Here is a 57,671-nt window from a genome sequence, read left to right as displayed (position 1 = left end):
GGGCCGCCTCCTGCAGCCGGACCGTGCAGGGCGCTGATACCGGGGCGCGGGAAATCAGCCGGGTGACCTTGGAGGTCATCAGATCGTTGGACTTTTCCCGCCGGGACAGCGCCGAGCGCAGGCGGCTCCGGTCCTCGGTCTCGACAAAGTCGGCGAAGCCGTCATCGTTCTCGAACAGGTACTGGAAAGTGGCCTCCGGGATCCGGTAGACGAGGGTATCTTCGAGTGCCCTGGCGGGAAAACGCACGGTCTTGTTCATCAGCAGGCCGAACTGGCCGAAGATGTCACCCTCTCCGATCCGGTTATAGAGTTCACCAGAGCGCCGGAAAATCTCCACAGCGCCGCTGCGAATGTAGTAAAGCCAGGTGTTGTCCTGTCCGAATTCCAGAATCTGCGTGCCGGCACGGAAATACTCTACTTCAACGCCACCGACCACCTGATCTATCAGTTCCTCCGGCATTTCATCGAACGGAGGAAACTGGGCCATGTGGTTCCGGATATCAATGAGTTCCGCCTGCATATCGCTCCCTGGTGCGCCTTGGCTAAGGTCTGGAAATTATTGTTAATAAAGGACTATAGCAACCGAAGGGAGAACTGGCCACGACAGGGGAGGGATGGCGGCCGGTCGGCCGCCATCGTTGGTGGGCAGGGCAGGTTTACTGGTTCAGGGACTGGAAGATGCTCTGGTTGCCGCAGGCATCGCCGTTTTCATAGTCGGTGGTCACCACGTTGTTTATCCAGTGGTTGAGCAGTTCCACTCCTTCGGCATGGGCCACGCTGCGGGCGATGGGCGGCATGCGCCGCTGGGGATCGCTCTCGTCCGCCAGTCGGCAGGAAACGATCGAGCTGTCGGCATCCCCGGGTACCACGATGTGCTGACGGCCGCAGGAACCACCGCCGGTGGCGGTCGGCTTCTTGCAGATACCGTAGCCGGCGTCCACCTCACGGTAATGATCGAGGTAGTAGCCGGTATTGGAGGCGGCCCCCCGGTCGTTATGGCAGTGCTGACAGTTCACCTCCAGGTACGCCCGCAGACGGGCCTCCACATCGGCGTCGGAGCCGGCGGTTTCACCGCTGTCACCGGGAAGGTTCCAGTGGGGCAGGCGTTCGATGTTGGTGGCCACGCCCCGGCCGTCAATCTGAAGTTCCGGTACGTTGGTGAGGATGCCCTGATCCTGCCAGTACTTGAGCTGGTTCACCCGGGGAAAACCGCCCTGTCCGCGGGTACCCATGAAGGCAGATTCCGGGGCATAGGCGCGGTTCAGGTTGCGGGGTTTGGGGCCGATGGGCGCGCTGCCGGATTCCACGTCATCGTTGCTGTGGCAGGTAATGCACTGATTGGCGTTGGGGATGGCGTAGCTGTCGGTGCTACCGGACAGCAACTGGCCAGTGGTCGGGTCCTGGTAATGCCAGCTCACTGCCCGGGTGCCGCCCCCGAGGGCCAGTTTTGCCACGGGATTGCCTTTGCTGTCCTTCTCCCAGATGTAGGTGGGGCCATCCCAGAATGCCTTGCCGCTCTCGCTCACCCGCTTGATCAGAAGGCGGGTTTCCACCAGTTCCTCGGTTCCCTGACTTTCATCGGTAAAGGCGAAGGTCTTGGCAATCACCGTGCCGGTGGGGAAGTGGATGGTGCCGTTCACGTTACCGCCGTCCTGGCCGTCCATGTAGACCGCTTTGGTGCCTGGCGGCACGAACGCGACCCGGTACTTGGTGGCGTAGTCGGAGAACAGTTTGCTGTTGAGCACGAACGGAACGCCACCATCGTTGGGCATGCTGCGCGGATCCTGGGGATCGGCGAACAGGTTGTACTGGTCGAGACGGGGGCAATTCACGGCCAGAGCGTCCCGGTTGATACTGCCGGGTTTGCTTTTCCGGGAGCAGAGCTTGTTGACGTATTCTTCGCTCGGTGCCGGGTCAATGGTGCCGCTGGGTTCGAATGGCGGGATTTCCACGCGGGGCAATGGGGGCAGGACTTTGCCGAAACGCGCCTGGCAGTCGTGGACCGACTTGTCGGTGTCGGCCACCACACCGTCCAGGCCCTCCAGTACTGATTGCAGGCCTTCCAGGGTCAGGATGCTGGTGTCCTGCTCGGCCGCTGCCAGAACCAGCTCCAGCCCTTCGGTGCCATGGAAGTTCATGTAGGCCTGGCTGTCGGCAGACAGGTCGTTGTTATGGAAACAGGAGCCCCACTGGGGGAGCTTACGCTCACCCTGGTCGTTGAACTTGTAGGCATTGTAATGGCAGGACGGGTTCGGGTGTTCGTTGGTGTGGATCGGCTTGCCGTTTTCGTCGGCTGGCACGGGATCCCCGTTGGCGTCCACCGGGTAGGGGCAGTCCGCGTCCAGCTCGTCCAGCAAGCCGTCCCAGACAATGTGGGCGCCCTTGCCGGGATTGGTGACGTTTTTCAGGCCGATCAGGGTGGGCAGTACCGTTTCCACCTCCCCTTCGAGCAGGACCTTCTCGAAATTCGGGGGCGGCAGGTCATAGCCGGAGTTGCGCATCACATTGTTGTGAATGTGCAGGCCCTCCGTATAGGGATCCAGTTTCTTGTCCGAGGTCTTGCCCTTGCCGTCGATCAGCTCGTAGCTGGTATAGATCACCGCCGCGGTGCTGTGGTCCTCGAAGGTGTTGTTGAAGACCTCGATGTTGTCGTAACCCAGGGTGATGAAGCCGGTACCGCGGGGGACGGCGGATACAAGCCCGCTGTGGGCAAAGTTGTAGGTATTGTTGTTGCGGGCCACGTTGTTGAGCATCACCGAGGTATCGCCGTACTGGGTGATGTTCTCCAGGTCATAGATCAGGAAACCGCCGGTGTTGCACTCGGCCAGGTTGCTGTCGTACTCGCCGCCCTGGACGTTCTCGATCTCGAAGCCCATGACGTTGTACACCGCGCGACTGTTACGGATTATCGCGGTATTGGTCTGGCCCACGTAGATGCCTGCATCCGAAGCGCCCACGGATTCGGAGTTGTCCACCAGGATGTTTTCCGATTCCACCGGATAGATGCCGTAGCGCCCGCTGGCGGAGCTGGGAATGTAATCCGGGGTCGGGTCGCCCTCGTTCAGGGGCGGGTTGGTGCACTGCACATGCAGCCGATCCGTGAAGTTGCTGGCGGTGATCGGCTCGCCGCCGCCGGACCAGATCGCCCGCACGTTCAGCAGCGTGCCCCATTTCACGCCCTTGAGCTTGAAGGCATCGCCGGGGGAATCGGCAATGGTCAGGTCGCGCACGGTGATGCCGCGAACGTTGAGGGCTTCCAGGCCGGTGACGTTGTCGCTGTCCCGGAAGGACAGCACGGTTTCATCCTTGCCGCAGCCCTTGATGAGCACATCTTCGGTGGCCTGGATCAGCAGGCCATGATTCAGCTCGAAAAAGCCGCAGCCGAATTCCAAAGTGTCTCCCGGGCGCAACTGGATCATGGCACTGATCATCTCGTGGGTGGCTTCCGGTCCCGGTTCCACCAGGAAAGTGCGCCCCTCACTGAAGCGTTCCACCTGGTTGCCGGCGACGTTGCTGTTGTCGCCGGCGGTGTCGCTGGCTGGCGCGGACTCCGAGGAACCACCGCCACCGAAACATCCGGTGAGCAGGAATGTGGCAGCCATTGCCAGAGTGAGACCAAGGTGCCCGCGTTGCAGACGATTCCGGTTTTTTGTGAAAGTCATGGCTTTGCTCCTGTCCTTAAAGCGGGGCGCTTTCAATCCGTTCCCACATCCGCAGGTAGGCTTCGGCGGAGGTGAAAAGCTGGTTGATGGCGTCGTCGATCTGCTCGGGATCGGCGTCGCTGTTGCGGATCATGTCTTCGATCTGGTCCGGGTACAGGCCGTAATGGGCCACACCGCGCCCGTCGTAGAGGCTGAATTCCCGGTCGCCGGTGCGCTGGATATCGAACCGGACCCGGCCATCGACAGAGGTGAACGGGTAGAGCCCGGCTTCATCCGCGGCGGTGCCGGGGTTGGCGGCCAGTTGGGCAATGCCGTTCACATCCGAGGCGAAGCCGGCTCCACCGAAGGGGCCAACCTTGTGGCCATCCTTGCGCGGGCGGTTACCATCACGGGTCAGCTTGTGCACCCAATCCTCCCGGGTGCCGCCGAAGGAGGCGGTGATGCCGCCCTGGGAAGCGATGCGGTCACGGAGGGCCTCGGTGCCGCCCCAGCCGCCATGGCTGTTGATCACCGGGTAGTCCAGCGGTCGGGTGATTTCCAGGATCCGGGCCGCCGCCTTGCGGCTGATGTGATCGGTCTCGATCATCATCTTGCGACGCACCAGTTCCTTGATCAGGAAGTCGCCCAGGTCGCTCAGGCCACGGCGGTTACAGAGCTGGTCAGTGCCCCGGCGCGGGTCGAGGGCGGCCATTTCCTCGGGGGTTTCCGGGAAGCGTTCGCCCAGGTAATCCATCTGGTAAAGCAGCTGGTCGATCAGACCAAAGGGCTGGAGCGTGGCGTTCTGATCCGGCTCTCCGCCGGTGTATTCGACGTTCTCCGGGCACTGTTCGAACTCAACGGGGTGGCCGGTTTCCAGCAGGTTGCCGGCGTAGAGAATCGGGCCGATACCGATGCCAGTGGACAGGTCGGGCAGGTGACCACCGAAGGCGTTGTCGAACTTGTGCACCGGGAAAATGTTGCGCACACCCAGCTGGTAAAACTGATCCAGCCGCTCGACGATTTCCTCGCGGGTGCATTCGGCTACCCCGAGGAATTCTCCACACTTGAACACCTTGGACATTTCGATGCCGAGCACCACGGCCAGCTTGCCGTCTCCGATGACCTCGCGGGCCTGTCCGGGACTGGTGACAATCCGGAACCAGCCTTCGCCCGGGCCACCGTGCTGGGCATCGATGTAATCCTGCATCTCGTACATGCGCTGGATCTGCAGCAGGATCGACTCCATGGGGTCGCAGTCGTTCTCTTTTTGGGGATTGATGCGGCAGAGGATCTCGTTATGTACCAGGTGGTTCACCAGGATCTTCATACCTGCCAGGTGAGCCCGTTCCAGCCAGCGGTAATAGCTCTGGTGATGCTGCAGGGAGTTGTACCTCGGCCAGTCATTGAACGTGGGCCAGCCCTGGGTGTCGTGGGTGCCGATGCCGCTGGTGGCCAGTTCCACGAAACCGGTTGCGCCCCAGGGGCCGTGGACGGCCTCGCAGTCATGGAGGGCGTGGGTAACGCCAAAGCGGTGGAAAGGCGCACCGTAGTTGACCCGCCCACCGATAAATTCATAGGCGGAGATGTGGGAATGGGTGTCGACAAAGCCGAACACGTCGTCCTTGTCGATGCCCTGAACATTGCGGAAGCGGTCCACCTCTTTCAGGTAGGTGGCCGGTCCTTTCTCATCAAGGATGTCGGCGTTCAGTTCCGCTTCCGGATAGTCCTTGCAGCCCTTCGCTTCCCGCAGGGTAAAGAGGCCGGCCTCATCAATCACGGAGGGGGAGGCCAGGGCCAGGCCGTCTTCGGTGGTTGTCAGCATCAGCCCTGTGACATCGGAGGCCAGGGTAAACACCGGTTCCGGCCCGGGCCGTTGCAGTTGCCAGACCGCGAGATCACTGGGCGCATCGACCATGGCCAGTGCCGGATTGACGGTGGTTTCACCGATCTGATCACCGGTGAACTCGAGGCTTTCGCCAATGGCACGCAGGGCATCCCCCAGGGGGGCGACCGGATCCAGGATCAGGTTGGTGGTGTCCCCGAGGCCGGCGACCAGGTAGCTGATCTCACCAATGAAAGTGCCGGTTTCGTCGAGGAATTCCCCGGCCGGATCGCTGATGCCGAGCAGCTCAAAGCTTCCCACTTCCCCGGCAGTGCGCTGGTAGTCGGACATCAACAGGTAGGCGCCCAGGCGCGTGGGCCGCAGCCGGAAGCTGGTGGCCTGATCCGAATCCGGGGTGATCGAATACCGGCCGGATTGCGGATCGGCAAGCAGGTAATGCCCTCCGGCCTCCAGGGTGTAACAGCCGTTGGCGACGTTGTAGCGATCAATCGTCGCGGTCTTCGTGAAGGTGTCCGTGTCGGGGGCAACGGCCGAATTCTCCGGAGCTGTCGCAGGTTCCTGGCCGGAGTTGGCGGCCGGGCTGTCGTCGGAGCCGCCACAACCGCTGATCAACAGGGTGCCGGCGAGCGCCCATACCAATGCGGCGGGCCATTTGTTGTTATGCATGGGGACCTCTCATTCCATTCTTGTGCCGGCCGGGCCGGCAACTCGTTGTTATTGTTTGAAGTGGTTATCGGCACCTGGGCCTCGAACCAAACGTGAGAGGTTGTAGCATGTGGCTAATAGTGTGACGGACATCACATCGGGCCATTTTTTGAGCTGCCGGATAATTGACGGATTTCGTTGACCACTTTGCGGAGGGTTGCTAGCCTTGCCGCACTTTTTTCAGGTGCCCGTCGCAAAGCGCGACGGGTGAAACGGGAAATCGGTGAGCCTGGTTCGCCAGTGCAATTCCGATGCTGCCCCCGCAACGGTAAGCAGGAAAACGGCAATCAAATGCGCCACTGTGCCTCTGGCATGGGAAGGTGATTGTCCGGGAACCGCCAGGGTTCCGCCTGCAAGCCCGGAGACCGGCCTGGAAAAACACCCGGAGTTGCGGTGGGCGGCTTGGGTGGGCGAATTCCGGTAGCTCCAGTCCCAATCCGTCTCCGCCTGCCCCCTGTCTTTTCCGCAACCTAAACCTGATTCCCGTGCGGGTGCGCGCGGTTTGCGGAGAAAGCCCTATGTTGAAGTTTCCTTTTCCTGTCGTGATGGCCGGTGTGTCCATCGCTGCAATGCCCCTGGCTGTGGCCGCCCAGTCCTCGGAAGATGAGGCCCTTGATCCGATTGTGGTGACTGCCACGCTGGGTCCGGATACCGTGGGCGAGAGCCTGTCGTCAGTGACCGTGATCGAGCAGGACGATATCGAGCGACAGCAGCCCGAGGAATTCCGTGATCTGCTCCAGGCACAGCCGGGCGTGAACGTGGTGTCCGATGGCAGCTATGGCAAGACCACCAGTGTCTTTCTGCGTGGCGCTGGAAGCTCCGGGACCGTCCTGCTACTGGACGGTATCCGTCTGCGTTCTGCAACCGCCGGGATTCCCCCCTGGCAGTTCCTGCCGCCGGAGTTGATGGGTAAGGTCGAGGTGGTGCGCGGTGCCAAGAGTTCCCTTTATGGCGCTGACGCCGTTGGTGGTGTCATCCAGGCCTTTACCCTGAAGCCCGAGGCGGGCCGACAGGGCTGGGCCGAGGTATCTGGCGGGTCCCACGATACCCTGGGAACGTCGGTTGGTGTCGCCGGCCGGGAGGGTAATTCCTCCATTCTGGCCGGCGGTCTGTACTCGGATACCGACGGCACTGAACTGCGGGAAGGTGGTGAGGACCGCGGTTTCCGTAATGCCGCCGGACTGGCCAAAGTCAGCCATGATTTCGAGCAGGGCGGTGGTGTGGGTGTCACCATGTTCCAGTCCCAGGGCAATACCGAGTTCGAGGATGGCGATACCGATTTCATGATCCGGGCCGCCGGGCTCTATCTGGAAGCGGTCGCCAGCGACTACTGGCGGACCCGCATCCAGTTCTCGGAAGCCCGTGACGAGCAGGAAACCTTTGGTTCTTACCCCAGTGTCTTCGACACCGTGTCCCGTTCAGCCCGCTGGGAAAATACCCTGACGGCAGGGGTTCACGAACTGGTGCTCGGTTCGGAGTTCATGGTCGATGAGGTGGACGGTACTAGCCAGTTTGCCGAGGACAGTCGCACCAATGCCGCCGTCTTCGGCCAGGCCCGCCTCAATTTCGATGCCACCGATCTGATGTTCAGCATGCGTCTGGATGACAACGAAGCCTACGGCAAGGAAGAAACCGGCGGTATCGCCCTGGGCCACCAGTTCGATCGTTCCCACCGTCTGCGCCTGAGCTACGCCACATCGTTCAGGGCGCCGACGTTCAATGATCTGTACCTGGAAGTGCCTTCGGATTTCGGAAGCTACTTCGGTAACCCGGACCTGGATCCGGAGAAAGGCGAGATGGTGGAAGTCGGTTTTTCCGGGCGGTATGACTCCTGGTTCTGGGATGTGGCGGTCTACCAGAATGACGTGGAGGACCTGATCACCTACGTGTCCGACCCGGTAACCTTCGACGGCACCATGGAGAACGTGGAAACCGCCAGAATCCGTGGTATCGAACTGTCTTCCGGGTTCCAGACCACGGACTGGGATATTAACGCGGCAATCACTTATGCCGATACCGAGAACCGGGATACCGGCAAGCGCTTGCCCCGACGGGCCGAGAAGAACATCCGGCTGGATGTCGACCGGCTGTTTGATGCGTGGTCGGTGGGGGCCAGCGTCATCGCCGAAAGCGATCGCTACAACGATGCCGGCAACACGACCCTGCTGGCCGGTTACGGCACCATGGATCTGCGGGCCGCGTGGGAATTCCTGCCAGGGTGGTCCGCCGGTCTGAAGGTGGCCAACGTGTTTGACCGTCGGTACGCCACCAGCCTCGGCTATGACAGCACAACCTTCGCGCCCTTCGAATACCTGGCGGCTGGCCGGACCTACATGGCCTCGGTACGCTATGATTTCCGCCAATGACGGCCTGAGGGAGGCAGCGTGACCTGGTCATGAGGGCAATCCGGTTATTGATTACAGTGGTAGCTGTTCTGGGACTGGCGCTGACGGCGTCAGTGTCCGCTGCCGAGCTGTGTGCAACCGATGCCCTCGATCGTGACGTCTGCCTGCCTGAGCCTGCCCGCCGGGTTGTCTCTCTCTCTCCGGGGGCTACGGAACTGCTGTTCTCCGCCGGCGCCGGCGACTCGGTGGTCGCCGTCAGTGCCTGGAGCGATTATCCGCCGCAGGCGGCGGAGCTGCCGCAGGTGGGCGATAGTAATCGCCTTGATCTCGAAGCCATCGTCAGCCTGAAGCCGGATCTGGTGGTGGCCTGGACTGACGGCAATTCCCGTGCGCAGCTGGACCGGCTTGCCAAGCTGGGGGTGCCGGTGTTCTGGCTCGCTCCCCGGGAGTTCGAGGACATCGCTCTGGCCGTGGAAACCCTGGGCCGGCTGACCGGCCATACGCCGGTTGCCGAACGCACAGCGGCGGAGTTCCGGGACGGTATTTCCACGTTGCAGGCTACCTATCGGGATTCGGCTCCGGTGTGGGTGTTCTACCAGGTCTGGGATCAGCCGCTGATGACCATCAACGGCGACGAGCTGATCAGCAAGGCCATTGCCCTGTGCGGTGGCATCAATGTGTTCGCCGGTCTGCCCAGGCTGGTACCCCGGATCTCCGTGGAAACGGTGCTGGCTGCCGACCCGGAGGTAATCGTCACCGCCGGGCGGGGTGACTCGGATCGCGACTGGCTGGCAAGCTGGCAGAGCTATCCATCCGTTACTGCCGTGGCCCGCGATAATCTATTCCTTGTGTCCCCTTCGCTTCTGCAACGTCCCACCTTCCGCATGCTGGAAGGCGCCCGGGAGTTGTGTGGCATCCTGGAGCAGGCCCGTGCCCGTCTCTGATATTTTCCGGCCGCTGGTTGTACTGGCGCTGGCGGCGCTGGCTGCCATGCTGGTGTCAGTGAGCGTCGGCAGTGCCGATCTTGGCGTTGCGGATACCCTGTCAGTGCTGGTCGGTGGCGGCAGTGAGCTGCACCGGACGCTGATTCTGGATCTCCGGTTGCCACGAACCCTCAGCGCCTTTGCCACCGGCGGCCTGTTGGCGCTGGCCGGTGCCCTGATGCAGGTGTTGCTCCGTAATCCCCTGGCGGATCCCTACGTGCTCGGTCTCTCCGGTGGCGCCGCCGTGGGCGCGTTACTGGCCATGCTGGCCGGAGCAGCCGGATTCCTCATTTCAGGGTCTGCCTTCGCCGGCGCCATGCTGGCCACCCTGCTGGTGTTCGGCCTGGCCCACGGCAGTGGCAGCTGGACGCCATCTCGGCTGTTGCTCACCGGTGTGGTGGTGGCCGCCGGTTGGGGCGCGATGATTACCCTGATTCTGGCCATGTCACCGGCGAGTCGTTTGCCGGGTATGCTGTACTGGCTGATGGGGGATCTGTCCCATGCCGGCCAGCCCTGGCCGGGCCTGGCAGTGCTGGTTCTGGTTTGCCTGCTGGTGTTTCCGCTGGGCCGCAGCCTCAACGTTCTGGCCCGTGGATCCCTGCAGGCGGCGGCCCTGGGGGTGTCGGTCCGGTCGCTGGAATGGCTGATCTATCTGGTTGCCAGCCTTCTGACCGCAACCGCCGTGACCATGGCCGGTGCGGTCGGCTTTGTCGGGTTGGTGGTGCCGCACATGCTCCGGCTGGCGCTGGGTAATGACCAGCGGATGATATTGCCGGCCTGTGCGCTGGCGGGTGGCACATTGTTGGTGCTGGCGGATACCCTGGCCAGGGTGGTGATTGCCCCGGAACAGTTGCCGGTGGGTGTGATCACCGCCCTGATTGGTGTGCCCACCTTCCTGTACCTGCTGTACCGGAGCCGGTAATGACCACACTGACCACCGACAACCTCATCATCGATATCCCGGGGCGCGCCCCGGGTTCTCCCCTGAACCTGGAGGTCCAGCCCGGTCAGGTCTGGGGCGTGCTGGGTCCCAACGGCGTGGGCAAGACGACGTTGCTGCATACGCTGGCGGGACTGCGGGCGCCCCATCGTGGCGAGGTCCTGCTGGATGGCCGGGCTTTGGGTTCGTTGAAACGGAAGTCGGTATCACAGCAGCTGGGCCTGGTGTTCCAGGACCGGCAGGATGGTTTCCCGGCGACCGTGTTGGAAACCGCCCTGATCGGCCGCCATCCCTGGTTGTCGTCCTGGCAGATGGAGACCGGTGAGGATATCGCGATTGCCGAACGGGCACTGCAGGCGCTGGATGTCGGGCACCTTCGGGACCGGCTGGTCAGTACCCTGTCCGGCGGTGAGCGCCAGCGCGTGGCCATCGCCACCCTGATGACCCAGGCCCCCGATATCTGGCTGTTGGATGAACCGAGTAACCACCTGGACCTGCACCATCAGGTGGCGGTCATGCGCCTGCTTTCCGGCCAAGCCGAAGCGGGCCGGGCGGTGTTCATGTGCCTGCATGACCTCAATCTGGCGGCCCGCTGGTGCGATCACCTGCTATTGATGTATCCCTCCGGTGAGGCATGCTGGGGACCGGCCCGGGAAATGCTGGTACCGTCGGCTCTGGAGAGCCTGTATAACCAGACCCTGGTGACTGTCGAAGTCGACGGCGCCCCGGTGTTCGTGCCGGTTCGTTCCTGACCTTCATTTCCCTGTTGGGTGTGACAGCCATGAGTACCGCAAAGATTCCGCCATTCTCGGAGTTCCATGACCAGGCACTGATGCGCAAGGGTGGTGAACAGGCCCTGCAGGCACGGTTGCCGAAAATGCCGGAGCCGGGCGTGCTGGAAGCCACCGGCGATGATCGCTACCTGTCCGAGGTGACCCGGTGCGTGTTCAAGGCCGGCTTTGTCTGGCGGGTTATCGAGAACAAATGGCCGGACTTTGAAGCGGCATTTCACGGCTTTGTGCCGGCCTACTGGCAGCAGGTGCCGCCGGAAGTGCTGGAGGAGCTGGCCGCCGATGATCGCATCGTGCGCAACATGCAGAAGATCCGGACCGTGCCGGAAAATGCCCGCATGATCATGGACGCCGCCCGGGGCTATGGCAGCTTTGGCAGGTTCCTGGCCCAGTGGCCCCACGACGATCAGGCCGGTCTGCTGCTGTGGCTCAAGCGCAACGGCGCCCGCCTTGGTGGCAACACCGCCCAGTACTTCCTGCGCCGGGTCGGCTGGGATGGCTTCATCCTGTCCCGGGATGTGGTCACCGCGTTGACCCGCGCCGGTATCCTCGACGCCTCACCAACCAGCAAGAAAGGCCTGATTCAGGTGCAGGAGGCGTTCAACCAGTGGCACCGGGAGACCGGCCTGCCGGTGAGTCATCTGTCCCGGATCGTGTCCTTTACAGTAGACAACTGAGTTTGCCTAAGAGGTACCTTGCCGTTTTCTGTCAGTCCATCCAGAGTCCGGGCCTTTCCGTTGTGAACTGACGGACCTTTGCTGGCGGGCCGCAATCCGGTGCCATCTGATCAGGTCCGAGCAGCAGCCAGCGTTCACGGTGGGCAACGCCCAACTCTCTGCTGCCTTCCAGCGTAAAGCACTCCAGGTCAAGATTGTCGGCGGTCAGTATGTAACGGTTGTCGCCTTCGCTCATCCATTTCCAGGCATTGCGCTCTTCTTCACGCAGCCCGCTGAAGTAGCTGAAATGCACGAAATCCAGTTTGGAGAATAGGATGAACTGTTCCCGGAAGTCGATCATGCCGAGTTGGGCGTCAGTGGGAAGCTGCTGCTCGGCGGCAGCCAGGATATTGCGTGGAGTACGCAGGGGCTCAAGAATCCGGTAGCCCCAGGTGCTCAGCAGCAGCCAGGTGACCATCATCGCCACGAACAGGCGCCCCAACGCACGGGAACGCCAAAATCCGAACAGGCTGACCAGCCAGACCAGCCCGATGGTAAATACCAGCGTGCCGGCTTCGTGTAGACGCGCCGGGTCGCGGCTGTAGTCGCTGACCTTTTCCACCAGCCTTGGGTGGTCGTTCCAGGCCAACACACCAACGGTGATCAGGGCCAGAGCCAGAATCAAGTGTACACCGGTCAGTAACGGTGGGAACCAGCCAGCGGGCCGTTCCGTGCTTAGCAGGGGCGCCAGACTCAGTGCGAGCATGGGCAGAGCCGGTAGCAGATACACGCCCCGTTTGCCGGGGCTCAGGCTGAAGAACACAATCACCAGCGCAATCCAGACCAGTAGCACCGGAATTACAGGACGGTGGCGGAAACTGTCGGTCAGCGGCCGCCATAGCGCCAGCAACAGCAGGGGGAGTGGAAACCACAGCGACGGAAGCACGCTGGTGAGGTAGTAATACCAGGGCTGGAGATGCCCCCAGGAATCGGCGTAGCGCTCCCCGGTCTGCTTGAACAGGATGTTGTTCCGGTAGGCCAGCGCTTCGTCGGTGCCCAGTGCATTGACGTACAACACCATCGGAACCAGCCAGGCGGCAACAACCGCGAGCATTGCCAGCGGGCCAAGCGCACTGCGCCAGGTCAGCGTGTCGGCAAACAGATTCCGGTCACGGAATTTTATTGCTGCAATGGGAATAAGCATCAGCGCTGGCAGGAATCCGACGCCCTTGGTGATAATCCCCAGGCCCATGAAGGCCCAGGCAGTGAAATACCAGCCCCAGGACGGGCCAGTGAAAAAGTGCCGGAGCAGGCCATAGCAGGCCACCATTATCCAGCAGGCGACCATGGCATCGATCTGCGCCTTCTGGGCCTGGAGCAGGAACTGGGGCGCAAGTAACACCAGCATGACAGCGACGGCGCCGGCACGTTGGTTCCAGAGGCGGGTGCCGATATCAAAGACCAGCCCCAGGGTGAGCAGGCTGCATAGGGCGTTGGGCAAGAGAAAGGCGACTTTCAGGTTGCCGCTGAGCCAGTAGAACAGGGCAATGCTCCACATGAAAACCGGTGGCTTGTCCGGGTAGAACTCGCCACCGCGCATGGGGATGAGCCACTGGCCCGAAGCCACCATCTCCCGGGCAACTTCGGCGAAGCGGGGTTCGTCGGCGGGCCAGGGCGAGCGGAAGCCGATGCCGGTGAAAATCATGACTGCCGCCAAGCCCAACAGCAAAAGCAGGAGCCGGTTTCGGGACAGATTGAACAGAAATGCCGGAAGGTGACGGACAAACGGTGATGCGGGCATGGTGCGTTCTCAGGACTGATCGGAAACGGAATTGGCGAGGGTGCGTGCCCTGTGGTTATGGTAGAGGAGTGCGCCAATCAATGAGGCAAGGATGAACAGCACGACACTCAGCAACAGTTGGTATTGGTCGGCACTGCCAATGCCGGCACCGGCCAGGGCGAACACGAGCATTTGCGGGATGTAGCCAAGGGTGCTGCCAACCAGAAAGGGCGCAAAGCGGATACCGGAACAACCGGCAACGAGGTTGGTTACCAGGTTGCTCCCCACCGGCAACAACCGGACCATCAGTACTTTTATGAGGGTCTGGTCGCGGAATAGCTGGTCAAACTGACGCATGCGATGTCCAAAACGGCGTGTCAGGGATTCGCGCAGCAGCCACCGGGCAGTAAAGAAACAGCCAGCCGCACCGATCGCGGTTGCCAGGGACGATAAGATGGTGCCATTGATGCCGCCCATGGCAAAGCCGAGCACAAACGCCAGCAGCTGGCGGGGCGCCCCGATTCCGGTAAATGCTGCACCAGCCAGGGTGACGACCAGAAAGCCGGTTATTCCATGGTTGTGGAGATAACTGGCGACCTGGTTCTCGTTGGCCAGGAAGTCCAGCCAGCCGTAATGGATCGCCAGATAACTGACCAGTGCAAGCGCGGCAAAAAACAGCCATCGCGCCTGGTTGGGCATATCAGTGGCTCTCCGCGGTGGAAGCGACCGTATCAGCATCAGCAACCTGCGAAATGGCGGGCACCCTGGTTCGGTGCAGCAGCCACATCACTCCCAACAGATCGAGAATGCCGGCCCAGGCACGATTCCAGGCATTGTATTTCGAGGTGCCGGCCATGCGGGGGCGATGATGGACTTCTACGACCGCGATCTCGCCACCGATCCCTCTAACCAGCGCTGGTATGAATCGATGGCCATGGTCAAACCAGGGCAGCCGGAGGAAGGTCTCCCGCGGGAACAGTTTGAGACCGCACCCGGTGTCCGGCACGCCATCATGCAGCAGGGCATCGCGAACGCGGTTGGCCAGTTGCGACTGGAAGCGTTTCCAGGCGGTGTCCTTGCGGTTTTTCCGGTAGCCGGCGATGCAGAAGTCGGGGTTCTTTATGGTATTCACCTTCTGGAGCAACGCTGGAATATCGGCGGGATCGTTCTGACCATCGCCGTCCATGGTGGCGATGAGTGTGCCCCTGGCACGGCGGATGCCTGTGGCCAGAGCACCGCTCTGACCAATGCTTTGATCGTGCCGAACCGTAACGAGTCGACCACCGACCGATCGTGCGCTCCGCAACGCGATATTCAGAGTCTGATCGCTGCTGCCATCATCCACCAGTACCACTTCAAAATCCGGGTAGTCGCGCATGACCCGGAAAATCTCAGTGATCAGTGCGGCTATATTGTCTTGTTCATCCTTGGCTGGAATGACCAGTGACAGTGTTCTTTCCTGACCCATACAGAGTTTTCCCTCGGCAGACAGAGCAGCAACAGGGCCGTCTATCCAACCCTGTTATTTCAGAGCCGGATTATCTGCCAGGAAGCTTAAACCAACCTTAAGACGTCCTGTGGCGAAGGGTGGGGCGGGCAGGGAGCCAGATGCTGACGCACAGTCCCGGTTGTCCGTCCGGCCGCCCGTTCAGGGTGAGTTGGCCACCGTGGAGTTCGGCAATTCGCCGGGCGATGGCCAGTCCCAGTCCGGCGCCTCCCCCGAGTCGTTGGTCCAGGCGGACAAAGCGACTCAGGGCCCGTTCCCGCTCTTCGAGGGGGATGCCTGGTCCCTGGTCGCAAACGCTGATGGAGTAACCGTCACCGGAGGGGCTCAGACGGGTTGTTATAGTCGTTTGTTCTGGGCTGTACAGAATTGCGTTGGCGAGAAGGGAACGCATGAGGGTGTTTATCAGTGCGCTGTGGCAACACACCAGTGCCTGGGTGGTCTCGTCCTCCATCACCGGTTCAATACCCTTTTTCAGTGCCAGCGGTGCAACATCTGCAATGCTCTGTTCCAGAATCTCAGACAGGTTATGGTACTCAGGTGAAAAATCGGTACCCGCGTCGACACGGCTAAGCAACAACATTTGTTCAACCAGATGAACCATCCGGTCCACAGACCGGATGAGATCTGTGAATCGCTCAGGCTCTGTTTCACAGGCCTTCTCAAGGTTCAGGCGCAACGCGGCCAGCGGTGTCCTGAGTTCGTGTGCGGCGTCAGCGGAAAAACGACGCTCTCTTTCCAGCGCCTGATTGAGTCGCTTCAGGAGCCCGTTGACCGCCTGAACCAGCCCCGCCACTTCTTTGGGAGCCTGTCTGTCATCGAGGGGATGGATACGCTCCGGAGCCATGTTCCGTACCGGGTTTTCCAGCCGGCGAAGGGGCCGGAAACTGACTTGTATCGCGGTAATAGCGGCAACCACCAGAAGAGGCAACACCAGAAGCAGGGGTAGGATATTACCTAGAGCCAGCTCCTGACTGAGCTCTTGACGGATATCCTCGCGCTGGGCGGTCCGGATCCAGAATCCGGTCGCCGGATCCTGAAGGGTAAAGGTACGCCAGCGATACCCGGTGGATTCTGCCCAGTGGTAACCTGGTTCCAGGCCCCCGCTATCATCGGCGTTAAGAGTGTCCAGCAAGGGTTCCCGTTCCGGTGACCACACTTCAAACGCGAGTTTTTTCTCGTATTTGTGGCCGGCGCCTTCGGGAAGGATTTCGTTACGATCCCTTTCAAGTTCGGTCTCGGAGATGACGGTGTCAGGTAATCTGAGTGTTTCCTCCAGGGTTGAGGAAAGCTGGTCAAGGGATTGGGTATCGACCAGATGCTGAACCAGGCCCTGGACGATTCGGGTACTTTGTGCCAGCTCCGCATCGAACAGTTCTTCCAGTTCGTGGTTACTCTCCAGATAACTCCATGCCGCGGCAATAAGAGCAATCAGCAAAACTGTGGAGGTTACCAGTACAATCAGTGTGCGGGTCAGGGACATGCCGTTTCCTCAGCCGCATGGCTGTCGAGCAGATAGCCAACGCCGCGCACGGTGCGGATCGTGGCCTTGCCCACCCGCCGGCGGAGGTGGTGGATATGGACTTCCAGCGCATTGCTCTCGGCACCATGCTCCCAGCCGTAAAGTTGCTCCTCCAGTCGCCGCCGCGTTGCGACCTGATCGGGATGGCGCATCAGGTAATGCAGAATCTGGAATTCGCTCCGGGGCAGGGTAACGGTGTCATTACCGACCTCGAGTTGGCCGGAATCGGTATCCAGCGTCAGCCGGCCAACCTTGAGACCGGCAGTTCTGACGCCGCTGCCGCGCCGGGTGACCGCGCGGATCCGGGCTTTAAGCTCTGCCATGGCGAACGGTTTGGTGAGGTAATCGTCCGCGCCGGAGTTCAGTCCCTGCAATTTCTCATCCAGGTCTGTTCGCGCCGTGAGAATGATCACAGGTGTCTCGATGCCCCGGTTACGGATGTTGCGCACGATATCCAGGCCATCGACTCGCGGCAGGGTCAGGTCGAGGATGGCCAGGTCAAAGTCCTCGTTCAGTAGCGCATTGAGGGCCTGTTGGCCATCATCCAGCCAGTCAACGGTGTTCTGGCCATCGCGAAGCATGTCCAGCATGGTATTGGCCAGCAGGTGGTCGTCTTCAATCAGCAGTATTCGCATGTAGCAGAAATCCGGTTGGTTTTCAGGTCAGCGGATGGCCTTCCGTTGCAGTGTACTCGATACCCGCTTTTTTGCTTTCCCGACTTTCAATTTGCTCTGGACTACCGGTGGATGGTTCAAGCAGGAACACCTGGTAACGCCGGTTCTGGTCGACCTGATCAAACACACCTTGCAGTTTATTCAGCATTGACTTGTTGCCTTTTTCCACTGCCAGCAGCGCGGGCTGGGACAGAGTTCCCTGAGCCAGTTGACGGCTGATCGTGTCCGCCTCTACGGCCCGGACCCTGCCCTGGGTATAAAAGCGGGCGGAGAACGGGGCCTTGTCGAGATAGAGCAGGTCATTCGGGGTCATTCCAGGAAGCTCGTTAACCCGCGCCACCAGGTCACGCTCAGTTTTAAGCGTTTCCGGATTGAGTGAGAGCCAGCCCGCAGCCAGCGTTCCGAGAAACGGAATCAGGAGCACGGCAGTGACGGCGGAAGGTCGCAGCGTATTGCCGACATCCCGGGGCACCAGGCTGGCTGCCAATACCGCAAGGAATGGCAATCCCGGCAGGACGTAGGTCCAGAGAATGTTGCCGGAAAGGGTGAAAAAAATGGCAGGGCTGAGGGCCGATGCCAGTATCAGCCCGCCGATACCCCGTTCACCGGAATGCCATTGGTCTTTCGTTTCCTGGCTACGCCAGCACTTGATCGCAAAGGCCGCGATTGCAATCAGGCCCCAGGGGAAGCTGGCCAAAACCAGATGCAACCAGATTGTACCGCGGGGGAATTCGTGGGCGTTGCCATAAAGATCCCCCTGCCAGCTGCTTACCAGGAAGCGTTTGATGTGTTCGCCCACGATAAAGTAGTCGAAAAATCCGGGCGTCTTCAGTTCTGCCAGTACATACCATGGAACAGCGATGGCCAGTGTCAGCGCCGAACCCCGAAGCCAGGGCAGACACTCCCATAGACGCTGCCAGCGACGGGCAAAGACAACCCACAGGAACACAGGCAGGCCGGTCAGAACCAGTATCAGGGGGCCCTTGGCCAACAGGCCGATGGCGAGACCGATGAAGAACATCCAGCCCCAGATCATGGGGCCGCCCTGAAGCCGTATCACCAGGCTGGTCAGTACCAGTGTGGAACCGAGTGCAAGGAAGGAGTCGGTCATCACTGTGCCTGCAGTCAGAAAACCCAGGGCTGTGGTGGCATAAATAAGCGCCGCCCAGAGCCCGGATGCCCGGGCAGCGTCACTGGTCCGCTCCGTATGCAGATACCGGCGCAGTGTGTAGATCAGGAAGACAATGACGCAGTTAGCCAGCCAGGACGGCAAACGCCCGGCGAATTCGGAGACACCGAACACTTTGAAAGATAATGCCTGGGTCCAGAACGACAGGGGTGGCTTGCCCCAGAAGGGGACTCCGTAATCGAACCAGGGTGTAATCCAGTCGCCGGTTTCGGTCATGATGCGGGCAATCTCGGCGTAACGGGGTTCTGTGGTGTCGGCCAGGGGCAGGATTGCGGCCAGACCAAGCCGGATGGCCAGAACGGAGACCAGCAGCCAGAGCAAGGTATTAATGTGTTTGGTCATTACCGGCAACTCGCAGATGGGTCAGAATCGGTTGGGCCTCGTCCTCACTGTCTTCGGCGACAATGAAAACCGGGCGTTGTTTGGTTTCCATGTAGATGCGCCCGACATACTCACCCAGCAGTCCTACACAGAGCAGCTGAACTCCGGACAGGAACGTGACTATGGCAATCATTGACGCGTAACCTGGCGTGGAGATGCCGAAAATCAGTGCCCTGAGCACTTCCCAGGTTCCGAACAGGCCGCCGGCACCAGCGGCAAGCAGACCGAGAAGCAGGGCCAGGCGCAGTGGCCGGGTGGAAAACGAGGTGATGCCCTCCATCGCCAGGTGCATCAGTTTCAGGTAATTCCACTTGGTCTTGCCTGCTGCCCGGGGATCTCGGTCGAATTCCAGGGTGACGGTGGGCATGCCGACCCAGGCAAACATCCCTTTAAGGTAGCGGTTGCGTTCGGGTAACCGGTTCAGGGCATCAACAGTGCGTCGGCTCATCAGCCGGAAATCGCCGGTATCGACGGGTATGGAAGCGTCGCTGATGCGGTTGATCACCCGATAGAACAGGCTGGCTGTGATGCGTTTCAGCCAGCTCTCGCCGGCCCGGGAACGGCGCTTCATCAGGACGACATCCGCGCCCCTGCGCCATTCGGCCACCATCCGGGGAATCAGTTCAGGCGGGTCCTGGAGGTCGGCGTCCATCAGTATCAAGGCATCTCCGCGGGCATGCTCCAGCCCCGCGGTCACAGCGGCTTCCTTGCCAAAATTACGTGACAGCTGGACCACACGGATGTCCGGCTGGCGTTGCCGGGCCCGCAACAGCAGAGCGACGGAATTGTCATGGCTGCCGTCGTCCACAAACAGCAGTTCCACAGGAACGTCGAGTTGTCGGGTAACCCGGTCCAGACGACTGAGCAGGGTCGGGATAACATCGGACTCGTTGTGAACAGGGATGACGATACTGAGCATCTGGTTACCGGGCCTCCCTTGTCGGTTCTTCATGGAATACAAACCTCTCGGCGAAGAGATAGTTGGCAAGTGCCACCACACCGGTAGCCGTAATCTGGGCAAACGCTACATTGGCATCGGCGATCCGCAGCAAGACAAAACTTAGAAGGTTCAGGATCCACCCGATACCGGCTCCGGCGAGATAGCGGGGGAAGGTCACCCGGTGCGGCAGCGCGGAACAGAAGGCAAACCGGTGTTGGCCGATATAGTTCGCGATCAGCCCCGCGCTGGCACCTATGGCGGTCGCAGCGACAGCGTTAACGCCAGCGCGAACCAGCACCATCATGATCAGCCAATGGAGCAGGGTGGCCATCCCGCCTGCCATCAGGAAACGGGGCAGCGCGCCCAGTCGGTTTGTCCTCAAATCCGGGACTTTCATACAGCCTCACTTCAGCACCCGAGTTTGTCCGGAGGTGTCCGGCGAATGGCATGGCACTCTACGCGGCCATTCTTAAGCCAGCCTTAACCGGCATGCCCGGGAAACCTTAAGGCGGTCTTAAGGTTTCTGCCGCGGAGCCTTAAGGCTGATTTAAGGCTCCCTTTCTATTCTGGCAGTCGTGATTGAAAGGCCCCGGGGCCGTATTTTTGGAGAGCGCCTATGACAGACCCGCTGACGATGTCCACCTGTTGTCCCCCGGATTCCCGGGAGGTGGTCCCGGTCATCCGTTGTGCCGGTCGCTGGTTAAGCCGGATTGCCCCTGAAACGGCCATGGCCGAAACCGTTGCCGGCTTCATCCGCCGGCGATTCCTGCAGGCCTATGGCGCGGACCCCGCCCTGCGAATTCCATCGTTGCTGGCCCTGACCACGTCCCAGGGGTCGCTGCTGGCGGCAGTTGGAGTGAGAAATGCCGGCCGGGAACGTCTGTTCCTTGAGGATTACCTGTCCGTTCCGGTGGAAGCGGTGATGCCGTTGCCAGGCACCGAGCGCCTTAAGATTGCGGAAATTGCTCATCTTGCCGGTGTCGAGGCGGGGGTGAGCCGCTACCTCTTTGCCTCCCTGTCGGTCTGGCTGGATTCCGCCGGTTACGACTGGGTGGTGTGTACCGGCACGGATCAGCTGCGCAACAGTTTTCACCGGCTCGGTATCGGCACACAGGTGCTGGCCAAAGCCGATCCGGCCCGATTGCCGGACGGCGGCGCCGGTTGGGGCCGGTATTACGATCATCATCCGGTGGTCATGGCTATCCACGTGGCGGAGGGCATGTCGGCCATGCGCCAGGCCGGACTTTTGCGTCTGGTTCAGCCGGTGACCAGAGATGCCGGTGACGCTATCACCGTCGCGGGAGGTGCCTATGGCCGTCTTGCCTGACCTGCTCGAGCAGCAGGCGATGCTTCATCCCGGCCGTATCGCCCTTCAGGGCCCGGACTCGGGCTTCAGCTATAGCCAGATGATGCAGGCGGCCGGGGCACTGGCCGGCCAGTTGCGAAGCCTGGGAATACAGCGTGCTGGCCTGTGTGGAGATAACTCTCCGGCCTGGATCCTGGCGGACCTGGCCTGCCTGATGGCGGGCGTGGTGTGCGTGCCGGTGCCGGTGTTCTTCTCCAAAGCCCAGGCTGCGCACCTGATCGAACGGGCCGGTCTCGATTGCCTTCTCTCCGGCGAACAGGAAGCTTTCGGTGAACACATCGGCCATGGCGTCTGGCTCCGGCATTTGCCGGTAACCGGCGCCGGGGCGTGGATGCCGGAGGCGACTGCCAAGATCACCTTTACCTCCGGCAGCACCGGTACACCCAAGGGTGTCTGTCTGTCCGAGGCGCAGATGGCGGCGACAACACTCGCGTTGAAAGAACGGCTGGCGGATGTGCCTTTACGGCAGCATTTGTGCATCCTGCCGCTGGCGACCCTGCTCGAGAATATTGCCGGGGTGTATCTGCCGTTGCTGATGGGAGCCACGGTGAATGTCGCACCGTTGCAGACCCTGGGGATGACGGGCAGCAGTGGCCTGGACCTGGACCGCCTGGTGGCGGGTATCAACCAAAGCCAACCGCAGTCACTGATTCTGGTGCCGGAACTGGCCATGGCGCTGGTGGCCGCCGCCGAAAAGGGGCAGCTTCGGAGCGGCTCCTTCCGCTTCCTCGCAGTGGGCGGTGGCCGGGTGTCACCGGAATTGCTGGCCCGTGGCCGGGCTGCCGGGTTGCCTCTCTACGAGGGCTACGGTCTGTCCGAGTGTAGCTCCGTGGTCGCGCTCAATGTTCCCGGCGACGAATGTGAAGGTACCGTTGGCAAGCCGCTGTCCCACGTCGAGGTCCGACTGGATCCTGACCGCCACATCCTGGTCCGGGGCAACACCCACCTGGGTTACCTGGGTGATGAGCCGGAGGGGGCCGGGTGGCTGGACACCGGGGACCTGGGCACCCTGAATCTGCAGGGTTTCCTCACCGTGAACGGTCGCGCCAAGAATCTGCTCATTACCAGCTTTGGTCGCAACATCAGCCCCGAGTGGCTCGAGAGCGAACTGGTCCAGGCCCTGGGCGCCCAGCAGGCCGTGGTATTTGGCGACGGGGATCCCAACCCCAGTGCCCTGATCGTGATCCGCGATGGCCGTTCACCGGAGCAGCTGCGCTCGGCACTGGCCGGACTCAACGCCGGCCTGCCTGACTATGCCCGGCTGGCAGCGGTGTACATCCGCCGTCAGCCCCTTGCCCATGCCGAGGGTCACGTCACTGCCAATGGCCGGCCCATGCGCCAGAAGATCCAGTCGGACCTGCCCGCGCTGCTGGCCGGCGCCTTTCCCGTTTTCATGAACCTTTCTACGACCCGTGCAACCTCATCAAACACGCCAGGAGACACTGTCATGGCATTTTTCGATCGCCTGCAATCCGAAACCGCCGAAGCACGCGCCCATGTGACGGGTGCGCCCGTTATTGAAGCCATCCGCGAGGGTCGTTTCGATCTGACCGGCTATACCTGGTTCCTGACCCAGGCCTACCACCACGTCAAGCACACGGTGCCGCTGATGATGGCCTGCGGCGGCCGTCTGCCGGAGCGCCTGGAATTCGTCCGCAAGGCCCTGGTGGAATACATTGAGGAGGAGTACGGCCACCACGAGTGGATTCTCAATGACCTGGAAGCCTGTGGCGAGGACAAGGAAGCCATCCGCAATGGCACCCCCGACACTTCCATCGAACTGATGGTCGCCTACCTGTACGACCGGATCCAGCGTGGCAATCCGGCGGCGTTCTTCGGCATGGTCCAGGTGCTGGAAGGCACCTCCATCGAGCTGGCCACGCCCCTGGGCGAAGCCATCCAGAAACAGCTGGATCTGCCGACCGAAGCCTTCAGCTACCTCTATTCTCACGGTGCGTTGGACCAGGAGCACTTCGAATTCTTCCGCAACCTGATGAACGAGATCACCGATCCGGATGACCAGCAGGCCATCATCGACGCCGCCCGCATGGTGTACCGGCTCTATGGCGACATGCTGCACAGCATTCCGCTGCCGGCCGGGCGCAAGGAGCAACGTCATGAGGCTGCATGATCGGGTGTTCCTGCTGCTGGGAGGAACCGGAGGCATCGGCAAGGCGCTGGTGGACCCGCTGGTGCGGGCCGGTGCCCGGGTCATCGTGGCGTCCCGGCAGCCGGACAGGCTGGGGCACCGGGAAGGGGTGTCCGCGGTGCACCTGGATCTTGCCGCCCCGGACCTGGATCAGCAGCTGGAGCGCCTGAGTGACGCCTATCCGGATATCGATGGGGTTATCCACTGCGCCGGCCAGAACCGCTTTGCCGGGCTTGGAGCCATGGCCGTCAGTGAGCTGGATGTCCAGCTGACCGTGAACCTGCGTTCGGCCATGCTGGTGGCGCGGCATTTTGCACCCCGGTTCGAGAAGGGTGGCTACGGAGCCCTGGTGTTTGTCGGCTCCACCTTCGGCAGCATCGGTTTTCCGGGCTATACCGCCTACTGCGCCAGCAAGTTCGGCCTGCGGGGCTTCACCGAGGCGTTGCGCCGGGAACTGGCGGATACGCCGGTGCAGGTGGTGTATGTCGCACCCCGTGCCACGGCCACGGCCATGAACCCGGAGCAGGTCAACGAACTGAACCGCGCCCTCGGCAATACCATGGATGCCCCCGAGGCAGTGGCCGCCGAAATCCTCAAGGCCATGGAAAACGACGATCGCCGGCGCTTCCTGGGCTGGCCGGAAAAACTGTTCGTGGTGATCAACGGCATCCTGCCCCGGATCGTCGACAAGGCGATGTTGAAGCAACTGCCGGTGATCCGGCGTTTTCTGAATTCTGGAGTACTGTCATGAAATGGATGATCCTTTTGCTCGCGTCAGTTATTGCGGCTCCGGTCTGGGCGGGAGATCTGGACTCCGAACTCGCCGGTATCCAGGCCCGCTGGGCTGAAATCCAGTATCAGTTGCCGGCAGACAAGAAGGAAAAGGCCTTCGAGAACCTTGCCGGGCAGGCGGAGGCTCTGGTCGATAGCTATCCCGACCGTGCCGAACCCCTGATCTGGCAGGGCATTGTGCTGAGCACCTACGCCGGCGCCAAGGGTGGCCTGGGTGCCCTGGGGCTGGTCAAGGACGCTCGGAAATCCCTGGAAAAGGCGCTGGACATTGATCCGGCAGCGCTGGAGGGTTCGGCCTATACCTCCCTGGGAAGCCTTTACTACCAGGTGCCGGGCTGGCCTCTGGGTTTCGGGGATGATGACAAGGCCAGGAAATACCTGCTCAAGGCCCTGGAGCTGAACCCCGATGGCATCGACCCGAACTACTTCTATGGTGATTTCCTGATCGAGCAGGATCAGCCCGAGCGGGCGCGGGAATATTTCCACAAGGCGCTTAATGCTCCCGAACGTCCGAATCGACCGCTGGCGGATGCCGGTCGCCGGAAGGAGATTCGGAACAAGCTGGACGCGCTCTGAACAGCGGAGAAGATCCCGGGGGCAGATGTTCCCCGGGAAGCTATCACGGAGGAAACCCATAGAATAAATTGGCATTTCACCCAATATTACGTTTTAGTATATCCTTAGAATCAAAACCAAAGGATCGATGTACGAGGTGAGTGTCATGAGCAATCCCGTCGTCCAGCATTTCTTCGACGAACCTACCAATACCTTCAGCTACGTGGTCCGTGATCCGGACAGCCAGTCCTGCGCCATTCTGGACTCCGTTCTGGATCTCGATTATGCCGCCGGCCGCACGGATGTCCGCTCCGCGGACGAGATTATCCGCTATGTCCGGGACAACGACCTGACGGTGGAGTGGATCCTGGAGACCCACGTGCATGCCGATCACCTGTCCGCCGCGCCTTACCTGCACGAGAAACTCGGTGGCAAGACCGGCATCGGCGAGAAGATCGTCGATGTCCAGGAGATCTTCGGCAAGGCCTTCAATGCCGGGACCGAATTTGCCCGTGACGGCAGCCAGTTTGATCAGCTGTTCCGTGAGGGCGACACCTTCCGCATCGGCAACCTGGAAGGCCGGGTTCTGCACACTCCCGGTCACACACCGGCATGCCTGACCTACGTGATCGGCGATGCTGCTTTCGTGGGCGACACCCTGTTCATGCCGGATTTCGGCACTGCCCGCTGTGATTTCCCCGGCGGCGATGCCCGCACGCTGTACCGGTCCATCCAGAAAGTGCTGTCACTGCTCCCGGAAACCCGGTTGTTCATGTGCCACGACTACGGTGCGCCGGGCCGTGACGAATTCCTGTTCCAGACCACGGTGGCCGAGGAGCGCAAAGCCAATATCCACGTCCACGAAGGTGTCAGTGAAGACGACTTCGTCAAGATGCGCACCGAGAGGGACGCCACCCTGGACATGCCACGGCTGATCCTGCCGTCGGTACAGGTCAACATGCGGGCCGGCCACATGCCGCCGGCCGAAGATAACGGGCAGGTCTACCTGAAAGTTCCGGTCAACCTGTTCTGAGCACCGCATGAATCTGATCAAGCGGTACCTGCCCATTCTGCAATGGGCACCCCGGTACGATCGTGACCAGGCCACCAGTGATCTGGTGGCCGCGGTCATCGTTACCGTCATGCTGATTCCCCAGTCCCTGGCCTATGCGCTGCTCGCGGGCCTGCCGGCGCATGTGGGGTTGTACGCCAGTATCCTGCCGCTGGTGATCTACGCCGTATTTGGCACCAGCCGGACCCTGTCGGTCGGCCCGGTGGCGGTAGCCTCGCTGATGACCGCCGCGGCCCTCGCGCCCATTGCCGAGGCGGGTACTGCTGCCTATGTGGCAGGTGCCGTACTGCTGGCGGTGATGTCCGGTCTGATGCTGACCCTCATGGGGGTGCTCCGGCTGGGATTCCTGGCCAACTTCCTGAGTCATCCGGTAATTTCCGGATTCATCACCGCCTCCGGTATTGTCATTGCCGCCAGTCAGTTCAAACACATTTTCGGCATCCAGGCTTCCGGGCATAACCTGGTGGAGATTGCCGAGTCCCTGCTGACTTCTCTGGCAACCACCAACTTCTACACCCTGGCGATCGGTCTCGGTGCCCTGATATTCCTGGTAGCAGCCCGCAAGCATCTGAAACCCCTGCTGATGAGGCTCGGGGTAAAGCCGAGGCTGGCGGACATCCTGACCAAGACTGCGCCGATTCTCTCGGTGCTGGTGACCACCCTGGTTGCCTGGTACTTCCAGCTGGACCAGAAAGGGGTGCGGCTGGTGGGAGAGGTGCCTTCCGGGCTGCCGGAATTCACCATGCCACCCATGGATACCGGTCTGTGGTCCCAGCTGGCGGTCAGTGCCCTGCTGATCAGCATTGTCGGCTTTGTCGAATCGGTGTCGGTGGGCCAGACCCTGGCCGCCAAGCGTCGCCAGCGGATTGACCCGGACCAGGAACTGATCGGGCTGGGTACCGCGAATCTGGGCTCAGGCTTCTCCGGAGGCATGCCGGTGACCGGCGGATTTTCACGGTCCGTGGTCAATTTTGATGCCGGCGCGGAAACCCCGGCCGCCGGCGCCTACACCGCTGTCGGCATCGCCCTGGCGACCCTGTTCCTGACCCCGGCCATTGCCTGGCTGCCCCAGGCAACCCTGGCGGCAACCATCATTGTGGCGGTCTCCACCCTGATCGACCTGCCAGCACTGTCCCGCACCTGGCGATACTCGCGTACCGATTTCGGAGCCATGCTGGCCACCATCCTGCTGACCCTGGTTCACAGTGTGGAGGCGGGCATCATCGCCGGGGTGGCATTGTCCATCGGCCTGTTCCTGTACCGCACCAGCCGGCCACACAGTGCCGTGGTGGGCCGGGTTCCGGGTACCGAGCATTTCCGCAACGTGCTGCGTCACGACGTGCAGCTGTGCCCGAAAGTCACCTTCCTGCGGGTGGACGAAAGCCTGTATTTTGCCAATGCCCGGTTCCTGGAAGAGACGGTTATGGACCTGGTGACCCGGGAGCCGGAACTCCGCGATCTGGTGCTGGTGTGCCCGGCGGTGAACCTGATCGACGCTTCGGCCCTGGAGAGCCTTGAGGCCATCAACGAACGCCTGAACGATGCCGGGGTGCGACTGCACCTGTCGGAGGTCAAGGGACCCGTCATGGACCGCTTGAGGGGTACGGAATTTCTTGCCCATCTGGGTGGTCAGGTATTTCTGAGCACCTTCGACGCCTGGACCACGCTCACCAACCACCGGCAACCGGTGGCGCAGACCGCCTGAATCAAGCCCGCCTTGGCAACGGGGCGGGCTGACCCGCTATCATTGTTCCTGACTCTCGCCTGAATTCATGATCCGGGGATGCGCGTGCCATGGGGATGACGGAAAACCTGCTATCAACGGGACAGTGGCTGTTCACGGCCGTGCTGTTTCTGCTGATCCTGGCGCAGGCAGCCCGCTCCGTCGACTGGCAGGCGCTGCGCCGGGATAACGCCCTCCAGCATTCGTTCTTCGGCGCGGCGGTGGCGCTGGGATTCCTGTGGCAACTGCGCGCCGGGATCTCGCCCGGGCTTGCCATCCATATCTTCGGCATGACCGTCATTACCCTGATGCTGGGCTGGGCGCTGGCAGTGTTCAGTGGTCTTCTGGCGCTGGTGATCACCGTCATCACGGGGCGGGAGCCGCTCATGATGTTCGCAGCCAACGGGCTGGTGACCGTCATGGTGCCGGCACTGGTGAGTCACGGGATCATGGTGTGGGAGCGCCGCCGCAACTTCCGCAACTTCTTCGCCTATATCTTCTTCTGCGGGTTCTTCGGGGCCGGGATTGCCGTGGCTGCGGCCGGGATCGTGATGTGCCTGATGCTGTGGTCCAGCGGGGTCTATACCTTCGATGAGCTGATCCACGAGTACATCCGCTACCTGCCCCTGATCATGCTGCCGGAAGGCTTCGTTAACGGCACTTTCGTGACCGGCCTGATGGTGTTCCACCCCGACCGGCTCACGACCCTGGATCAGCGCCGCTACCGACCCTAGATACCATCGCCCTGGGCGAGCCGGTCCTGATCCAGCCCTTGCTGTTTCCGGGTGCGCCAGCGGTTTGCCCACCCCAGAACTTCTGCGGCTGGTATGGGCGGGGCAATCCCGTAGCCCTGGATCTGGTTGCAGCCCATCCGGGCGAGGGTGCGGGCCTGTTCTGCGGTTTCCACCCCTTCGGCCAGCACCGGATGTTCGAAGCGCTGGGCCAGGAAAATCACGCTTTCGACGATTGCCTTGTCACTGGGGCTGTCCATCATGTTGCGCACGAAACTCTGGTCAATCTTGATCAGGTCGATGGGCAGGGTCCGCAGATAACTCAGGGAGGAAAAGCCGGTGCCAAAATCATCCAGCGCCACCTGCAGGCCAAGACTGCGGCACCGGGTCAGTACGTGATTGGCCTGCTTGGTGTCCTCGAGCGCGGTGGACTCCAGAACTTCCAGGGTAACCCGGGCCGGATCCAGCTCCGGGTGGCTGTGCAGGTAGCTTTCCAGGTAGTCGGAAAAACTCCGGTCCAGCAAATGTCGGGCGGTGATGTTGATGCTGACGGTCAGGTCCTCACCCGCCTGCTGCCAGGTGTTCAGCTGGTGGATGGCTTCTTTCAGGACCCACTGGCCCAGGGGCACTTCCAGGTGGCTGTTCTCCACATAGGGCAGGAACTCGCCCGGGCTGACCAGTCCCGACTCCGGCCGGTTCCAGCGGATCAGGGCCTCGAACCCGGCCAGGGAATAATCCGACATCCGGACCTGGGGCTGGAAGAACAGTTCGAATTCCTGGTTCTCCAGGGCCCGGGTCAATTCCATAAGTTGTTGCCGCCGTTTCTGCCGGTGCTGATCGAGATCCGGATCGAAGAAATGGAACTGGTTGCGGCCTTTTTCCTTGGCCGAATACATGGCCTGGTCGGCGTGGCGGATCAGGCCTTCGGCATCGGCCAGGTCTTCCGGATAACGGGTGACGCCCAGGCTGGCGGTCAGGGTTACCTGGTCGTCCCCCACCGCTATGGGCTCGCCAATGACCGAGAGAATGCGGTGGTAAACCGCGTTGGTGTCGTCGCTCTGCAGCAGCAGGATAAATTCATCGCCCCCGACCCGGGCAACGGTATCACCGCTGCGCAGGGTGTGGGCCAGGCGTTCCGCGAGGGTACGCAGTACCTGGTCGCCGGCATCCTGGCCAAGGCGGTTGTTGACCATTTTGAACCCGTCCAGATCCAGGCAACACACCGAAAGTCGCCGCCCGTGGCGCTCGGCGTGGCTGCAGGCCGAACGCAAACGCTCCTCGACCAGTTGACGGTTGGGCAGACCGGTCAGATCGTCGTAGTTGGCGGCGCGGTCCAGCTCCCGGGCGTGATTCTTAAGTGCGGTGATATCCGAGAACGCTGCCACATGGTAATACTGGCCGGGCTCGTCCAGGTGGACCCGGCTGATGGACAGCAGCTCGATGAACTCCTCGCCGTTCTTGCGGCGGTTCCAGATCTCGCCCCGCCAGTGGTCGGTCTTTTCGATGGACCGCCACATGGACTGGTAGTACTCCTTCGAATGTCGGCCGGAGCTGAGGATGGCCGGATTAAGGCCCAGGATTTCTTCACGGCTGTAGCCCGTGATCCGGGAGAACGCCGGATTGACGTCCAGGATGCGGTTGTTGTGGTCGGAGATGATGATCGCTTCGTGGCTGCGGTCAAAGACGCTGGCGGCGATCCGCAAACCCCGCTCGCTGTGCTTGCGGTCGGAAATGTTGTTCTGGATCACGACGTAGCCGGGGGCGACGCCCTGCTCCCTGCCGATGGGCACGCAGTAGCTATGGACCCAGTAAGGGGTGCCGGAGCGGGTGTAGTGCAGGATGTCCTCGGCAAAGGTATCACCCAGGTACAGATGGCGATTGATCCGGGCGATGGTGTCGGGATCGGTGTCCGGTCCATAGAGCACGTCTCTGGGGTGCTTGCCCCGGATGTCGGCCAACAGATGACCGGTGTGCTGTTCGAAACTGGGGTTCGCCCACTCGATGGTACCGGCTTCGTCCAGGAACAGGATCAGGTTGGGTGTAGTGGCGGCCACCAGGGCCAGGCGTTCGGCGTCAATGCCCCCGAGGGGCTCTACAACTTCCGTCGATTTCGGCATTCAGATTTGCTTCTGCTGGTCTGGCTGATGGATTGCGAGCACGCCTCCTTGTGTGACACTTACTGCAAAATGCAGCGTAAAGGCGAAGATGCTACCCGAAGTCAGGCCGGTTGGCACGGGCTGCTGCCTGCCAGAAATTGACGGATGTCAGTTTTAGTATCGATTCCCGCTCTCGGTTCAGCTGCGCCAGCGGGAATGTTTCTGCAGTTTGCGTTGGAGGGTGCGACGGTGCATGTTCAGAGCACGGGCGGTGGCGGAAATATTGCCGTCGTGCTCGTTGAGCACACGCTGGATGTGCTCCCACTCCATTTCTTCCACTGAAGGCGGTTCCGGGCGTAGCTCCGGTGGCGCGTCCAGTGGCTCGAAGCCGGTGACAAGCTGATGCACGGTTACCGGTTTGCACAGGTAATTGATAGCCCCCCGGCGCATGGCTTCGACCGCGGTGGCAATGCTGCCATAGCCGGTCAGAACCAGTATTTCCAGATCCGGCCTGCGGGCCAGCAATTCCGGCAGTAACTGCAGGCCGCTCTCACCGGAAAGGTTGAGATCCAGCACGCAACGCCCGAAATCCCTTGCTTCGATCAGGGCGAGGGCCTCCGCCCCGCTGGTGGCTGGCACCGCCTCGATGTCCTGGCGGGCCAGGGAACGTTGCAGTACCTGCAGAAAGGCTGCGTCATCATCCACAATCAGCCAGAGGTTATGTTGGCTCATGCGCTGTCTCCGTTAGAGTCCGCTTCCGGCAAATCAATGACCATGGTGGTGCCGTTCTCATCGGCCCTGGCCCTGAGGGTGCCCCCCAGGCGCTGGATCGTGGCATTGGACAGGAACAGGCCGACACCGAGTCCGTTTCTGGAATCCACGATTTCTTCCCCCGGAGCGCCCTCAAGGGCAGCCTCCAGGCCCTCCCCGTGATCTTCCACGACAATCTCGATCCGGCCCGGAGCGCCGCTGCGGGCCGCCACGCCGACCCAGGCCGGGCTCGCGGTCAGGGCGTTGGCCAGTAGGTTCAGTACCGCCTGGTCGAGGGTCGCGTCTACGGCCACCGGCGCTTTCGGGAACGGTTGTTGCCAGTGGATCGGGCCGGATGGCCAGAGCAGGGTGGCCGATTCCCTCAGGCGCAACAGCCAATCCTCCACCGTCAGGGTTTCCTGGCGGGCGGATCGGGCCTCCACCGCGGCGCGGGTGAGCTGCTGGAGGTGCTGGCTGCACAGCTGGATCTGCTGCTCCATGGTGTCCAGGTCTTCCTGCAGGGCACCGGTCTGTTCAGTGGGGCTATTTCGACCGGTTTCCGATCGGATCTCGTCCAGCAACAGGGTCATGGTGTTCAGGGGTGTCCCCAGCCGGTGGCCCACAGCGGCGGCGGAGAGGCCGAGGGCAATGATCTGCTCATCCCGAAGGCGGTTTTCCCGAAACTGTGCCAGTTGCAACTGCTGGCTGCGAAGGCGACGGGCCAGGGCACCAACCACCAGCAACAGTATGGCCGCGGTCAAAGCAAAGGTTGCCCACATGCCGAACAGGTGCAGTTGGGCAAGGTTGTCATTGTGCTGACCGTGGGTAATCGGGGTGTGCCAGAGCACCAGGGCCGTGTAGGCGGCTATACCGCTGATGGTAATGGCGATACTCTGGCCCAGGGGAACCAGGATGATCGCCACCGCAATGGGCAGCAACAGGAGGGAAACCAGGGGGTTGGTGTAGCCGCCGGTCAGGAACAGCCAGCTGCCGATCAGGACGATATCCGCCAGCAACCCGGCACTCACGGCCAGGGATGAGGCCGGTGGGCGACGGGTGAACCAGAGCCAGCCCAGGGTGGCGAGCACAGCGTAACCGAGGCAAAGTAAGAGTGCCTCGGCTTCGTACGCCAGAGTGATCATCGATTCCGCAACAGCGAGGGCGACCAGCTGGATCGTTACGATGGCCAGCCGCATGCCGAGGAGGTAGCGGGCCGCCTGGCGAATACCGGTTTGAGAGTGAGTGAGCCATTCCATGGTTCGGATTCTATCAACAGTCACGGCTTGCGGCAGATTTGTTTTCAACGGGCTTGTCGAGGATCAATCATCGAAGTAGCAGATCAGTCGATGGCTGATCACATCCGCACGAAGATGCAGTGGCCGATCAACTGTGGTGGTAACCAGAATGGCATCCTCCGGTCGGACTTCGGGTTCGGTCTGCCGGGGTGCCGGCTCCAGCAGTTCGGGTTGGTAGAGGCATTGTCTGTCGTCCGGAAACAGGGCCACGTAAGCCGTGCCGGTTTCCACCAGATCCTGGAAGAAGTGTGAGCCATAGGACAGATCCGGCACCATATCCCCCGCTTTTTCCGATACTTCCACCAGCACCGATACCCCGGTGATGTCGGCAAATCGCACCGGTACCCCCAGCTCGGGACTGCTGGTGCCCCAGCGGCCGGGGCCGATCAGCAGGGTGTGGCCGTTGCCCTGGCGCACGGCTTCCCCAACCAGCCTGGCGACCTCGTAGCGCTGACCGGTGGTCAGTCGGGAGTAGACCGAGGCGTCGATGCGGATCACCCGGTCCAGGGTCAGGTTGATGTTGCCGCCCATAAAATGACCTTCGGTACGGAACAGCACCCGCTTAGGGTCCGGCTCTTCCGGCAGGGTGACCGGCCCGGTTTCGCCGATGGTGGCCAGGGGGCGACACTGTACCAGATTGAAGGATGGCTCCCCCTGGCGGTCCAGGTGCAGGGTGAATTCCACATCCACGGGGTGTCGGTAGCCGGCTTCGAGGGTTTTCAGCAGCCGTGACAGGCGTTCGATGAACCGGGAGCGTTTCACCAGCGGCGTGAACGTCAGTCGCCAGACCGGCCCGGCCAGCCCGAGCTGCTCCGCCCGTTCGCTGGCCGGACGGTCCACTTCCGCCAGGTATGGCAGGGGCAGGGCCGGCACGTCCTGCGCCAGCTGGCTCAGGGGGCAGGTGGTGAGGGCGCCTTCCTGCAGGTCCAGCAGGTCCACCAGGTGTTGGGAAAAGCGGTAGCTTTCATCCTGGTTCCGGAACGGGTGACGGCCGGGCTGGTCCAGGGCCATGACACAGGCGTGGTCGCCCTCGATCCGGTCGACCGCCCGGGTACCAAGCCCCATGACCAGCCGGACCATGCCCGCCTCCGGGTCCATGCTGCTGTCCCAGGCAAAGGTATTGCGAGAGACGCCCACCCCGGCGGCGTCCGGCAGGTAATAGCGGCCGTGAAAACGGCCATTCACCCGCTGGATCAACAGAGCCATGGGCTCCTCCCGCTGATGCAGGCCCCGTTGCCGGCGATACACCAGGGCATCCTCACTCATCGACGAGGCATAGACCTGCCGGATGGCGTCTTCCAGTGCCGCCAGTCGCTGCTCCGGCCCGCCCTGGTTGACCAGGAATACGCTGTCGTACTTGCCGGCAAAGGCATTGCCGAAACCGTCTTCCTGCAGACTGCTGGACCGCACCAGGATCGGGTACTGGCCGTAATGATCCAGCAGGCGCTCCAGCTCAGAGCGGATCTCGTCGGGAAAACCGCCCTTGAGGATGCTTTGCTGTAATTCCGGGGCTTCGGCAAGGTAGCCGGCCTCCGAGCGCTGGCGCATGACCGACGGCCACAGACCGTTGTGGACCAGGAAGGCGTAATAGGCGTCGGTGCCCAGGTAGCTTGAATCGTGGGGTTCCAGGCAGGCTTTCCAGGTATCCGGATCCTCCTGCAGCAGAATGTTGCGCGCAATCAGCATGCCGGTGGCCTTGCCGCCGATGTAGCCGCTGCCCACCATCCGGCTGCGGATGGTCAGCAGATCCTCGAGGCTCAGGTAGCGCCTGGCCAGCTCCAGTATCTTGGGATCGCGACTGATGAGCACCTTAAGGACCTGGTCCTGAAGATCGTCCACGCAGTGTTGCTCGTGATTGGCCAGGGCCCGGCCGGCTTCCTGGAACAGTTTGTCCCAGTAATCCAGCAGCGGCTGGCGATGCAGATATTCCAGTTCCAGGCTGGCCTGGACGCGGGTTGCGTCGCTACTGTCGGTGATCGGCTCGAAGCGGCCGCCCTGTTCCCGGTGCGGCAGGAACATGGTAGGGGATTGCCGGCGCCAGGCCTTGATGGGGTGAATCTGTACTTCTGCACCATCCCGGTGTACGTCGATCATGACCTGGGTGGTTTCCCGGATCCGGTCTAGGGTCATGCGGGAGTGGTGTTGCGGATGCAGGGCGAACCAGGCGACCGTGTCCAGCTCGAACAGGAACGGACAGACGACCCGGAAGAAGTTGCCCACCATGGCATCGGTGGCCCAGGCATTGAGCAATTCGCTCAGGCAGTCGCAAACATAAAAGGCACCGCGACCATGCTCTTCGATCAGCCGCCAGATCCGGCTGGTGAAGCTTTCGAATCCGCCCAGGGCGTTGATATGAATGACCCGGACTGCGGGGTGTTCGGATACGATCGGAGCGTGTTCCCCGAAGCGCAGATAGATGATCTGTCTGCCCGCGTGGGCCGCGGCATCGATGAAGGGAAGGACGAAGCGGCGATAGTCGTCGAGGTTGGAAACCCGCCAGACCACGTTATCGCCGATTCGAAGGCCATCCAGAACCTCATCCAGTCCGGCCAGGCCGGTGGAGACCCGGTCGGTCGGCTGGAGAGGCTCGTTGCTGGTCATGGCCGGATCAGATTACACCCATGGCGTCCATCGCCCTGGCAACACGGAGGAAGCCATTGATGTTGGCGCCCAGCACGTAGTTGCCTTCCGCACCGAACTCGGCGGCGGTCTCGAAACAGTTCTTGTGGATATCGATCATGATCTCCTCAAGGCGCTTCTGGGTGTAGTCGAAGGTCCAGGAATCGCGGCTGGCGTTCTGCTGCATCTCCAGTGCGGAGGTGGCAACACCACCGGCGTTGGCAGCCTTGCCGGGGCCATAGGCCATTTTGGCCTCCTGGAAGATGACAATGCCTTCCGGAGTGGTTGGCATATTGGCGCCTTCGGCCACGGCAATACAGCCGTTCTCAATCAGCGTCTTGGCGTCTTTGCCGTTCAGCTCGTTCTGGGTGGCGCAGGGCAGGGCCACGTCACACGGAACGCTCCAGATGTTGCCGTCTTCCACGTACTTGGCATCCTTGTGGAACTCAGTGTAGGCACTGATACGGCGACGCTCCACTTCCTTGATGCGTTTGAGGGTCTTCAGGTCGATGCCCTTCTCATGCACGATCATGCCCTGGGAGTCGGAACAGGCGATAACCTTGGCGCCCAGTTCGTGGCATTTATCGATAGCGTAGATCGCCACGTTGCCGGAGCCGGAAACGACGACGGTCTTGCCGTCCAGGGAATCACCACGAGCCTTGAGCATCTCCTGGGTGAAGAACACGGTGCCATAACCGGTGGCTTCCGTACGGGCGCGGCTGCCGCCCCAGTCCAGTCCCTTGCCAGTGAGTACACCGGACTCATAGCGGTTAGTGATGCGCTTGTACTGGCCGAACAGGTAGCCGATCTCGCGGCCGCCCACGCCGATGTCACCGGCGGGAACGTCAGTGTACTCACCCAGGTGACGATACAGCTCGGTCATCAGGCTCTGGCAGAAACGCATGATTTCGTCGTCGGACTTGCCCTTCGGGTCGAAATCGCTGCCGCCTTTACCGCCGCCGATGGGCAGGCCGGTCAGGGCGTTCTTGAAGATCTGCTCGAAGCCCAGGAACTTGATAATGCCCAGGTAAACGGACGGGTGGAAACGCATGCCGCCCTTGTAGGGGCCCAGGGCGCTGTTGAACTCGACCCGGAAGGCACGGTTGATGTGGATCTCGCCCTTATCGTCCTGCCAGGGTACCCGGAAGATGATCTGGCGCTCGGGTTCACAGATGCGCTGGATGATTTTCTTGTCCGCGAATTCCGGATACTTCACCAGGACGGGCCCCAGTGTTTCCAGAACCTCGTGAACGGCCTGATGGAATTCACTTTCGCCCGGATTGCGATGCAAGACGTCCTGGAAGATCGGTTCCAGCTTCTCGTCGAGTTTTACTGTCATGGTAGTCAGCCCTCGGAATGCACGTATTGAAAGCTGCACAAAAATGCGGCAGCCCAGAAAAAAAGGGCAAAGATTGCACCACAAGGGCGCACCCTTTGGCAAGTGGGAGGCCAAAAAAACATCGTTGCCTACCTTTTGGAATACCTACAAAGGGGTGCGGCATTGTGTCCCAAGCCCGTGGCCGGGTTTGTCTTTATTATTACCGGCAATTAACCCGATTTTTCCACTCCCGTGATGGTAAGGAACCTCCAGGCATGACCGAGAAACCCCTGGCACGCATTATCGGCCTGATTCTGGCCGGATGTGCCACTGCCCCCGCTTTTTCCCAGGTACAGGATGATGACCAGTTGTTGATCCGGGTCACCGAAGGCCAGTCCGCCGAGGCGGCCCGGTTGTCTGAAGCGGCCCTGGCGTCGGAGCCGGTGTCCCGGCTGGATTCGGAGCCCTCGGTATCGCTTTCCCGTCTGGGCGGGCGTGGTCTGGACCCGGTGATCCATGGTCAGGGCCAGGAACGGGTCGATGTGCTGCTGGACGGCATGCGGGTGGAAGGTGCCTGCCCTAACCGGATGGATCCACCCACCAGCCGGCTGAGCTCCGCGTTACCCCAGGTGCTGGAAGTCCGTACCAGCAACCGTACCCTGCGCTGGGGCCCCATTGCCGGTGGCCAGGTGGTGGCCACGACGGCGGCGCCGACCTTTGCCGACGGTAATAGCACGACCGGTCACCTCACCATCGGCGGGTCCGATAACGGTGAGGGTAAACTGGTCAATGGCAGTGCTGCGGTGGGCGATCGTGAAAATTACCTTCGGCTGTCTGCCGGTTACGAAGAAGCCGACGATTACGAGGACGGCGATGGCAACGAGGTCCGGAGTGCCTTCGAAAACACCGAGGGCCGCGTTGACGGAGCCTGGACGGCAGACAACGGTTTCTATGTGAAAGGCATGGTCAGCCGCCAGGAAGAGCGGGATGTGAAATACGCCTCCGGCATGGATGCGCCGAAGACCGACACCGACATGTACCGCCTGGAACTGGGTGCGCCAGTGGCCAATGGTGGCTGGAACCTGATGGCCTGGCAGGCGGATGTGGATCACGTGATGGACAATTTCAGCCTGCGTGAGCCGCCGGTGATGATGGGAATGCCCATGAAAATGCAGACCCTGTCGGAAACCCGGACCCAGGGCGCCCGGCTGGTGCTGGACCAGACCATCGACTACACCAAGGACATCGCTGTCGGTGTGGACGTCGAGAGCAACACCTGGGATGCCACCATGTACAACGGCATGGATCTGACCAACGAGGCTTCCTTCCTGTGGCCGGATGTGGAGCGTGATCGTGTCGGGGTGTTTGCCGAAGCCTTCCACCGTATCCGGGTCAACATGCGCCTGGGCGCGGGCATCCGCTATGACCGGGTGGAAATGGACGCCAATCGGGCTGACGAGACGTTCACCATGAACCCGGATGCGATGCCCATGTCGCCGGCATCCATCTACGAGAATGTTTATGGCGTAACCGATACCAAAGCCACCGATGACAACATCAGCGGTTTCATGACCGGCGAATGGCGGGTCTCGCCGCTCAACACCCTGGAACTGACCGCTTCCCACAGCGTCCGCTCTCCCGGCGTCAACGAGCGCTATGTCACCAAGGGCATGGCCTGGGTCGGCAACCCGGATCTTGAAACCGAGAAACACCACAAGCTGGAACTGAGCCTGGCCGGGCAGAGTGATGGCTGGCACTGGCGCCCGGCGATCTGGGTCGATGAAGTGGACGATTTCGTGCTGCGCTACGAGCCGACACCAGACGTGATCCGCTACCGGAATATCGATGCCCGCCTGCTGGGTGTCGAGGGCGAACTGGGCTGGAGCAACGGTACCTGGAGTGCCACCGGCAAACTGGCCAGTGTCCGGGGAACCAATAACGACACCGACCAGCCGTTGCCGCAGATTCCGCCTGTGCAGTACATCCAGACCCTGGGCTGGCACCACATGGGTCATACCGTCCAGGCGGAATGGATGCTGGCGCGCCGACAGGACCGGATTGATGAGGAGTCCGGCCTCGATCCGAGCACTTCCCCGGGCTATGGCGTATTCAACCTGAACGGCAGCCATCCGCTGATGGACTACCTGACCCTGAGCTGGGCGGTGGATAACGTGTTCGACAAGACCTGGGCACCCCATGTCAGTCGCGAAGACCTGTTTACCGGCGAAGTCTACCGGGTCAACGAGCCGGGCCGGACATTCCGGGCGGCACTGACTGCTCGCTGGTAAGTCAAAGTATGGCGGTTACCCGCTTCTCATAGCCGGCGGGTGACATTCGGCCCTGCATGGATCCAACTCCTCCATGCGGGGCTTTTTTTGTGTCATATCAAAGCACTCCGAAAGCCATGGGCTATGCTTGTCTACGACTACGTTCCTGTGTGGTGTAACGATTGTTACCATGTAGTTATGAGCAAATAACCCAAAGGAATCAGCTGCCCATGGTTACCCGTTCGCGTTTTCACCCCTGGCTGGCCGCCGTCGCCCTGCTGGTGCCCGCCCTGGCACTCGCCCAGCAGGAGCAACTGGAAGTTGTCCAGGTCGAACGTGCTCCCATCGAGGAGACGGTTCACCTGGATGGCGTTATCGAGGCCGTTCAGCAAAGCACCGTCTCGGCCCAGACCAGTGGCACCGTCCTGGAGCTTCCTTTTGATGTGGACGATTCGGTGGCGGCGGGAGACCTGATAGTTCAGCTGGAAGACAGTGAACAGCGGGCTCGGCTGAGCCAGGCCCGGGCCGGACTGGAGGAAGCCACCGCGGCGCTGGCCGATGCCCGGCAGCGGTTCGAACGTATCGAGGCGGTCCATGAGCGGGGCCTGGTGTCGCGCCAGGAATTCGATCAGGCCCGGAACAACCTGGCCGCCGCCCGGGCCCGGGTGGAACGGGCCCGGGCGGCGGTTGCCGAGGCCGAGGAACAGTTGAGCTATACCCGCATCGTGGCGCCTTACGGGGGTATCCTGACCGAGCGGCACGTGGAAATCGGGGAGGCGGTCAATCCCGGCCAGCCGCTGCTCAGCGGGCTTTCCCTGGAACAGTTGCGGGTGGTGGTTGATCTGCCCCAGAAATACGCGGACCTGGCCCGCTCCGAGCGCCGGGCCAGCGTGGCACTCTCGGACGGCCGGTTACTGGAAACCGGCGAGATGACCTTCTATCCCTACGCCGATCCGGCGACCCATACGTTCCGCTTGCGGATGCGCCTGACCGAGCCCAATGGCTCCCTGTTCCCGGGAATGCTGGTCAAGGTCAGCGTGCCCGTAGGCGAGCGTGAATCGCTCTGGATTCCGGCCAGCAGCCTGATCCGTCACAGCGAGCTGAGGGCCGTGTTTGTGCTGGATGAGCAGGATCGGCCCCGCCTGCGTCAGGTGCGGGTGGGCACCCAGGACGGGGAGCGCCTGGAAGTACTGGCGGGACTGAGCGAGGGCGAGCGGATTGTCCGCAACCCGCAGATCCTGGTGGGCAGTGACCGGTTGAGTCTGTCCCGTTCAGCGGACGCTGGCGGGGAGGCAGGCCAGTGAGCGAGGAACTGCCGGGCGTCGGACCTTCCGGCGCCATTGCCCGGGTTTTTCAGGACAACAAACTGACACCCTTACTGGCAATGCTGGCCATTGTCCTGGGTGTGCTGGCGGTGATCATCACGCCCAAGGAGGAAGAGCCCCAGATCGACGTAACCATGGCGGATATCATGGTGGGCTTTCCGGGCGCCAGTGCCCGGGAAGTGGAGAGCGCCATCGCCACGCCCGCCGAACAGGTGATGAGCGAAATCCAGGGCGTTGAGCATGTCTATTCCGTCTCCCGCCAGGGTCAGGCGGTGATCACCGTCCAGTTCGAGGTGGGGGTGCCACGCCAGGAAGCGCTGGTGCGGCTTTACAACCAGGTCTACTCGAACCAGGACTGGCTGCCGGCCAACCTGGGCGCCACCCAGCCGGTGGTCAAACCCAAGGGCATTGACGATGTGCCGGTCATGACCCTGACCCTGTTCGATCCCACCGGGCGCCACGCCGGCGAGGAACTCACCCGGCTGGCGCACATGCTGGAAGTAGCCCTCAAGCGGGTGCCCGGTACCCGGGATGTTTACACCGTCGGTGGCGTGCCGGATCGGGTGGACGTGTTGTTTGACCCGGCGCTGCTGGCGGGTTTCCAGCTCACCGTCGGTGATGTCGAGAATGCCCTGCAATCGGCCAACACCAGTAGCCAGGAGTCCCGGGTTACCCGGAACAACCTGTCGATTCCGGTGCAGGTTGGCACTCTGCTGGAGACGGTGGAAGATGTCCGTCGCCTGGTGGTTGGGATGCACAATGGGGCTGCCGTTTACCTCGAGGATGTCGCTGAGATTCGCCGGGGCGGTACCGTGGTGGACCAGAGCGTGATGACCGGTTTCGGACCCGGCCAGCAGACCGGAGCTATCGGTGAACCCGGAGAGGTCTATCCGGCGGTGACCCTGGCGGTGGCCAAAAAGCCCGGTGAAAATGCCATCGATATCACCACCGCGATCCAGGAGCGGCTGGAACTGCTTCGTAACCGCGCCCTGCCTATGGGAGTGGAGGTGCTGGTCACCCGGGATTATGGTGAGACCGCCTCCCAGAAAGCGCGCAAACTGATTACCGACCTGATCTCTGCCACCCTGGCGGTGATGATCCTGGTGCTGGCGGCCATGGGTTGGCGCCAGGCGCTGATTGTCGGGATCGCGGTCCTGATCACCCTGCTGCTGACCCTGGTGTTCTCCTGGGCCTGGGGCTTCACCCTCAACCGGGTGTCCCTGTTTGCCCTGATCTTCTCCATCGGCATCCTGGTGGATGATGGCATCGTCATTACCGAGAACATCAACCGGCGGATCCAGAACTCCCGCCGGGCGGTGAAAGACATCATCCCCGTAGCCGTGGACGAGGTGGGCACCCCCACCATCATGGCCAGCCTGACCATCATGGCCGCGCTGATCCCCATGGCCTTTGTCAGTGGCCTGATGGGGCCCTACATGAGCCCGATTCCGATCAATGCCTCCGCCGGTATGGTGATCTCCCAGATCGTGGCCTTTGTGGTCGCACCCTGGCTGGCGTTTCGCCTGCTGCGGCACAAGAAGGGGCAGGCCGCTCAAGAAGCAGCCGACGCCTCGAATTCCGCGGAGGGTGTCAGCCCGCTGGCCCTGAAGATTTTCCGCACACTTCTGTCGCCCTTCCTGGGGGATCACTCCTGGCGGCGCCGGTTCCTGGCTCTGGGGGTGGTGTTGCTGACGGTCGGGGCGGCTTCGCTGCCGGTATTCCAGGCAGTGATCCTGAAAATGCTGCCGTTCGACAACAAGTCCGAACTGCAGATTGTGGTGGACATGCCCGAGCGCACGCCGATGGAGAAGACCCAGCGGGTGCTGCTGGAAATGGGCCACTACCTGGAAAACGTGGACGAAGTGGCCAACTGGCAGGCCTATGCCGGCGCGGCATCCCCCATCAATTTCAATGGCCTGGTACGGCAGTATTACCTGCGCGGTGACCCGTACCACGGGGATATCCAGGTCAATTTGGTGGGTGAAGAGAACCGGGACCGGCAATCCCACGCCATTGCTCAGTCCCTGCGTGGCCCGTTGACGGAAATCGGCGACCGCTACGATGCCGAGGTCAAGATGGTCGAGGTGCCACCCGGCCCGCCGGTGCTGTCGCCGGTGGTGGCTGAGATCTATGCGGTGGACAATGAGCGGCGGGCCGCACTGGCGACCCGGGTGGCCGAGGGCATGACCGAAATCGAAGGGCTGGTGGACATCGACACCACCCTGGAAGCGCCGACGCGGCAATGGGAAGTGGTGGTTGACCGGGCCCGCGCGGCCCGACTCGGTGTTTCTCAGGCCCAGGTGGTTGGTGCCTTGCAGACGGCACTGGGTGGCCGTGGGGTCAGCTTTCTGCACGATGATCATGCCAAATACCCGGTGCCGATCCGAATAATCCTGGGAGAGGGTGACAAAGCCCAGCCTTCGGCGCTGTTGTCGGTGAAGGTGCGCAGCCGCAGTGGCCAGCTGGTGCCGCTGGCCAGCTTCGCCGAGGTCTGGGAAGCCGACTGGATGGGTGCGATCTACCACAAGAACCTGTTACCGGTGACCTATGTGACCGCGGATATGGCGGGGGAGATCGATTCGCCCCTGTACGGCATGTTCGCCATGGTCGACCGACTCAAGCAGGACCCGGATGCCCCGGAGCAGTTTTTCATCAGCCAGCCCCCGCTGCCCGAGAAGGGTACCCTGAAATGGGACGGCGAATGGCAGATTACCTACGAAACCTTCCGGGATATGGGGGCGGCCTACAGCGTAGGCATTTTCATGATTTTCGTGCTGCTGGTGGCCCAGTTCCGGTCCTACATCCTGCCCCTGGTGGTGATGGCGCCAATCCCGCTTACCCTGATCGGCATCATGCCGGGTCATGCGCTGCTGGGACGGGAATTCACCGCCACCAGCATGATCGGCATGATTGCCCTGGCCGGGATCATCGTGCGTAACTCCATCCTGCTGGTGGTGTTCATCCGCCAGTTGCTGGATGAGGGGGTTGAGCTGGGTGAGGCGGTGGTCCTCGCCGGTGCCGTGCGTATCAAGCCCATTGCCCTGACCGCGATATCCGCGATGGTAGGCGCTTACTTTATTCTGAGCGACCCGATCTTCAACGGTCTGGCCATCTCGCTGGTGTTCGGCCTGGCCATGTCCACCCTGTTTACGGTCATTGTGGTACCACTGCTTTACTACAACCTGGCCCGTTGCAAATGGCTCTGACAGGGCTTATCGGGTAGGCCAGTAACGCTGCATTTCCACGAACAGGAACGAGGCGCTCCAGGTAATCAGCACCAGGCCGGTCAGGCCCTCGACTCCGGTCAGGAAGCGTAGCGGGCCGAGGGCCTCGATGTCGCCGTAACCGAGGGTGGTGAACGTTGTGAACGAAAAGTAGACACAGTCGAGAAGGGTGCCGTTGAAGTTGCCGATCAGCTCACCCCAGCCCGGGGCGTGATGCATATAGTAAAAGCCGGTGGCAAACAGCCAGACTTCGGCAGAATGGGCGGCGAGACACCCGAGTACCGCAACAATGAGACGGAAATGATGGCTCTGGCGCATGGTGGACAACAGTCCGCTCAGGCGGACCAGCACGGCGTTGTGGAGCACGACAACCAGGCACACGATCGCCACGTTCATGCTTGTCACCAGGAACAGGTTGACGTGGGATTCCATGACCGGCGCTACTCCACATGCGAAAAAATGACGCACCCCCCTGGTTGGGGGAATCTGAACGGGACTCCAGATTGTATAGTAGATTCAATACTTTTCCGTGTCGCCCCGCGATCAACCTGACAGGCTAATCACTGATGCTTAAACGTCTTTTGCCGCTGATCATTCTCGCCATCGGCGTTGCCGGTTTCGTCTTCCTGAAAGCGACCCGGCCGGAGCCGGCCGAAGTGAGTGCGTCCGAGCGCAGCTGGCAGGTGGATGTACAAACCGTGCAGCCGGGTACCCACACACCGATACTGCCCCTGTATGGGGAAATTGTGGCACCGGAACAGGTGGACATCACCGCGACCCTGGCTGGCCGTGTTGCCGAGCGGCCCGTGGCCGAGGGCCAGGACGTCCGGGAGGGAGACCTGCTGCTGGCGCTGTCCGATGCCGATATTGCCCCGGTTCTGGCGCAGGCGCGGGCCCAGGTGGCGGACCTGGAGGCCCAGATCCGTTCCGAGCAGGTGCGTTTCCGTAATGATCGCAGGGCCCTGGAAAGCGAGCAGGCGATTTTGGAGAACGCCCGCCGGCAGTTTGAGCGCATCGAGTCCCTGGTGGCGCGGAACCTGGCTTCCCGGGAGAACCTGGAAGCGGCCACCGATGGCCTGGCCCGGGCCGAGCTTACGGTCAGCACCCGGCAGCGGGCCATTGACGAGCACCCGGCAAGACTTCAGAGCCTGGAGGCCAAGCTCGAGCAGGCGCGGGCCAACCTGGACTCGGTGCAGCGGGATGCCGAGCGCGCCCGTGTGGTTGCCCCCTTCGATGGCGTGGTTACCGGCATCCAGGTGGCTACCGGCGATCAGGTGGCGCGCAATGAGCGGCTGTTATCGATCTATCCGACGGAGGGGCTGGAGTTGCGCGCGCGGGTGCCGGAAGTGTTTCAGGCAGAGCTGCTCGACGCCCTTGCGAGGGGTGACCAGTTGGTGGCGGCAGCCGACACCGGCCACCAGTTCCGCTTGGTCCGGTTCGCAGGCCTGGCGGACCCGGCCGGGACCGAGGCCATCCTGGAGCTGATCGGTGAGCCCGGTGGGCTGCGCCCGGGCGGCTTGCTGCCGGTGGTTCTGCAACGGCCGCCGAGGCCCGACACGGTGGCGGTACCCTTCAGCGCCCTCTACGGCGCGGGCAGTGTCTACCTGATGGATGATGAGGGCCGGATGCAGCGGGTGGAGGTACAACGGATTGGCGAAGCCCGCAGCAGCAACGGCGAGCGCCAGTTGCTGATTGCCGGAGAGGGCCTGGTGCCCGGAAGCCGGCTGATCACCACCCACCTGCCCAATGCCATTACCGGCCTGAAAGTGACCGTGGCTGAGCCGGCCGGGGAGTCGGGCCAATGAAACGCAGGAAGGGGCTGATCGGATTTTTTGTCCACCACCGGGTGGCGGGCAACCTGGTCATGCTGGTGATGCTGCTCGGCGGCGCGCTGGCATTGACCCGCATGAATATCCAGTTTTTTCCCACCTTCGCCCTGGACGTGGTCAGTGTTCGGGTGGTCTGGAGCGGGGCATCGGCGGAGGACGTGGAGCGGGGGATTACCGATCCCCTGGAGCAACGGCTGCGCAGCGTGGACGGCCTGAAAAAAATGACCTCCACCTCGGCGCAGAGCGTGTCGTCGATCACCCTGGAATTCCACGAGGGCACCAATCCAATCCAGGCGCTGGATGACGTGCGCCAGCAGGTGGATGAGTTCAATAACTTCCCCGCCGATGCCGAGGAACCCCAGGTCACCCGGGTGGAACGCTATGAACCCGTGGCACGCCTGCTGGTGTATGGCGATATGGATCGCAGTGAATTGCGCCAGCTGGTCTATCGCTACGAGGACGAGTTGCTGGAGCGGGGCATTGACCGGGTCAATATCCGGGGGCTTCCGGAGCAGCAGATCAGCATCGATGTGCCGGTAGAGCGCCTGGAATCCCTGAACCTGTCCCTGGACCAGATTGCCGACCGGGTCGCTGCCATCTCCCGGGACCTGCCTGCCGGTTTGCTGGCGCAGCAGGACGCCACCCGGGAACTGCGTTCCGTGGAGCAGCGGCGCAGTCCCCAGGCTTTCGAGACGATACCGGTACTCAGCGGCGACCGGATCCAGCTGAGGCTGGGTGACATCGCCATCATTCGCCAGGAATCCAGGGATAACCAGACAACACTCGAGAACGAGGGGATGCCGGCGGTAGAGCTCCAGCTCCAGCGGGCGGAAAACGGCAACTCCCTGGCGGCGGCAAACGTGCTGGAAGGCTGGCTGGCGGATACCCGACCGGTGCTGCCGCCCTCGGTAAAGATCGAGGTCTACGATGAAACCTGGCAGCTGCTGGACGACCGTATCTCGCTGCTGGTGAACAACGGTCTTGGTGGCCTGGTGCTGGTGATCTGCCTGCTGTACCTGTTCCTGCCGGGTCGGGTGGCCTTCTGGGTGGCGGTGGGCATTCCCACGGCATTCCTGGCGGCGCTGGCGGTGCTCTGGCTGGCAGGTGGCTCCATCAACATGATCTCCCTGTTCGCGCTGATCATGGCGCTGGGGGTGATTGTCGACGATGCCATCGTGGTGGGGGAGGACGCCGATGCCCATGCCCGCATGGGTGAGCCGTCGATCTACGCCTCCGAAGGCGCGGCCAAGCGCATGGTGTGGCCGGTTCTCGCCTCGTCGCTGACCACGGTGGCCGCCTTCATGCCGCTGCTGGTGGTGGGCGGTGTGATCGGCAATATCCTGGGCGATATTCCGATGGTGATGATTTGCGTGCTGGTGGCCTCGCTGGTGGAATGTTTCATCGTCTTGCCGGCGCACCTGCGCCATGCCTTCGTTCCGCGCCGAACAAAAACCAACTCTGCAGAAGCGGATACCCGCAAGCCGAATCCGGTGGCGCGTCTGCGCAAGGGATTCGAACAACGTTTCGATGCGTTTCGAGAGGGCCGCTTCCGGCGGTTTTCCCGTCTCAGCCTCAAGTACCGGGCCGTGACCGTCGCCAGCGCCCTGGCCCTGGCCATTGTCACCGTGGGCCTGCTGGCCGGTGGTCGGCTCGGGTTCAACTTCTTCCCGACCCCGGAGCCCTCGGTGTTTTATGCCAATGCCAGTTTCGTCGCCGGTACCGACGAGAATACCGTCGACCGCTTCCTGGAGCAGATGCAGCGGGCGCTGAACGAGACCGAAGAGGCCTTTGGCGGTGATCTGATCCTGCATGCAGTGACGACCCGGGGGGCAACCCAGGGTGCCGAGGGTACCTCCCGAAATGGTGACGAACTGGGTTCCATGCTGGTGGAATTGGTGCCGTCGGATCAGCGCTCGGTTCGCAATCCGGCGTTCATCGAGGCCTGGCGCAGCCGGTTGTCGCTGCCCGCGGGCATCGATAACCTGACCATTTCCGAGCGCCAGGCCGGTCCCCCCGGCCGGGATGTGAACATCCGGCTGACCGGCAACGATGCCGAGGGCCTCAAGCGGGCCGCCGACGAACTGGCCCAGGCACTGGCCACATTGCCTGGCGTGCTCGATGTGGAAGACGACATGCCCTGGGGCCGGGAGCAGCTGATCTACCAGGTCAGCCCCTACGGCGAGGCCCTGGGCCTGACCACCGCCGACCTGGGCCGGCAGCTGCGGGCGGCCTTTGACGGTCGCATCGCCCAGATCTACCAGGACGGACGGGATGAGGTGGAAGTGCGCGTCCAGTTACCACGGAACCAGCGGGAACGGCTGTCGACCCTGGCCCGTATGACCATCCGGATTCCCGATGGCCGTTTCGTGCCGCTGTCCCAGGTGATGAACCTGGATCATCGCCAGGGCTTCCAGGCATTGCGCCATGCCGAGGGCAAACTGGCGGTGGAAGTCACCTCCGCCCTGAACACCCGGGTGGCCACCACCGATCAGATCCTGGACAGCCTGCAGGCCGAAGCCCTGCCGGATATCGCCAATCGCTATGGTGTCCGATACAGCTTCGAGGGCCGGGCTGCGGATCAGCGGGAAACCATGGCGGACATGAAAACCGGCCTGATGATTGGCCTGGCCCTGATGTACGTGGTGCTGGCCTGGGTGTTTGCCTCCTGGAGCCTGCCGTTGATCGTGATGGCCATCATTCCCTTTGCCCTGGTCGGGGCACTGCTGGGCCACTGGATCATGGGGCTGCAGCTGACCATCCTGTCCCTGTTCGGGCTGTTTGGCCTGTCCGGGATCGTGGTCAACAACGCCATCATCCTTGTTTCCTTCTACAACCAGCAGAGGCAGAAGGGGCTGGAGATCCAGGAGGCCCTGAACGAGGCGGCGGTACAACGGGTTCGGGCGGTGTTGCTGACTTCCCTGACCACCATCGGCGGGTTGCTGCCGCTGCTGTTCGAAACCTCACTTCAGGCCCAGTTCCTGATTCCCATGGCCACCTCCATTGCCTTCGGTCTGGGTCTCTCGACCCTGCTGGTCCTGTTCGTTATTCCGGCACTGCTGTCCTGGCTGGAGCAGTTCCGCGAGTGGCGGGCCCAGCGCCACGGTGACCATGCCGAACCCCTCGGGGCCCAGTCATGACTGCGCAGGAGTGAGTATGAACCAGCCGGTACTGGAAGCCAGGGATCTGAGCAAGACCTTTGCCAGCGGTGCCGAACGGATCGCGGTGTTTTCCGGGCTGTCTGTTTCCCTGGCCGCGGGGCAATCCCTGGCTCTGATGGGCCGCTCGGGCTCCGGGAAGAGTACTCTGCTGAACCTGTTCTGTGGCCTGGAGCGGCCCGACAACGGTGTGATTACCCTGCTGGGCGAACGCTTTGATTACCGGGAGGCGGGAGCGGCAGGACAGCAGGAAAAGCGTTGGGCCCGGCTTCGGCGGCGCCAGATCGGAGTCATGTTCCAGGAAGCCAACCTGATGCCGGCATTGTCGCTGCTGGACAACGTCCGGCTCCGGGCCCGACTGGCGGAACAACCCCTGGAGCAGTGCCAGACCTGGCTCGAGCGCCTCGGTATCGGCGAGCTGGCCGAGCGGTATCCGGATCAGGTGTCCGGTGGCCAGCGCCAGCGGGCGGCCCTGGCCATGGTCTTTGCCATGAACCCGGATCTGATCCTTGCGGATGAGCCCACCGGTAGCCTGGACCGCCGCACCGCTGAAGAAGTCACGGCAGAGCTGTTCCGGTTGCAGGCGGAAACCGGTGTCGCACTTGTTCTGGCCACCCACGATCCGGAGCTGGCCGAACAGTGCCAGGTTACCCTCGACCTGGCGCACGGGAACCAGGCCGGTCCAGCACCATGACCCTCTTTGCCGCCGTGTTCAGCCATTACCGCCGCCACCCCCTGCAACTGGCGGCACTGGCCCTGATGATCCTGGTGGCGACCACACTCTGGTCCGGAGTGCGACAGCTCACCGAGCAGGCGCGCACCAGCCTGTCCCAGAGTGAACAGGTGATTGCCGGGCGGGAGCAGGTGGTGCGGGTGGACGGTGCCGCGCTGACCGTCAGTGATTTCGTGACTCTTCGCCGGGCGGGTCTCTGCGTCATGCCCTGGCTGGAAGTGCCCCGGCAGGGCGATGTGGGGCTGGTCATTGGCGTTGATCCCCTTGCAGCGGCCTGTTTCGGGGGGGCGGGCGGTGCCTTTGGTAATTCACAGATCCGGCTTGAGGGAGAACCCTTTGTCGACATCAGTGAAGCCGCACGCATGGCCCGCGAGTTACCAGCTGCCGAGCCCCCGCCTTCCCTGGCGTTGATTGCCGCAGGGGAGGTGACAGCCGACGCCGTGCCTGCCGGGTACCGGCTTGCAGACTTCAGCAGGGGCCCGGATACCGGAGAGCTGGGTGAGAGTTTCCTGCTTAACCTGGATGCCCTGGGAATCCTGGTGCTCCTGATCACTGCCCTGCTGCTGCGCTCGGTCTATCGCCTGGGCATCGTCCAGCGCCGGGACAGCTTCGCCCTGTTACACCGTTTCGGGGTACCTCCGGCACAGATTGATCGCTGGCTGGTGGTGGAACTTCTGGTCCTGTCCGCGCTTTGTATTCTTCCGGGCCTTTGGCTTGGCAGCTGGCTGGCGGGCCTGCTAGGACAGGGCTTCGGGCGTTCCCTTGAGGGTCTGTTCGACGCACCCCTGTACGCGGCCCCCGGCCAGTGGCTGGCGCCGGCGTTTACCATGATGGCCGTGGTGCTGGTGGCCTGTCTGGCCGATTTCCTGGTGCCTGGCGCCCATCGTCTTGCCGGCAGCCGGGGCAAGGGCAAGCTGGCCGGCGGGTTTCTGGTCACCGGTCTGGTGTTGGCGCTGCTGAGCCCGTCCCTGGTTTGGGTTTTCGTGGCGGTCGCTATCGTCTTTGCCGGTGCCGGCCTGCTCACCCCGGCCCTGATCAACCGGCTGGCTGACCGCGCCGCCGATGCCAGCGCTGACCCGCTGAGCCGGTGGCGTTACCGGGAGCTGGCGGTCATGGCCCGGCAGCTGGCGTTGCCGGTTGTCGCTCTGCAGTTCACCCTCGCCATGGTGCTGGCGATCCAGGCCCTGGTCACCACCTTTGAAGACACATTTGATCGCTGGCTCGGGCAGCGCCTGGAGGCAGAGCTGTATGTTGCGGTGCCCGAAGGGCGGTCGGGGGAGGCCGCCGCCCGGTGGCTGACGTCGCAGCCCGAGCTGCAAACGAGTGGTGTCTGGCACCGGGTGATCCGTGGCCGTGGCAGCGTATCGGTCTCTGGCAGCGCCCCAACGCCGGTGGACCTGTTTGCACTGTCACCGGTTTCCTCCCTGGTCACCAGCTGGGATTTGCTTGATGCTGAGGATGATCCCTGGGCGACCCTGACACGCGGGGAAGGTGTGCTGGTGAATGAGCAGCTGGCGCGACGGCTGGAACTCGGTGTCGGCGACCGCATCGCACTTGAGGTGGCCGGCCAACAGCTGAACTTGCCGATTTCTGGGGTCTACGCCGATTATGGCCGGCCTGCCGGCGAGATACTGATCAGTGGCGCCTTGCTTCCGGAGCAGTTCCGGCCGGACTTCGAGAGTTTCTCTATCACCCCCGGAACCCTGACCCGGGCCGAACTGATCCGCGGTCTCGAAGCGGTCTGGCAGGTTTCCGGCATGACCGTCCGCGACAACGAGGAAATCCGTGCTCTGGCCACCGGCGTGTTCGATCAGACCTTCCTGCTGACCCGCGCCATGACGGTCCTTACCCTGACCCTGGCCGCCCTGGCGTTGCTGGTCATGGGCTGGGTGTTCTTCACCGGCCGCAACTGGTATTTCCGGCTGCTGGCTACCTGGGGGCTGTCCCGTCGCGAGGTGGCGGCGCAGCTGACCCGCCTGTCCGTCGGGCTGACCGGCAGCGTGGCGTTGCTGGCACTGCCGCTGGGCATCTGGCTCACCTGGGTCCTGGTGCATCGGATCAATCCCCTGGCCTTCGGCTGGTCGCTGCCGATGGCGGTCTACCCGGGGTTCTGGGTGGAGCTGATCGGGCTCAGCCTGCTGATCGGCCTGGGCATCGCCCTGCTCATGGGACGTCAGTTGCGGGCCGGGGCGGCCTTGCCGGTATCGGCCAGCAGCCTGACAGGAGGTGAGCGATGAGGCGGACGATGCTGGTCCTGCTGTGGATGGTGCTGGCCGGTTGCTCGCAGGAACCGGAACAGGCCGGTTTTGCCGGACTGGCTGAGGGTGTGAATGAGGGCGGACAGCTGTCCTATCTGCAGCCCGGACCGGACACCGGCCTGACGTTCCCGGAGGATCTGGGCCCCCATCCGCGCCATCGCATCGAGTGGTGGTATCTGACCGCAAACCTGAGAACCAAATCCGGCGAGCCGCTGGGGCTGCAATGGACCCAGTTCCGGCAGGCACTGGTGCCGAGGGAGGCTGGATCAATACCTGAGCCTGAAACCTGGCCCCTGGAAGCGGCCTGGATGGCCCACGCCGCCGTGAGCTGGAATGGGAAACACGTGTTTGCCGAGCGTCTGGCCCGGGGTGATGTGGGTAACGCAGGGGCCGAGGCCCGGCCCTTTTCCGTGTGGCTGGATCAGTGGCAGCTGGAATCTGTCTCTGAGGATCAATGGCGGCTTCAGGTGAAGGATGAAAGCTTCGGTTATGACCTGACTCTGACCATTAACGACCAGCCGGTGGCCCACGGCATCGACGGTTTCAGCGCCAAATCCGATAGCGGTCAGGGCTCGATGTATTTCAGTTACGTGGACATCGCCATCAGCGGCACAGTCACCTTTGAGGACCAGTCGCTGGCCGTGAAGGGCCGGGGCTGGTTTGACCGGGAGTGGAGCAGCCAGTTTCTCAAGACCGGCCAGCAGGGCTGGGACTGGTTTGCCCTGCACCTGGATTCGGGGGACAAGCTTATGGCTTTCCGGTTGCGGGAGGAAGGGAATCCATTCGTCTCGGGGACCTGGATTCCGGCAAGCGGCCAGGTACAGCCCCTGGATTCCGGGCAGCTGGCCCTGTCGGCGATCGAGCAACGCGAGGGCGTGCCGGTACGCTGGCGGATTGAACTGCCGGAACAGGGTGTGCACCTGGAGCTGTCCGCGCCTCCGGGAGACTACACGAATCAGGGCCTCTACCCCTACTGGGAGAGCCCGGTCGATATCTCCGGCAGTCATACCGGAGAGGGCTACATGGAACTCACGGGATACCGATAAACGCTGAGGCAGGCTGACCCTATCCGGCTTTGTCGGATCGTGATCCCTGATCTGTTTTCTGCTGTTCCTTCCAGGCGGCATAGCGGTGCAGATCGGACTCCACCAGCTTCAGGCACAGGGCGACCACGCCGGCATCATCCAGGAAGCCGACCGCGAGAATGAAGTCGGGAATGAAGTCCAGCGGGTTAAGCACGTAGAGCAGGGCCCCGGCGACCGCGGCGATGGTTTTCCAGGGTACCGAGCGATAGTTGCCGTACCAGTAATCCCGGATCATCGAGAACATCAGTTTGATGTCCGTGCCAAAGCGCTGGAGCTTGCCACTGCCCTTGACCTTGTCCTCGATGGCCCGTTGCCGGTCCAGCAGGGTTTCCAGATCCTGGCGGTGGACTTTCGATGCCTCGGCATCCAACTGTTGGCGGGCCTTCTTTTCGCTGAACAATGCCATACCTGTCCTTTGACCGGGTGAGTGTCCGGAAATTATCCCACAAATATCCGTTTGGCCAAGGAGGCTCCGCGCCAGCCCCGGATAGCCAGGGTTGTGATGAGTCCGCCGATCATTGCGCCCACCACGCCGCAGGTGAGAATGTCCTGGCCGGTCAGGTAGAGTCCCGGGATCGGGGTTTTCGGCCTGAGCCAGTCCTGTTCGAAGCGTTCGGGGTTGTGGTCCAGACCATAGAGTTCGCCCCGGCCATATCGGCAGAACCAGGCCGTGGACAGCGGCGTGGAGGTCTCTACATAGTCCACCTTGCCCCGCAGCTGGGGCAGTTTCTGGTACATGATCTCAAGCAGCTGGTCGGTGATCCGGGCTTTCAGGGTCTCGTAGTCCTCGCCACGCTTGCCCCAGGTGGTGTCCTGCCAGGGCTCGAACATGTCCCAGGTGGTCGGCGCGACGATCTCGATGGTGGAGGTGCCCGGCCAGCGGTTCTGGTAATCCGGATCCTTGGCGGCAGGGAAGGAGATATAGACCACGGGGTACTCGCTGTGGTCCGGGTCCTTCAGGAAGCGCTCCACGTTGTCGTCGTGGTCGGCACTCGGATAGATCCAGTAGTTGGTCCGGGGCAGTCCCAGCTCCTCCGGCGTGCCTTTGAGGCCGATGTAGAGGCCGATGTGGGGCATGGACGGGGTAATGTGCTCACGCTTGTGCCGGTAGCCGGCGATCTGGCGGCCTTCCTCCGGCAACAGTTTCTCGAAGGTGTTGATGATGCCCGCGTTGCTGATGACCCGGGGTGCCCGGATCTCCTCGCCGTCGGCCATGCGAACGCCTACCGCGCGCCCCTTCTCCAGCAGGATGTCGGTGACATCGGCGTAGGTGAAGACCTCGCCGCCAGAGGCCTGGATCACCGGAATGATGGTTTTGGCAATCTCGGAAGCGCCGCCGACCGGGTAAAAACCACCGTACAGATAGTGCTTGGCAATCAGGGCATGCACCATGAAGCTGGAATGACTCGGCGTGACGCCGCAGTCACCCCACTGGCCGGTGATGGCGCCGATCAGTTCTTCGTTGTCGGTGAGTTCGCCCAGCACTTCGCGGGTGGTGCGGTTGAAACAGTCCGGCAGTGCAACATCCAGTCCTTTATGAATCAGCGGGTCCAGGATGCCGGGGGTCAGCTTGGACAGGGTGTACCACTGCATGCCATCGGAGACTTTGCCCAGCAGGCGGATGTAGCCGTCAATTGCCTCCCGTTCGTCCGGGAAAGCTTCCAGCAGGGACTGGCGCAGACCTTCCTTGCCGGCCCGCAGGTTGACCACCTTGTCACCCAGGTAGAACCGGTCGTAAACCTCGTCCATGGGCGCCCACTGCAGCTTGCCATCGGTGATGTAATCGAAAAGGCGGCGGCCGAGGGTGTGGGGCGAGCCCATATCGCCGATGTAGTGCACCCCCACGTCCCACTCATAACCGTTGCGGGCGTAGCTATGAGTGTAGCCGCCGGCGGTGTAGTGCTGTTCCAGTACCAGGACTTTCTGGCCCGCCTTGGACAGGCAGGCGGCGGTGGTAAGACCGCCGATGCCGGAGCCGATGACGATGGCGTCGTAGGGACCGTCGAGCCGTTTGGCCCGGTAGCGCCGGCCGATGCGGATGGTACTGGGTTTGAGCTTGTCTGATGACGGACTGGTTACCACCACGACTTCCCCCACATTTCCGGATTGGCCCAGTTGTCGGGATTGTTCCAGGCCCGTTTGTGGTTGTAGCTGTCCAGGTTGTAGGTGTAGAGCGTGAGCGGGCCCTGATCCGCGTCGATCTCGGCGTGACGCCGGAAGCCGAGGCCGATGAAGTCGGTAAAGGCCCAGTCGGGTGTCTCTCCGACCAGCACGGCAATCTGGTGGGTGCCGTAGTTGCGCAACTGGCCGAGCAGAAGCGCCCCTTCGTCGAAGGGCAGGTGCTCCAGGGTATCGGTTACCAGGGCCAGATCCTTCACGCTACCCGGCGGCAGGTCGGCGTTTGGGTCGGATGTGTCCAGGATTTGCAGGTTGGTATCCGGTTTCTGGTCGCACCAGAATCTGGCGACGTCCAGGGCGGTCGTGCCGCAGCAAAGAACACTGCCCGGCTGCGCGGTATCCAGGATGCGGGCCAGGGTCGTGGCGGCGGAAGCATTCGGTTCAGGGTTCGTCATGACAGGGGCCAGTCAGCTGCGTCAACGGTATGGAGTCCCACGGGTTGTTCGGCATGGCCACCCCAGCGATCGATGAAGGTGCCGCAGGGATCGTACTGGTTCGCCTGTTTTTCCAGGTTGAACTGGCGCAAGCCCCGGGGGTCGGCGCCGACACCGGCCAGATACTGCCAGTTGCCGTAGTTACTGCCTACATCATAGTCGATAAGTTGCTCCTGGAACCATGCCGCACCGTAGCGCCAGTCCAGTCCCAGTTCATTCACGAAGCAGCTGGCCACCAGTTGCCTGGCCCGGTTGCTGATGTAGCCGGTCTCCCGCAGCTGGTTCATGGCGGCATTGACGATCGGGTACTCGGTGTTGCCCTCGCACCAGGCCTTGAAGCGGTGGCCATAGAAGGTTGCAGGCCGCCGCTTGCGTTGCACGCCATCCCGGCGAAACAGGTTGGCGCCGTGCTTCAGGGCATACCAGAAGAAATATTCCCGCCATAACAGCTCGAACCAGAGCCAGTACGTGGACTCGTTGCTGGTTTCACGACGCTCGTATTCGGCAATGCTCTCAGCCACTTCCCGTACCGACAGGCAGCCATTGGCCAGCCAGGGCGACAGCTTGGAGGAGGCGTCCCAGCTATCCAGGGCATTGCGGGTCTCCTTGTAACGGGCAATGCCGTGATTGATGAACAGGAACTCCCGGAGCCGGTTCAGGCCGGCGTCCTCGCCTCCGGTGAACTGCAGCGGGTGCACCGGTTCCGGGATGGGCGGGCATTCACCCCGGTTGTCCTCGGGAAAACCGGGGGCCGGCGGTAATGCAGTCAGGGTGCGGATGCGCATCTGCTCGCTGTACCGGTGCCCGGTTTTTTCAACCTGTTTACGGAATTGGGAGAAGGTGTCAGGCAGCTCTGCCAGGGGCATCGGCAACGCCCCCTCAGTGAACAGGGACAGGGTCTCGAATTGCTGGAACACGGTACCAGGCAGCGCCGCCTTGAGTGCCTGCCACTGGGCCGCTTCCTCGGTGCCCGGCAGGCGCGAGCGCACAACCCGGCCAATGCCATGGGCGTGGACCAGCTCGGGGATGACCTGTTCCGGCGGGCCGAAGGCAATGTGCAGACGCTGCCCCATGGGCCTGAGGCTTCGTTCCAGGGCCATCAGGCTCTGCCACAGGAAGCGCCAGCGGTGACTGCCCATGGCCTTGCTCTGAAGCCCGCCAGTGGCAAACCAGCGCGGATCCACCACGTAGACACACAGCAGCATGTCCGAGCGGGCGGCGGCCAGTAGGGCGGCGTTGTCGTGCAGGCGCAGGTCCCGCGTAAACCAGTAAAGTGTTTGCAACGTATGTGTCCCCCTTCTACGGTGCACTCTACGGTGGAATGTCCCGTAATTACGGCCATGACGTCAAACAGGATTGGCCGGGACCGGAATGGTGTTAAAGTAAGTTGATCTCAACCGGAACAAGGAGCCCAGATATGATCAAATCCCGCGCTGCGGTGGCTTTTGAAGCCAACAAGCCGCTTGAAATTGTCGAAGTGGACGTGGAACCGCCAAAAGAGGGCGAGGTTCTGGTACGCATCGTGGCCACCGGCGTTTGCCACACAGACGCCTACACCCTGTCCGGAGCCGACCCCGAGGGCCTGTTCCCGACCATTCTGGGTCACGAGGGCGGCGGTATTGTCGAGGCGGTTGGCCCCGGCGTAAAAGACCTTCAGGTCGGTGATCACGTCATTCCGCTCTACACCGCCGAGTGCGGCAAGTGCAAATTCTGCACCTCCGGCAAGACCAACCTGTGTGGCGCCGTGCGCGAGACCCAGGGCAAGGGCGTGATGCCGGATGGCACCTCCCGCTTCTCCTACAAGGGCCAGCCGCTGTACCACTACATGGGCTGCTCCACCTTCTCCGAGTACACCGTTCTGCCGGAAATCTCCCTGGCCAAGATCCCCAAGGAAGCCCCGCTGGACAAGGTCTGCCTGCTCGGTTGTGGCGTCACCACCGGTATCGGTGCGGTGCTGAACACTGCCAAGGTTGAAGAAGGCGCGACGGTGGCCATCTTCGGTCTCGGTGGCATTGGTTTGGCGGCGATCATTGGTGCCAAGATGGCGAAGGCCGGCCGCATCATCGGTGTCGACATCAACCCGGGCAAGTTCGACATCGCCAAACAGCTGGGTGCCACCGACGTGGTCAACCCTAACGACTACGACAAGCCAATCCAGGAAGTGATCATCGAGATGACCGACGGCGGTGCCGACTACACCTTCGAGTGTGTGGGCAACGTCAAGCTGATGCGTGCCGCGCTCGAGGCCTGCCACAAGGGCTGGGGCGAATCCACCATCATCGGCGTGGCCGGTGCCGGAGAGGAAATCAGCACCCGTCCGTTCCAGCTGGTCACCGGCCGGGTCTGGCGCGGTTCCGCCTTCGGTGGCGTGAAGGGCCGTACCGAGCTGCCGGGCTACGTGGAAAAGGCCGAGAAGGGTGAGATTCCGCTGGATGTGTTCATCACCCACGAGATGAAGCTGGAAGACATCAACAAGGCGTTTGACCTGATGCACGAGGGTAAGAGCATTCGGTCGGTGATTCATTTCTGATAGCCATTAAAGCTGATCAGGCCGCATCTTTCGGTGCGGCCTGATCATCGTGCCTCGTCTTCGAGAAGCTCCTCACTCTTGAAGTTTCTTAGAGTTCCAAGGAAGGATTTCAGAAGCATCGAATTATCATCCGCCCTGAAGATGCATGAGAGGTCAATGGCTGCACTTGCCGGTAGATCCGAGATTTCTCTGTAGACGACTCCGGGTAATGAGAGCGACGCCGCCGATTCTGAAACCAGACAGACACCAAAATCGCTGGCTACAAGCGAGACTCCAGTAACCACATCACCGAC

At 62.2% G+C, this 57,671-nt stretch carries 43 protein-coding genes and 1 riboswitch (2 of these 44 cut by a window edge); of the genes, 21 read left to right on the top strand and 22 right to left on the bottom strand.

Annotated features, from left to right (window positions below; genetic code table 11):
* The 3 genes from BM254_RS01780 to BM254_RS01770 all read right to left on the bottom strand — a co-directional run.
* A protein-coding gene (locus BM254_RS01780; protein ID WP_091997961.1) for a putative nucleotidyltransferase substrate binding domain-containing protein crosses the window boundary here: on the bottom strand, positions 1-520 show its 5' portion. Its footprint begins 1,358 nt before the window's first position; only the first 520 of its 1,878 coding nucleotides appear in the window; the start codon lies at positions 518-520; its stop codon lies beyond the left edge, outside the window.
* 136 nt (positions 521-656) lie between these two features.
* Positions 657-3,662: a parallel beta-helix domain-containing protein gene (locus BM254_RS01775; protein ID WP_091997958.1), complete on the bottom strand. Its 3,006-nt coding sequence runs from the start codon at positions 3,660-3,662 to the stop codon at positions 657-659.
* A gap of 16 nt (positions 3,663-3,678) precedes the next feature.
* Positions 3,679-6,150 (bottom strand): amidohydrolase family protein, encoded by a 2,472-nt coding sequence (locus BM254_RS01770; RefSeq protein ID WP_091997956.1) that lies wholly within the window; start codon positions 6,148-6,150, stop codon positions 3,679-3,681.
* Between the two features lie 204 nt (positions 6,151-6,354).
* A riboswitch (cobalamin riboswitch) is annotated at positions 6,355-6,577 on the top strand.
* A 130-nt stretch (positions 6,578-6,707) separates the two neighbouring features.
* On the opposite strand from BM254_RS01770, the gene BM254_RS01765 reads away from it, so the two are divergent.
* The 5 genes from BM254_RS01765 to BM254_RS01745 are packed head-to-tail and all read left to right on the top strand — an operon-like array spanning position 6,708 to position 11,925.
* Complete coding sequence (locus BM254_RS01765) at positions 6,708-8,555, top strand: TonB-dependent receptor plug domain-containing protein (RefSeq protein WP_091997953.1); 1,848 nt, start codon at positions 6,708-6,710, stop codon at positions 8,553-8,555.
* Positions 8,556-8,611: 56 nt separating this feature from the next.
* Entirely contained in the window at positions 8,612-9,478 is an 867-nt protein-coding gene (locus BM254_RS01760; protein ID WP_245777334.1) for a cobalamin-binding protein, read from the top strand.
* Positions 9,479-9,524: 46 nt separating this feature from the next.
* The gene (locus BM254_RS01755) at positions 9,525-10,439 is read left to right on the top strand and encodes an iron chelate uptake ABC transporter family permease subunit (RefSeq protein WP_175497199.1); all 915 of its coding nucleotides are present in this window, start codon (positions 9,525-9,527) and stop codon (positions 10,437-10,439) included.
* Entirely contained in the window at positions 10,439-11,209 is a 771-nt protein-coding gene (locus BM254_RS01750) for an ABC transporter ATP-binding protein (RefSeq protein WP_091997947.1), read from the top strand. The genes BM254_RS01755 and BM254_RS01750 overlap by 1 nt, the downstream gene beginning before the upstream one ends.
* A gap of 29 nt (positions 11,210-11,238) precedes the next feature.
* Positions 11,239-11,925: a DNA-3-methyladenine glycosylase I gene (locus BM254_RS01745; protein ID WP_091999120.1), complete on the top strand. Its 687-nt coding sequence runs from the start codon at positions 11,239-11,241 to the stop codon at positions 11,923-11,925.
* A 31-nt stretch (positions 11,926-11,956) separates the two neighbouring features.
* On the opposite strand, the gene BM254_RS01740 is transcribed toward BM254_RS01745, so the two are convergent.
* From BM254_RS01740 to BM254_RS01705, 8 genes are all read right to left on the bottom strand, one after another.
* A complete protein-coding gene (locus BM254_RS01740; protein ID WP_091997945.1) occupies positions 11,957-13,705 on the bottom strand; it encodes an ArnT family glycosyltransferase in 1,749 nt (582 codons plus the stop codon).
* 9 nt (positions 13,706-13,714) lie between these two features.
* Entirely contained in the window at positions 13,715-14,383 is a 669-nt protein-coding gene (locus BM254_RS01735; protein ID WP_091997944.1) for a TVP38/TMEM64 family protein, read from the bottom strand.
* A gap of 1 nt (position 14,384) precedes the next feature.
* Positions 14,385-15,152, bottom strand: coding sequence for a glycosyltransferase family 2 protein (locus tag BM254_RS01730; protein ID WP_091997942.1), 768 nt, complete (start codon positions 15,150-15,152; stop codon positions 14,385-14,387).
* Between the two features lie 97 nt (positions 15,153-15,249).
* Positions 15,250-16,671, bottom strand: coding sequence for an ATP-binding protein (locus BM254_RS01725; protein WP_091997940.1), 1,422 nt, complete (start codon positions 16,669-16,671; stop codon positions 15,250-15,252).
* Positions 16,662-17,345, bottom strand: coding sequence for a response regulator transcription factor (locus tag BM254_RS01720; protein WP_091997938.1), 684 nt, complete (start codon positions 17,343-17,345; stop codon positions 16,662-16,664). Before BM254_RS01720 ends, BM254_RS01725 begins: the two co-directional genes overlap by 10 nt.
* 22 nt (positions 17,346-17,367) lie before the next feature.
* Positions 17,368-18,915 carry an ArnT family glycosyltransferase gene (locus tag BM254_RS01715; RefSeq protein WP_091997936.1) on the bottom strand — a complete coding sequence of 516 codons (1,548 nt, stop codon included), beginning with the start codon at positions 18,913-18,915 and terminating at the stop codon, positions 17,368-17,370.
* The gene (locus tag BM254_RS01710) at positions 18,899-19,906 is read right to left on the bottom strand and encodes a glycosyltransferase family 2 protein (protein WP_245777333.1); all 1,008 of its coding nucleotides are present in this window, start codon (positions 19,904-19,906) and stop codon (positions 18,899-18,901) included. Before BM254_RS01710 ends, BM254_RS01715 begins: the two co-directional genes overlap by 17 nt.
* Positions 19,878-20,291 (bottom strand): GtrA family protein, encoded by a 414-nt coding sequence (locus BM254_RS01705; protein ID WP_091997933.1) that lies wholly within the window; start codon positions 20,289-20,291, stop codon positions 19,878-19,880. Before BM254_RS01705 ends, BM254_RS01710 begins: the two co-directional genes overlap by 29 nt.
* 219 nt (positions 20,292-20,510) lie before the next feature.
* On the opposite strand from BM254_RS01705, the gene BM254_RS01700 reads away from it, so the two are divergent.
* The 7 genes from BM254_RS01700 to BM254_RS01670 all read left to right on the top strand — a co-directional run bounded on the left by BM254_RS01700 (position 20,511) and on the right by BM254_RS01670 (position 28,285).
* Positions 20,511-21,221, top strand: coding sequence for a thermostable hemolysin (locus tag BM254_RS01700; RefSeq protein ID WP_175497185.1), 711 nt, complete (start codon positions 20,511-20,513; stop codon positions 21,219-21,221).
* Positions 21,205-23,391 carry an AMP-binding protein gene (locus tag BM254_RS01695; RefSeq protein WP_091997930.1) on the top strand — a complete coding sequence of 729 codons (2,187 nt, stop codon included), beginning with the start codon at positions 21,205-21,207 and terminating at the stop codon, positions 23,389-23,391. The genes BM254_RS01700 and BM254_RS01695 overlap by 17 nt, the downstream gene beginning before the upstream one ends.
* On the top strand, positions 23,378-24,160 hold the full coding sequence (locus BM254_RS01690; protein ID WP_091997927.1) for an SDR family oxidoreductase: 783 nt from the start codon (positions 23,378-23,380) through the stop codon (positions 24,158-24,160). Before BM254_RS01695 ends, BM254_RS01690 begins: the two co-directional genes overlap by 14 nt.
* Before the next feature lie 5 nt (positions 24,161-24,165).
* Positions 24,166-24,777, top strand: a complete 612-nt coding sequence (locus BM254_RS01685; protein ID WP_425434474.1) for a tetratricopeptide repeat protein — start codon at positions 24,166-24,168, stop codon at positions 24,775-24,777.
* Between the two features lie 145 nt (positions 24,778-24,922).
* A complete protein-coding gene (locus tag BM254_RS01680) occupies positions 24,923-25,789 on the top strand; it encodes an MBL fold metallo-hydrolase (protein WP_091999115.1) in 867 nt (288 codons plus the stop codon).
* A gap of 7 nt (positions 25,790-25,796) precedes the next feature.
* Positions 25,797-27,533 (top strand): SulP family inorganic anion transporter, encoded by a 1,737-nt coding sequence (locus tag BM254_RS01675; protein ID WP_091997922.1) that lies wholly within the window; start codon positions 25,797-25,799, stop codon positions 27,531-27,533.
* Positions 27,534-27,622: 89 nt separating this feature from the next.
* Positions 27,623-28,285, top strand: coding sequence for an energy-coupling factor ABC transporter permease (locus BM254_RS01670; RefSeq protein ID WP_091997920.1), 663 nt, complete (start codon positions 27,623-27,625; stop codon positions 28,283-28,285).
* On the opposite strand, the gene BM254_RS01665 is transcribed toward BM254_RS01670, so the two are convergent.
* The 5 genes from BM254_RS01665 to gdhA all read right to left on the bottom strand — a co-directional run bounded on the left by BM254_RS01665 (position 28,282) and on the right by gdhA (position 36,381).
* Positions 28,282-30,399 carry a putative bifunctional diguanylate cyclase/phosphodiesterase gene (locus tag BM254_RS01665; RefSeq protein WP_091997918.1) on the bottom strand — a complete coding sequence of 706 codons (2,118 nt, stop codon included), beginning with the start codon at positions 30,397-30,399 and terminating at the stop codon, positions 28,282-28,284. The genes BM254_RS01670 and BM254_RS01665 overlap by 4 nt on opposite strands.
* A gap of 177 nt (positions 30,400-30,576) precedes the next feature.
* Positions 30,577-31,110, bottom strand: coding sequence for a response regulator transcription factor (locus tag BM254_RS01660; protein WP_091997915.1), 534 nt, complete (start codon positions 31,108-31,110; stop codon positions 30,577-30,579).
* On the bottom strand, positions 31,107-32,384 hold the full coding sequence (locus BM254_RS01655; protein ID WP_091997911.1) for a sensor histidine kinase: 1,278 nt from the start codon (positions 32,382-32,384) through the stop codon (positions 31,107-31,109). The genes BM254_RS01660 and BM254_RS01655 overlap by 4 nt, the downstream gene beginning before the upstream one ends.
* Positions 32,385-32,447: 63 nt before the next feature.
* A complete protein-coding gene (locus BM254_RS01650) occupies positions 32,448-35,024 on the bottom strand; it encodes a PEP/pyruvate-binding domain-containing protein (protein WP_091997909.1) in 2,577 nt (858 codons plus the stop codon).
* 7 nt (positions 35,025-35,031) lie between these two features.
* Positions 35,032-36,381 carry an NADP-specific glutamate dehydrogenase gene (gdhA, locus tag BM254_RS01645; protein WP_091997906.1) on the bottom strand — a complete coding sequence of 450 codons (1,350 nt, stop codon included), beginning with the start codon at positions 36,379-36,381 and terminating at the stop codon, positions 35,032-35,034.
* Between the two features lie 254 nt (positions 36,382-36,635).
* On the opposite strand from gdhA, the gene BM254_RS01640 reads away from it, so the two are divergent.
* The 3 genes from BM254_RS01640 to BM254_RS01630 all read left to right on the top strand — a co-directional run bounded on the left by BM254_RS01640 (position 36,636) and on the right by BM254_RS01630 (position 43,158).
* Positions 36,636-38,648, top strand: a complete 2,013-nt coding sequence (locus BM254_RS01640) for a TonB-dependent receptor domain-containing protein (RefSeq protein WP_175497184.1) — start codon at positions 36,636-36,638, stop codon at positions 38,646-38,648.
* 209 nt (positions 38,649-38,857) lie between these two features.
* On the top strand, positions 38,858-39,931 hold the full coding sequence (locus BM254_RS01635; protein WP_091997903.1) for an efflux RND transporter periplasmic adaptor subunit: 1,074 nt from the start codon (positions 38,858-38,860) through the stop codon (positions 39,929-39,931).
* Complete coding sequence (locus tag BM254_RS01630; RefSeq protein ID WP_091997901.1) at positions 39,928-43,158, top strand: efflux RND transporter permease subunit; 3,231 nt, start codon at positions 39,928-39,930, stop codon at positions 43,156-43,158. Before BM254_RS01635 ends, BM254_RS01630 begins: the two co-directional genes overlap by 4 nt.
* A gap of 6 nt (positions 43,159-43,164) precedes the next feature.
* On the opposite strand, the gene BM254_RS01625 is transcribed toward BM254_RS01630, so the two are convergent.
* On the bottom strand, positions 43,165-43,608 hold the full coding sequence (locus BM254_RS01625) for a potassium channel family protein (protein ID WP_091997899.1): 444 nt from the start codon (positions 43,606-43,608) through the stop codon (positions 43,165-43,167).
* 134 nt (positions 43,609-43,742) lie between these two features.
* On the opposite strand from BM254_RS01625, the gene BM254_RS01620 reads away from it, so the two are divergent.
* The 5 genes from BM254_RS01620 to BM254_RS01600 are packed head-to-tail and all read left to right on the top strand — an operon-like array spanning position 43,743 to position 52,197.
* A complete protein-coding gene (locus tag BM254_RS01620; protein WP_091997897.1) occupies positions 43,743-44,981 on the top strand; it encodes an efflux RND transporter periplasmic adaptor subunit in 1,239 nt (412 codons plus the stop codon).
* A complete protein-coding gene (locus BM254_RS01615; RefSeq protein ID WP_091997894.1) occupies positions 44,978-48,142 on the top strand; it encodes an efflux RND transporter permease subunit in 3,165 nt (1,054 codons plus the stop codon). The genes BM254_RS01620 and BM254_RS01615 overlap by 4 nt, the downstream gene beginning before the upstream one ends.
* Positions 48,143-48,158: 16 nt before the next feature.
* A complete protein-coding gene (locus tag BM254_RS01610) occupies positions 48,159-48,854 on the top strand; it encodes an ABC transporter ATP-binding protein (RefSeq protein ID WP_091997892.1) in 696 nt (231 codons plus the stop codon).
* On the top strand, positions 48,851-51,130 hold the full coding sequence (locus tag BM254_RS01605; protein WP_091997890.1) for an FtsX-like permease family protein: 2,280 nt from the start codon (positions 48,851-48,853) through the stop codon (positions 51,128-51,130). The genes BM254_RS01610 and BM254_RS01605 overlap by 4 nt, the downstream gene beginning before the upstream one ends.
* Positions 51,127-52,197 (top strand): lipocalin-like domain-containing protein, encoded by a 1,071-nt coding sequence (locus BM254_RS01600; protein ID WP_091997888.1) that lies wholly within the window; start codon positions 51,127-51,129, stop codon positions 52,195-52,197. Before BM254_RS01605 ends, BM254_RS01600 begins: the two co-directional genes overlap by 4 nt.
* A gap of 19 nt (positions 52,198-52,216) precedes the next feature.
* Here BM254_RS01600 and BM254_RS01595 read toward each other — a convergent pair whose 3' ends face one another.
* Genes BM254_RS01595 through BM254_RS01580 form a run of 4 tightly spaced genes read right to left on the bottom strand, consistent with a single transcriptional unit; the run spans position 52,217 to position 56,131 of the window.
* A complete protein-coding gene (locus BM254_RS01595) occupies positions 52,217-52,642 on the bottom strand; it encodes a YkvA family protein (protein WP_091997885.1) in 426 nt (141 codons plus the stop codon).
* A gap of 32 nt (positions 52,643-52,674) precedes the next feature.
* Positions 52,675-54,318, bottom strand: a complete 1,644-nt coding sequence (locus BM254_RS01590; RefSeq protein ID WP_245777355.1) for a phytoene desaturase family protein — start codon at positions 54,316-54,318, stop codon at positions 52,675-52,677.
* The gene (locus BM254_RS01585; RefSeq protein WP_091997881.1) at positions 54,312-54,809 is read right to left on the bottom strand and encodes a DUF6231 family protein; all 498 of its coding nucleotides are present in this window, start codon (positions 54,807-54,809) and stop codon (positions 54,312-54,314) included. Before BM254_RS01585 ends, BM254_RS01590 begins: the two co-directional genes overlap by 7 nt.
* Positions 54,806-56,131: a DASH family cryptochrome gene (locus BM254_RS01580; protein WP_091997879.1), complete on the bottom strand. Its 1,326-nt coding sequence runs from the start codon at positions 56,129-56,131 to the stop codon at positions 54,806-54,808. Before BM254_RS01580 ends, BM254_RS01585 begins: the two co-directional genes overlap by 4 nt.
* A 134-nt stretch (positions 56,132-56,265) precedes the next feature.
* Between BM254_RS01580 and BM254_RS01575 the strand changes: the two genes are divergently transcribed.
* Entirely contained in the window at positions 56,266-57,378 is a 1,113-nt protein-coding gene (locus BM254_RS01575; protein ID WP_091997877.1) for an S-(hydroxymethyl)glutathione dehydrogenase/class III alcohol dehydrogenase, read from the top strand.
* A 44-nt stretch (positions 57,379-57,422) separates the two neighbouring features.
* Here the strand turns inward: BM254_RS01575 and BM254_RS01570 are convergent, their stop codons facing one another.
* Positions 57,423-57,671: the 3' end of a LysR family transcriptional regulator gene (locus BM254_RS01570; protein ID WP_091997875.1), read on the bottom strand. The gene runs 666 nt beyond the window's last position; the window shows 249 of its 915 coding nt (coding positions 667-915); its start codon lies off the right edge, out of view; its stop codon occupies positions 57,423-57,425.

The organism is Marinobacter pelagius (genome assembly GCF_900114925.1).
Taxonomy (GTDB): Bacteria; Pseudomonadota; Gammaproteobacteria; order Pseudomonadales; family Oleiphilaceae; genus Marinobacter; species Marinobacter pelagius.
The sequence above is the reverse complement of the archived record's forward strand: the minus strand, read 5'-3'. Positions and strand labels throughout refer to the sequence as shown.

What these genes read in the sequence shown, in the direction of transcription:
- BM254_RS01775 (WP_091997958.1), bottom strand. Translation starts at nt 3,662, where the DNA reads ATGACTTTCACAAAAAACCGGAATCGTCTGCAACGCGGGCACCTTGGT.
- BM254_RS01770 (WP_091997956.1), bottom strand. Translation starts at nt 6,150, where the DNA reads ATGCATAACAACAAATGGCCCGCCGCATTGGTATGGGCGCTCGCCGGC.
- BM254_RS01765 (WP_091997953.1), top strand. Translation starts at nt 6,708, where the DNA reads ATGTTGAAGTTTCCTTTTCCTGTCGTGATGGCCGGTGTGTCCATCGCT.
- BM254_RS01755 (WP_175497199.1), top strand. Translation starts at nt 9,525, where the DNA reads ATGCTGGTGTCAGTGAGCGTCGGCAGTGCCGATCTTGGCGTTGCGGAT.
- BM254_RS01750 (WP_091997947.1), top strand. Translation starts at nt 10,439, where the DNA reads ATGACCACACTGACCACCGACAACCTCATCATCGATATCCCGGGGCGC.
- BM254_RS01745 (WP_091999120.1), top strand. Translation starts at nt 11,239, where the DNA reads ATGAGTACCGCAAAGATTCCGCCATTCTCGGAGTTCCATGACCAGGCA.
- BM254_RS01740 (WP_091997945.1), bottom strand. Translation starts at nt 13,705, where the DNA reads ATGCCCGCATCACCGTTTGTCCGTCACCTTCCGGCATTTCTGTTCAAT.
- BM254_RS01735 (WP_091997944.1), bottom strand. Translation starts at nt 14,383, where the DNA reads ATGCCCAACCAGGCGCGATGGCTGTTTTTTGCCGCGCTTGCACTGGTC.
- BM254_RS01730 (WP_091997942.1), bottom strand. Translation starts at nt 15,152, where the DNA reads ATGGGTCAGGAAAGAACACTGTCACTGGTCATTCCAGCCAAGGATGAA.
- BM254_RS01725 (WP_091997940.1), bottom strand. Translation starts at nt 16,671, where the DNA reads ATGTCCCTGACCCGCACACTGATTGTACTGGTAACCTCCACAGTTTTG.
- BM254_RS01720 (WP_091997938.1), bottom strand. Translation starts at nt 17,345, where the DNA reads ATGCGAATACTGCTGATTGAAGACGACCACCTGCTGGCCAATACCATG.
- BM254_RS01715 (WP_091997936.1), bottom strand. Translation starts at nt 18,915, where the DNA reads ATGACCAAACACATTAATACCTTGCTCTGGCTGCTGGTCTCCGTTCTG.
- BM254_RS01710 (WP_245777333.1), bottom strand. Translation starts at nt 19,906, where the DNA reads ATGAAGAACCGACAAGGGAGGCCCGGTAACCAGATGCTCAGTATCGTC.
- BM254_RS01705 (WP_091997933.1), bottom strand. Translation starts at nt 20,291, where the DNA reads ATGAAAGTCCCGGATTTGAGGACAAACCGACTGGGCGCGCTGCCCCGT.
- BM254_RS01700 (WP_175497185.1), top strand. Translation starts at nt 20,511, where the DNA reads ATGACAGACCCGCTGACGATGTCCACCTGTTGTCCCCCGGATTCCCGG.
- BM254_RS01695 (WP_091997930.1), top strand. Translation starts at nt 21,205, where the DNA reads ATGGCCGTCTTGCCTGACCTGCTCGAGCAGCAGGCGATGCTTCATCCC.
- BM254_RS01690 (WP_091997927.1), top strand. Translation starts at nt 23,378, where the DNA reads ATGAGGCTGCATGATCGGGTGTTCCTGCTGCTGGGAGGAACCGGAGGC.
- BM254_RS01685 (WP_425434474.1), top strand. Translation starts at nt 24,166, where the DNA reads ATGATCCTTTTGCTCGCGTCAGTTATTGCGGCTCCGGTCTGGGCGGGA.
- BM254_RS01680 (WP_091999115.1), top strand. Translation starts at nt 24,923, where the DNA reads ATGAGCAATCCCGTCGTCCAGCATTTCTTCGACGAACCTACCAATACC.
- BM254_RS01675 (WP_091997922.1), top strand. Translation starts at nt 25,797, where the DNA reads ATGAATCTGATCAAGCGGTACCTGCCCATTCTGCAATGGGCACCCCGG.
- BM254_RS01670 (WP_091997920.1), top strand. Translation starts at nt 27,623, where the DNA reads ATGGGGATGACGGAAAACCTGCTATCAACGGGACAGTGGCTGTTCACG.
- BM254_RS01665 (WP_091997918.1), bottom strand. Translation starts at nt 30,399, where the DNA reads ATGCCGAAATCGACGGAAGTTGTAGAGCCCCTCGGGGGCATTGACGCC.
- BM254_RS01660 (WP_091997915.1), bottom strand. Translation starts at nt 31,110, where the DNA reads ATGAGCCAACATAACCTCTGGCTGATTGTGGATGATGACGCAGCCTTT.
- BM254_RS01655 (WP_091997911.1), bottom strand. Translation starts at nt 32,384, where the DNA reads ATGGAATGGCTCACTCACTCTCAAACCGGTATTCGCCAGGCGGCCCGC.
- BM254_RS01650 (WP_091997909.1), bottom strand. Translation starts at nt 35,024, where the DNA reads ATGACCAGCAACGAGCCTCTCCAGCCGACCGACCGGGTCTCCACCGGC.
- gdhA (WP_091997906.1), bottom strand. Translation starts at nt 36,381, where the DNA reads ATGACAGTAAAACTCGACGAGAAGCTGGAACCGATCTTCCAGGACGTC.
- BM254_RS01640 (WP_175497184.1), top strand. Translation starts at nt 36,636, where the DNA reads ATGACCGAGAAACCCCTGGCACGCATTATCGGCCTGATTCTGGCCGGA.
- BM254_RS01635 (WP_091997903.1), top strand. Translation starts at nt 38,858, where the DNA reads ATGGTTACCCGTTCGCGTTTTCACCCCTGGCTGGCCGCCGTCGCCCTG.
- BM254_RS01625 (WP_091997899.1), bottom strand. Translation starts at nt 43,608, where the DNA reads ATGGAATCCCACGTCAACCTGTTCCTGGTGACAAGCATGAACGTGGCG.
- BM254_RS01620 (WP_091997897.1), top strand. Translation starts at nt 43,743, where the DNA reads ATGCTTAAACGTCTTTTGCCGCTGATCATTCTCGCCATCGGCGTTGCC.
- BM254_RS01615 (WP_091997894.1), top strand. Translation starts at nt 44,978, where the DNA reads ATGAAACGCAGGAAGGGGCTGATCGGATTTTTTGTCCACCACCGGGTG.
- BM254_RS01610 (WP_091997892.1), top strand. Translation starts at nt 48,159, where the DNA reads ATGAACCAGCCGGTACTGGAAGCCAGGGATCTGAGCAAGACCTTTGCC.
- BM254_RS01605 (WP_091997890.1), top strand. Translation starts at nt 48,851, where the DNA reads ATGACCCTCTTTGCCGCCGTGTTCAGCCATTACCGCCGCCACCCCCTG.
- BM254_RS01600 (WP_091997888.1), top strand. Translation starts at nt 51,127, where the DNA reads ATGAGGCGGACGATGCTGGTCCTGCTGTGGATGGTGCTGGCCGGTTGC.
- BM254_RS01595 (WP_091997885.1), bottom strand. Translation starts at nt 52,642, where the DNA reads ATGGCATTGTTCAGCGAAAAGAAGGCCCGCCAACAGTTGGATGCCGAG.
- BM254_RS01585 (WP_091997881.1), bottom strand. Translation starts at nt 54,809, where the DNA reads ATGACGAACCCTGAACCGAATGCTTCCGCCGCCACGACCCTGGCCCGC.
- BM254_RS01575 (WP_091997877.1), top strand. Translation starts at nt 56,266, where the DNA reads ATGATCAAATCCCGCGCTGCGGTGGCTTTTGAAGCCAACAAGCCGCTT.